Genomic DNA, 57,671 nt, shown 5'->3' with positions numbered 1-57,671 from the left:
TCTTTTCAGTAAATACGCGATCGGGCGGCCGGTCGGGAACCCTGTCCACCAACCCAGGGCCTCGATCTTGACGATCCCGGTTACTTACAGTTTTAAAGCCTCCGTGCTTTTCATTTTTGTGTGGCGCTGACTTAGCAACAATATTGCCACCACCAACACTTTGATAATGATTTTTTATCCTTACAATTTCATTATCCTCTAAGGTGCTCATGTGGGATTTTACTGTTATACCCATTTTATTAAGTTGGTTTAGCATATCCTTACTTTCTATATTAAGCTCCTTAGCAAGTTCATGAACACGTTTTTTTACCATACAATCACCTCCGAATGATTATAATGTACACAAGTCAATCTCTCCCCTTTCCATCGCTCCGGCGATACCCCGGGCAAGCTGTTCATCTATAATCGCCACCACTGTACGGGGCGCCTTTCCCAGCAAAAAACCCAGTTCATTTTTGGAAGAGTAACAAAAAGCTGGAACACTATTTTCTTTAGCTAACTGCATAAACTTCTCCTGACTGCGCTTCGATGCATCGCCAGCCAATATAAGCAATTTTATTTCATTTTTCATAAAAGCATTTTGTACTGCGGTTTCGCCGCTAATCACTTTACCCGCCCGCCTGCATAAACCAAGTAAATTAGCCACTGCATCGGTCATGGCTGTTCTACCCTTTCCAACAGGCTCTCTTTAATTTCCTGGTTAATAGCGTGTTTTAACGATTTTTCCAATCTTTTTCCCTTTAATGCTTTATCCAAACATTCTTTATTCGGGCAAATGTAAGCGCCTCGACCCGAGCGTTTGCCGGTGCGATCTATTTCTATGGTCCCCTCCGGCGTACGCACTACTCTAATTAATAACTTTTTGGGTTTCATTTCTTGACAGCCGACACACATTCTTTCCGGAATTTTTTTTACCTTAGGCAAGCCGAGACCCCCTATTCAATGAATTCCTCGGCAAATAAATCTTTGTAATCAGGATATAATTCAGCCATTTGACTTTCACTTTTGATGTCAATTTTCCAACCCGTAAGCTTAGCAGCCAGACGAGCGTTTTGCCCTTCCTTTCCTATAGCCAACGACAGCTGGTAATCAGGAACAATAACACGAGCCACCTTTTCATCTTCCCATATTTCCACGGCTACTACTTTTGCCGGACTGAGAGAACTGGCTACAAATTTTGATGGTTCAGAATCCCATTTGATTATATCCAGTTTTTCCCCGTGCAGTTCATTTACTATAGTCTGTACCCGCATCCCCTTTGGTCCTACACATGCCCCAACTGGATCTACGTTTTCATCCCGGGAAAAAACCGCAATTTTAGAACGATAACCGGCCTCTCGGGCTATAGATTTTAATTCTACCACACCATCCTGAAGTTCAGGAACTTCCAATTCAAGGAGCCTTTTTAAAAGCCCCGGGTGTGTTCGGGAAACAAAAATTTGCGGTCCCTTGGTGGTTTTTTTCACCTCCACTATATAAGCCTTCACTCGATCGCCCGGAGCATAAGTTTCGCCTGGGATTTGCTCCGCTGGTGTTAGAATAGCCTCTGTTTTACCTAATTCAATAAAGGCATTTTTTTGTTCAATACGCTGCACAACACCGCTAATTATATCCCCTTCGCGGTTGGCAAATTGCTCGTAAATTATATTCCGTTCGGCTTCGCGAATCCGTTGTACCACTACCTGCTTGGCCGTTTGGGCCGCGATCCGACCAAAATTGCGAGGTGTAACCTCTGTCTCTACCACATCATTCAAATTATAAAGAGGATCAATAGCTCTAGCTTCAGACAGCAAGATTTCTAGACGTGAGTCTTGAACATCTTCCACAACAATCCGCTGGGAATATACTTTACAATCGCCTGTTTCCCGATCTATAAGCACCTTGGCGTTTTGCAGCGAGCCAAAATTTCTTTTATACGCTGAGAGCAGTGCAGCCTCTATCGCCTCAAGTAAAACATTAGCGGAAATACCCTTTTCCCTTTCCAAGTCCTTCAGGGCTTCCAAGAATTCGGTGTTCATTTAACCGTGTCCCTCCACAACAACTATTCCCGTACATAATATTTTAGGCGTACCAATATTGAGCACAATTTTAAAACTCGGGTACCAGACGAGCTGAGGCAACCTGTTCCAACGGCAACACAATACTGGTGCCGTCTATATTAAGAGTTACCGAGTGCTCTTCGGCGGCGATGATTTGTCCTTTAAACTTACGCCTGCCTGCGAAAGGAGCAAAAGTAGTTATTTTTACACTCTCACCAGTGAATCTGGCAAAGTCAGCCGGTTTTTTTAACGGTCTATCCAAACCAGGTGATGAAACCTCCAAGGTGTACGCATGAGGTATGGGATCATATTCGTCTAATAGTGTGTCGATATTTTCGGATACCAACTGGCAATCCTCAAGACCTATTCCTTCGGGCTGATCAATAAAAATTCTTAAGAACCAGCGTCCTCCCTCCCTGGTATATTTTATATCCACAAGTTCAAAGCCCAGTTCAACCAGTTTGGGGTTTATGATTTTTGCTACTGTGCTTTCGGTATTACTCATTTCGATATCCCCCTAATGATAAACTACCGTTATCATTCCTTTAGTATAATACGAAAGAGTGGGCAATACCCACTCCTTCAATAACAAGGTCTGCATAAAGTCTTTAGCAGTCATCTCAAAACCGGTCATCATTACTGTTTCCCGGGGGCAGCCTATTTTTCGCCCTGTCTAGCAACATTAAACACTATGTAGAGCTACTACTTATTATGACCAAAAACCACCAAAAAACAAATAGGGCACAAAAACAAGTTAATATTATCATAAAAGAGCACGTTTGACAAGGTGAGCACTAAATTCATTATGACGCAACATGTATTAAACTTACACTAATTAATACACCCTTCGTCCATTTGCTTTAGCTTTGTCTTAACAGCACACACTACATTATTTAACGATACCAACTCCGTTTCACTATTCCGCCGCAGGTAAAGCTCCACCTGCCCATTTGCTAATCCCTTTGACCCCACCGTAACGCGCACAGGATAGCCCACCAGGTCCGCATCGTTAAATTTAACCCCTGCCCGCTCCGGTCGGTCATCAATAACAGTTTCAACACCTGCTGCATTAAGGTCATTATATATCGTTTCAGCTGCCTGCATGAGTTTCTGATCCTTATTGCTAACCGGCACCACTATCACATGATAAGGGGCAATTTGTACAGGCCAGATAATGCCACGCTCGTCATAGTTCTGCTCCACAGCAGCAGCCATCGTCCTAGTTACACCAATTCCATAACAGCCCATTACATATGGCATAGATTTGCCATTTTCATCCAAAAAGGTACCACCTAACGCTTTACTATATTTGGTGCCCAACTTGAAAACCTGGCCAACCTCTATCCCTCTGGCCTCTTGTAATTCAGAACCACAATGCGGGCACGGATCACCGGCTTTCACTAAACGCAGGTCAATAATTATATCCGGTTTAAAATCCCGCTTCGGGTTGACATTAACCAAGTGCTTGTCTTTTTCATTAGCCCCGCAGACAGCATTAACCATATTCATTATCTCGTGATCAGCCACCAGCCTGACCCCGCTCAGGCCAACTGGGCCAGCATAGCCCACCGGAGCACCAGTTACCGATTGTACCGTTTGTTCATCAGCTAAATCCAACCTGACACAATCTAGCGTATTATAAAGCTTAATCTCATTAATTTCCCGGTCACCTCTAACCATTGCGGCTACGTTTTCCTTATCAGTGGTATAGATTACGGTTTTAATTATTTTTTCCGGTGGTACGTTTAAAAACTCTGTTACTTCATTAACAGTACGGCATCCAGGTGTTCCTACTGTTTGCAGCTGCTCGAGCGCACTAGTAATTTGTCCAGATGCGGATACTGTCTCGGCTCGTTCCTGGTTGGCCGCATATCCGCATTTTTCATCGCCACAGTATAAAACAGTGGCTTCTCCTGATTCAGCCAACACCATAAACTCATGAGTGTCGCTGCCACCAATGGCTCCAGAGTCTGCCACTACTGGTCTGAACTGTAAACCGCAACGCCTAAAAACCCTAGTATATGCATCGTACATTTTATTATAACTAACATCCAGTCCAGCCTGATCACGATCAAATGAATACAAATCCTTCATGATAAATTCTCTGCCACGCATCAAACCGAACCTAGGCCGGCGCTCATCACGATATTTATTTTGGATTTGATACAGCAGTAGGGGCAACTGTTTATAAGAATTAACTTCACCCTTAACCAGCGAAGTAATTATTTCCTCATGGGTGGGGCCTAAGCAAAAATCGCGTCCATGCCTGTCCTTAAGTCTGAATAACTCGGGGCCGTATACATCCCAACGTCCTGATTCCTGCCATAACTCGGCAGGCTGAATAATAGGCATCATGATCTCCTGACCACCCTGCCTGTCCATTTCTTCTCTGATAATTTGCTCGATTTTACGGACTACACGCCAGGCCAGGGGCAGCAATGTATACACACCGGCCGCCGCCTTGCGCATAAAGCCCGCCCGCAACAGCAATTGATGGCTAATTACCTCAGCCTCAGCGGGTACCTCACGCAAAGTTGGCAACAATAAATTAGATACCCTCATCTCCGTTCCTCCCTTGGATAATATGATCAATTTCTTTCATCAGTTCTTCAACCAGTAAATTCTCCGGCACTTTTCTAATAATCTGTCCTTTGCGGAAAATAAGTCCCTCCCCATGACCGCCCGCAATACCTACATCGGCATGTTTGGCTTCCCCAGGGCCGTTCACAACACATCCCATTACCGCTACTTTTAAAGGCTGGTTTATCAAGGTTAAACGCTGTTCCACTTCACCGGCAATGCTAACCAGATCAATACGCGTTCGCCCACAGGTTGGACACGATATCAATTCTGCTCCTCGACTCCTTAGACCAAGGGCTTTTAATATTTCATAGGCCACCCGCACCTCCTGTACAGGGTCACCTGTCAAAGAGACACGTATGGTATCACCTAATCCTTCCGACAGCAGCGCCCCAATACCAACTGCCGACTTAATACTTCCCGCGAAAACTGTCCCTGCTTCAGTAACGCCGATGTGAAACGGGTAATCCACCTTTTCAGCCAGCATGCGATAAGCAGTAAGCATAAGGGGCACATCCGAAGCCTTTAAGGAAATCTTAACGTCGTAAAAGCCCAGTTCCTCCAGTATAGCAACATGTCGAAGAGCGCTTTGCACCAGCGCCTGTGGGTTTAATCCTTCCTGCAATAGATCTTTTTCCAAAGACCCGGCATTTACACCAATACGTATGGGTATATGCTTTTGTTGAGCTGCTTTGACTACCGCCACAACCTTATCCCGGCCACCGATGTTGCCCGGATTGATCCGCAATCCATCTACACCAGCCTCTATAGCTGCAAGAGCCAAATGATAATCAAAATGAATATCCGCAACTAAAGGGATGGTGAGACCCTGTTTAATAGCCGGCAATGCCTTGGCCGCCTTTTTATCAGGTACCGCCACCCTGACTATTTCACAGCCAGCCTCGATTAGCCGTCCAATTTGCGCCCTGGTGGCAGTTACATCAGATGTGTCGGTGTTGGTCATCGATTGTACTGAGATCGGAGCAGCGCCCCCCACAGTAACGTCACCCAGCTGCACAGGACGACTTTTTCTACGCTGCATATATTTAGCCCCCAACTCAAAGTCATTCATCCGGTACCATTCTGGTTCATTCTAACTTAAACAACATACATTATAACATTTTCCTGCAGGATTTTCCAAACATCCGACCCAAGTCCAAATTTTAACCCCGGCAACTGCATTTCTTGCCGGGGTTAATTACTTTCGTTAATATTACCTTTTTCACTAGGGAGAACCCTGGGGACCTTGGGTAAACAGCTGTAAGACATCGTTGTAGGTTACAAACACAACCAATAACAGCAACAACCCAAACCCCACCATATGAATAAAATTTTCTTTGGAGGGATCTACGGGACGTCCCCGTAGCCCTTCTAAGCCAAGAAACATGATCCGGCTACCATCTAAAGCTGGAATAGGAAATAAATTAAATAGCCCAAGATTAATGCTTAAAAATGCAGCCAACTGCAACAAATAGTAGAAACCTGTATCCACCGCCCGATCGATTTCCCAAACCATTCGCACAGGCCCGCCCAAATCTGCAGGTGCCTGACCGACAATCATCTGACCAACAAAACTCAAGATCAAAACTATTACCTGGGAAGTTAGTTTGACACCGTTAACCAGTGCAGCGAGGGGATTTAATTTCTGTACCCGGGTAATACCAATCATCGCCCGGCCTTCTTCGCCTTTGATAGGGGTTACAGTTAACTCTATCCTTTGCTCATCCCTGATGACCACAAAATCAGTAGGTTGACCGGGGCGACTGCTAATGGTTGAAATAATTTCTTCCCAGTCATCCATTTTTTCACCTGCAATGGAGTAAATCTGGTCACCAGCTCTGATGCCCGCTTGCTCAGCGGGTTGACCGGGTAAAACACCGGCAACCGTGGTGCCCTGCACAGGCATACCCTGCAGCATAAATATAATTGCCATTAACACCGCAGCTAATAAAAAGTTCATCAGCGGACCGGCAATGATCACTGCTACGCGCTGGAGTACCGTTTTATCATTAAAACCCTTACCTTCTTCCACTTCTTCTTCCTCGGGATCCATTCCGGCCATGCGCACATACCCACCCAACGGGATTAAGCGCACATTGTAATCAGTGTTTGCACGATTCTGGCCAAATAATTTAGGACCAAAACCAAGACTGAACTCATGCACTTTGATACCTACCGCTTTAGCCACGGCAAAATGCCCCAGTTCATGAAAAAATATTAAAATAGCAAAAACAAAAATAGATGCCCAAAAAGTAGCCATACAGACCATCCTTTTTGAAATTTTTTTCGTACTGCCATGCATTTAACCCTGGCATAGTATGCAGAATAGCTCTAATTTGTTATATATATATACAAAATTAAATATTGATCTGAGTTCAGTGGGCAAAACGATAGTGCTATATTATCCTATTATTTCTTCCACACGATGGCGTGCCCAGCTATCCATTTCCATTATATCCTCCAGGGAGTTATACTGTACTGGGCTGTGTTCTTCCATAACTTTAGCCACTAACTTAGGAATTGCCTTAAATTCAAGTCTACCAGCTAAGAAAGCGTGTACAGCCATCTCGTTAGCAGCATTCAACACTGCCGGCATGGTTTTACCCACCCGACCGGCCTGGAAAGCCAAGTTCAGGGATGGAAATCTTTCATAATCAGGCTCTGCAAAGGTTAGCTCACCGATTGGCCACTGTAGTCTAGGTGCCTTTCCAGCCAGACGCTGGGGATAAAAAAGAGCATACTGAATGGGTAATCGCATGTCAGGTACACCCATTTGAGCCAGCACCGAGCCATCATTAAATTCTACCATCGAATGAATTATACTCTGCGGGTGGATCACTACATTAATATTATCATAACTAATATCAAACAGCCATCTGGCCTCGATTACTTCCAAGCCTTTATTCATTAAAGTTGCTGAGTCAACGGTAATTTTAGCACCCATCTGCCAATTAGGGTGGTTGAGAGCCATCGCCGGGGTAATTGCTGCCATCTGTTCGCTCGACCAGCTGCGAAACGGCCCCCCCGAGGCAGTCAAAATAAGTCTAGCCACATCATGGCTATTTTCACCTTGCAAACACTGCCAGATAGCGGAATGTTCGCTATCCACAGGCATAATATGCACACCATATTCCCGCGCCAAAAGCATAATTAGTTCACCAGCAGCTACTAGTGTCTCTTTATTGGCCAGTGCGATGGTTTTACCGGCCTTAATGGCCGCCACCGTAGGCTGCAGACCTACCGCGCCAGATATAGCAGTTAAAACCGTATCAGCATCAGAAAAAGTTGCTACCGCCAGTAACCCCTCGCTACCATAGCAGATATCAATTTTTTGATGAAACCCGTCTAACTGCTGCTGCAGCCAGCGGGCATCTTCCTCATGTTGCATAGATATTAGCTGAGGTTTGTATTTTTTAACCTGTTCCAAAAATAATAGTTTATTGTTTCCGGCTGCCAGGGCTACCGGCTTTATCGTATTGGGTGTACTATCAATAACCTGCAGAGTCTGACGCCCAATAGACCCCGTACTTCCTAAAATAGCCAGTTGTTTCATAATACTCTCCAATTAAGCCTATTCACTTATTAACTGAACTTATTGAATTAACCGCGGCCAGTATGGCTATAACCAACACCGGTCCTACTATCAACCCAACAACCCCTATGGTTTTCAAACCCACAAACATAGCAACTAACACAGCCAAAGGATGCAAGCCTAAATTAGCCGCCACCACTTTGGCCTCTAGTAACGCTCTGATCACCATCACCAGCAGATAAAGCACAGTAATTTGCACACCCAGCAGTACCTGGCCGGTGATAAACGACCAAATTGCCCAGGGGATATAGATCGTGCCAGGTCCCAATATCGGTATCATATCCAAAAAACCAACCAGTAAACCAACGGTCAGGGCATATTTCGCACCGATCATATACAAGCCAATAATACTCAATAAAGTTGAAATAGAAACTAGGATCAGTTGTGCACGTACATATGATAAAAAGGCAGCAGCCACCTGATTGCTTACTTCCAGAATACGCATTCCCCAAGGTGGTGGAACTATCTTTAGCCAAAGTCGGGCTACCTTTTCTCTGTCTTTACTTAAAAAATAAGTAGCTACTAAGCTAACCAGGATGACCATAATAACACTGGGAACACCACTTAATATATTGAGCAGAATACTTAACAATTCCCCAGTCCAGTGTTGGATAATACCTGTAAGATTATTTAGAGATGACTGCAAATTATCAGTTACACTTTTAGGTAAAGTACCATAAAATAAAATGCCTTTTTTTACCCACAGGTCGATAAATTGCTGTGTTTCCGCTGCCCTTTGAGGCAGCGTCAAGTAAAGATCGCTTAATTCCTTAACTAGCCTTAAAACAACCAGAGTTAATATTGAAATGATACTGCCAAAGAACAACAACATTGTAATAGCTACGGCCATTGTTCTTGATACCCTGCCATAGCGACCAAAGAAAACTACCAGTGGTTCCATAAAAATACTGAAAATAACTGCCAACAAAAACGGGGACAAGATGGTCATCAAATATAATAGCCAGGTTAGCAACTCGGGCAGCACATATTTTACAGCCAAATAAAGAGCAAGTAATGTTACCGTACCCGCCAGAACATACAAAATATTTGTTACTGTCCGCGGCAACTGTTTCACCTCAGTTTATTAGCATCCTACCCACATAATAATACACCAGTGGGGCTGTGAACAGCATACTGTCAAAACGGTCCATTATTCCTCCATGACCTGGAATCAATCTGCCAGAGTCCTTAACTCCTGTCTGGCGTTTAATAGCTGATTCCACTAAATCACCGGCCTGGGCCGCCATTCCAATAATAAGCCCCAGTAGCAATAATGGCCCCAGTGGTAGCTGGGTATATAACAAAGCCACTAACCAGGCCGCGAGCAAACAAGCAAACAAACCACCTATTGCCCCTTCCAATGTTTTACCGGGACTAAGTTCAGGTGCCAGGCGCCGCCTACCCCAGAGGCGACCGACCAAATAAGCCCCTGTATCATTGGACCAGGTACAAAAAAGCATGATAATTAACCATATCCAACCGTTTGGCAGTGTACTGAGTAAATAAAGGAAAATAAGCAAGCCCACATATATCGTACTAAAATAGGACACTGCAACATCAAGGGGAGTTAACCTTGGGTAACCTACAAGCATAGCAACCAAGTAAAATATTAGAAGAAGAATCGAAGCTTCGGCTGGGTAACCCACCTTATATTGATATGCCGCAACAGCCAGAAAAAGACAACCCGGTAAAACCAAAATTAAGGGTACATGCAAATCTATTCGAAAAAACATCGAATTCATTTCCCGAATACCCAATAACATCAATGCTGCGGTTACGGCTAATAATACAACACCACCATACCAAACCGCAGCAATTAATATAGGAATTCCAATAAATGCACTTAATACCCTTAGCCAAAGCACCATATCACCAACCCGGGTTGTAAATATAAGTCTTATTTAATAAAACACTTTAAGAACACAATTAGTTATGTAATAAACCACCAAAACGTCTTTCCCTCAACTGAAAATCCAATAGCGCCTGTAAAAACTCCTTTCTGCCAAAATCAGGCCACATGGTATCAGTTAGCCAAAGTTCAGTATAAGCTAATTGCCACAGCAGAAAGTTACTAACTCGGCAATCGCCCGCCGGCCGAATCAACAAATCAGGATCCGGCTGTCCCACAGTATATAAATGAGCAGCTATTACTTGCTCATTTATATCTTCAACCTTTAGCGTACCATACATAATTTTTTGTCCAATTTCTTGTACAGCCCTAAGCAATTCTGCCCTACCGCCATAATTAATGGCCACATTAAAAAACAAGCCGGTATTGTTATTGCTGCGCCGAATGGCCATATCAGCTGCTTCACGAGCTTTTTCCGGTAGTTCCGATAATATCCCCATGGGATGTATACGTACGTTATTGGCACACAGTTCATCGATCTCTTTATTGAGGTACTCGACCAACAAACTCATCAATATGTTGACTTCCTCACGTGGCCTTTTCCAATTCTCAGTCGAAAATGCATATACTGTTAAATACTTTAACTTTAGCTCCACGCTTAGTTTGACAATCTCATGCAAAGCGTTAACGCCTGCCCTGTGTCCAAACGACCTGGGTGCACCGCGCCGGGTAGCCCACCGCCCGTTACCGTCCATGATGATCGCCACGTGCACGGGCAGTTTGCCCATGTCCAGCTGTTTCAATAATTCTTCTTCACTTAAGTTCTTCTTCTCGGAAACAGCATTTTTTGAACGGTCGCCCAACAGACGTTTAAACATTCCTGCTCCCCTTTCTTATAAAACAACCCCCTCCGGAAAATGAGGGGGTTGTTCCATTATTCTTCAATAATGGCTCCGGTGGGGCATTCATCAATACAGGTTCCACATTCTAAGCATTTCTCTTGATCAATCGTGTAAATATCGCCTTCTATGATCGCTTCATTGGGGCAGGATTCTTTACAAGTTCCACAGGCCAGACAATCATCGGTTATTTTATATGCCAATTTCTACACCTCCTTCCCTGAAACCTCTTTAGCCACCGTCAGTATAACATTTCCGACAGATAGCTCTCGGACACGAATTACCCTATACTGTCCTGTTAATTCTCCACGGGGAGGCAAGGTAACTTCTACCTTAACTTGCCAACCCGCCGAACGACATAATTCTATTGCAGCATCCAGTTCTAAAATCAATAAATCATCAATTTGTATATTGCTCACCACGATCGCTACTAAGATAGCTTAATATCTGTACTCATTGCCGTTCAAGAATAACTTAGATATTAATTGAAAGCTAACTATAGCCATCAATACTAATTAAATTGTCATGATTTCTTTTTCTTTAGCAACAAACAGAGCATCGATTTCCTTTATGTATTTATCTGTAAGCTTCTGTACTTCATCCTGCAAGCGCCGCAAATCGTCCTCAGAAATATCCCCATTCTTTTGCTGGTTCTTCAACCCATCATTAGCTTCCCTACGCAAATTGCGAATGGCTACTCGGCCTTCTTCAGCCTTCTTCTTAATTACTTTAACTAGCTCTGTTCTTCTTTCCTTGGTCAATTGCGGTACTGCCAATCTAATTACGTTACCATCACTGGCAGGAGTAATACCCAAATCGGATTTTAATATTGCTTTTTCTATATCAGGTAAAGTGTTTTTGTCCCAGGGCTGGATAACCAGCAATCGTGCCTCGGGAACGTTGATATTAGCCATCTGATTTATCGGTGTCGGAGCTCCGTAATACTGCACCATAATTTTATCTAGCAATGCAGGTGTAGCTCTTCCAGCTCGCAGTGAAGCAAACTCTTTATCTACTACTTCGACTGTTTTCTGCATACTTTTTTCGGCATCAGACAGAAGTGTCAATAAAATCACCTCCAACATACGTTCCAACATTTTCGCCTAAAACTACCTTTTTTATATTGCCTGGTACATTAATATCAAAAACAAACAAGGGAATACGGTTATCCATACAGAGAGAGGTAGCTGTTGAATCCATTACACCAAGCCCTTTATTTAACACATCAATGTAACTAAGCTGAGTAAATTTGATTGCATTTTTATTTTTATAAGGGTCAGAATCATAAACACCATCAACCCGCTTGGCCATTAAAATTACCTCAGCTTCTATTTCAGCAGCCCGCAAAGCAGCTGCAGTATCGGTAGAAAAGTACGGGTTACCGGTACCTGCGGCAAATATTACCACCCTACCTTTTTCTAGGTGTCTGATAGCCCGCAATCGAATATATGGCTCAGCCACATCCCGCATTTCTATTGCAGTTTGCACCCTGGTGACAATGTTATGTTGGACCAAAGCATCCTGTAGGGCAAGGGAGTTGATGACTGTGGCCAGCATACCCATATAATCGGCAGTAGCCCTATCCATTCCCTTAGTACTACCGGCTACACCACGCCATATATTGCCGCCACCAATAACCACCGCTACCTCAACACCTAACTGAACCACTTCTTTTATCTGTACAGCAATGGAAGATACAACCTCCGGATCTATGCCATAACCCATGGTTCCAGCTAAGGCCTCACCACTAAGCTTCAATATAACCCTCTTAAACTTGGGTGCATCCATTAGGGCTATCTAACCTCCCGTCAATTTATTTAATTTATTCTACAAGAAAATGAAAATCCCTTTTTGGGTCAATATTATTTTCTTGCTTGTGCCGCTACCTCCGCAGCAAAATCATCCTGCCTTTTTTCCAAACCTTCACCAAGCTCATAGCGCGCAAACCGGCGCACAGAAATATTTTCTCCTATTTTAGCAATTTTTTCAGTTACAAGCTGTCTTACAGTTTTATCTGTATCTTTAATAAATGGTTGCTCCAGTAGACATATTTCCTTATAAAACTTTTCAATCCGACCTTCCACCATTTTTTCGATAATCTTATCCGGTTTACCTTCATTAGCTGCCTGAGCAGATAAAATTTCCTTTTCTTTTGCCACTATACTCTCGGGCACTTCTTCTTTATCCACGTACTGCGGACGGGCGGCAGCAATCTGCATCGCAATGTCCTTAACTAACTCTTTGAACTCATCAGTTTTAGCAACGAAATCTGTTTCACAGTTTACTTCCACCAGCACGCCAATTCTGCCACCGGCATGAATATAGGACTCGATAAGACCTTCTGCTGTAATCCGGCCTGATTTTTTAGCAGCAGAGGCTAAACCTTTTTCACGTAAAAAATCTATAGACTTTTCCAGATCCCCTCCTGTAGCTACTAATGCCTTTTTACAATCCATCATTCCAGCACCGGATCTTTCACGCAATTCTTTTACCATTGCTGCAGTTATTTCAGCCATGTAGTATTACCCCCTATAGCATGTTTTTTCTCGTAATATATTATTATATCCAAAAGTTTAAGTAAATAGAAAAAAGCAGGGGTAACCTTCCCAGGTTAATCCCCCACCAACAAGTTATTCAGCAGTTTGTTCACCCTGGTTGCCTTCAATCACGGCATCAGCCATTTTTGCAGTTAAAAGCCTGACTGCCCTAATAGCATCATCATTACCGGGTATAATATAATCCACCTCGTCTGGATCACAATTGGTATCCACGATAGCTACAATGGGGATGCCCAATTTGCGCCCCTCGGCAACGGCAATTCGCTCTTTGCGCGGGTCAATAACAAACAAAGCCTGGGGCAAACGATGCATTTCTTTAATACCACCCAAAAATTTAGCCAATCTTTCTTTTTCATGCAGGAGTTCAGCAACTTCTTTTTTGGGCAGTTTATCCATCGTCCCATCTTGTTCCATTTTTTCTAAAACATGCAGTCTATCAATTCTCCGGCGAATAGTCTGGAAATTAGTTAACATACCACCAAGCCAACGCTGGTTGACATAATACATACCACAACGTTCAGCCTCTTCATGAACTGATTCCTGTGCCTGTTTTTTCGTACCAACAAATAATATGCTACCGCCGTCTTGTACGGTAGATTTTACAAAGTTATAGGCTTCCTCTACCTTTTTGACAGTCTTTTGTAAATCAATAATATAAATACCGTTGCGATCTGTAAAAATGTAGGGGGCCATCTTAGGATTCCATCTTCTGGTTTGGTGTCCAAAATGAACACCCGCCTCGAGCAGTTGTTTCATAGATATTACGGCCATTAGTGTAACACCTCCCCCCAGCCGGTTTTTTCCTCCGCTACCATCATCTTTTCCAGGGCCCCACAGGGAACCGCCTGCGCAAAATCCGGCAGCGTGTGTATTTAACACCAGGAAGTATTCTAACATAAAGTTTAACCAATGACAAGGCTACCCATTAATTAGAAGCAAAAAAAATCAGCCATTCTTAATGGCTGGCTTTTTATTTAAGTTAAATTTAACGTTCTTTTAACCGTTCCAGTTCTTCCAGCAAACGATCATTTAACACCTTAATAAAAGTACCCTTCATGCCCAGAGACTTAGATTCAATAACTCCCGCACTCTCAAACTTGCGCAAAGCGTTTACAATTACAGATCTAGTTATACCAACCCGATCCGCTATCTTACTGGCCACTAGCAGCCCCTCATCGCCGTCAAGCTGTTCAAATATATGATGTACAGCATCAAGCTCCGAATAGGACAATGTACCAATGGCTATTTGTACGGCAGCTCGTTTTCTAGCTTCCTCCTCCATGCGGTCTTGGCGTGCACGCAATATTTCCATCCCAATAACAGTAGCACCAAGTTCAGCTAAAATCAAATCTTCATCATCGAAGCTTCGTTCAAATCTAGCGAGCACAAGCGTACCTAACCTGTTACCTGTGCCCACTATGGGAACTATGGTAGTATTCATTTTTTTGTTAAATTGGCAGGTTAGTTCGTGATTTAAGTCACAGGTATCATAGGGATTACAATAATTGGCGTAGGTTTCATTGATATTCATTACCTTTTCATTATAATCGGGTGGAAAACCCGTCGCTGATTCCACAATGTTTCTCGTCACATCGCAATCAAAGCCCTTTAGGTAAGCAAAACCTAACACTTTGCCACGGCGGTCCAATATATATACACTACACTCTATTATTTCACTTAGTATTGCTGCAATCTCCTTGAAATCAACTGGGTGACCGGCAGATTTTTGCAGCACTCTGTTAATTGAGCGGGTCTTGGCTAGTAAATTAGACAAGCTAAATCGCCTCTTTCTTATCCTAATTCAATTATTATGCCTTATTATATAATTGCAAATTTCTTATTAACCAGTTGCAGTCAGTGCTGCAAATTGTATGACCAAAAGCGCATAGCTTTACCTTTAGTTAAATATAATACCTGAAATATTGATATAGATAAAATAATGCATATTTTCTGTAAATTATTACTAGTTAACACTATAAAATATACCTGCTCAAGTCTTGATCCTTGACTACCTCACCAAGCTTTTGGATGACATATAGTTCATCAATATTAAAGGAGCTATCTTCTAATTCAGTAGCATTGAAAGATACATCTTCCAATAATTTTTCCATAATGGTATGTAACCTTCTAGCCCCGATATTTTCAGTTTGCTCATTTACAGTATAAGCGATTTCTGCAATTTTCACAATAGAATTTGGTGAAAATATCACCTCTACACCTTCAGTGCGTAATAATTCGATGTACTGTCTGATTAAAGAATTTTTGGGTTCCACTAGAATATGCAAAAAATCATCCTTGGTTAAGCTGGTCAACTCAACTCTGATCGGAAAGCGACCCTGCAGTTCGGGAATCAAATCTGAAGGTTTAGAAGCATGAAATGCACCAGCCGCAATAAACAATATATGGTCTGTTTTAACCGGACCGTATTTAGTCATTACCGTAGAGCCCTCCACGATGGGCAGTATATCTCTTTGTACGCCACCGCGCGAAACATCAGGGCCGGTACCACCCTCGTGCATAGCAATTTTATCAATTTCGTCTAAAAATATAATCCCGTCATTTTCTGCCAACTTCACCGCAGATGAGGTCACCTCATCCATATCAATCAGCTTTTGGGCCTCCTGTTGAGTTAAAATTTTGCGTGCCTCAGCAACAGTTAACCGGCGCAGGCGTTTTTTCTTCGGGAATATGTTCCCAAGTATATCACTTATATTTACACCCATCTCTTCCACGCCTGACCCGGTAAATACTTCCATCATGGGTGGCCGACTGTCTTCCACCTCAATTTCCACATATTCTCTTTCCAGTTCACCTCTGGCTAACTTATCACGCAATGATTCTCTCTCAAACTTAACCCGGTTGGCCATTTGTTGATAATGGTTGCTTTCCATTTGATCCGGTTGACGTGTGGCCCCAAAGAGCATTTCCAAAGGATTACGCGCTTGTTTATCTTCTTTTGGCATGGGGGCTAGCAGTTCAATAATCCGTTCTTCAGCCATCATACTGGCCTTTTTCTCCACCATTACTATTCTTTCATTGCGCACCATGCGGATGGATGTTTCCACCAGGTCACGTATCATTGACTCTACATCACGACCCACGTAACCCACTTCGGTAAACTTTGTTGCTTCCACCTTAACCATGGGAGCCTTAACTAGTTTGGCCAAGCGACGAGCTATTTCGGTTTTACCGACACCTGTTGGCCCGATCATTAATATATTTTTTGGCATTACCTCATCGCGGAGATCCTCAGGTAGCCTACTCCTGCGGTACCTGTTGCGCAAGGCAATAGCTACTGCTTTTTTCGCCTGGTTCTGACCCACCACATATTTGTCAAGTTCCGCTACGATTTGCCTGGGCGTTAGCGAATTCATCTAAAAACCTCCGTTTTTTATAGTGTTTCAACAATGATCTGATGATTCGTGTAAATGCAGATATCTGCAGCTATAGACAGTGCTTCCCGGGCTATTACGGCTACATCTAATCCAGTATGTTTGACTAACGCCCGGGCTGCCGCAATAGCGTACGGACCACCGGAACCAATAGCAACGACTCCGTCATCAGGCTCAATAACTTCGCCATTCCCGCTGATTACCAGCATACAATCTTTATCCGCCACAATCAGCAAAGCCTCTAATTGCCGTAAATATTTATCAGTTCTCCATTCTTTTGCTAGCTCAACGGCCGCCCTTTTCATATTACCCTGGTAGGCCTCAAGTTTAGCCTCAAATTTTTCAAATAAAGTGATGGCGTCAGCCACAGAACCAGCGAACCCGGCCAATACAGACCCGCTATGCAAACGACGTAATTTGCGAGCATTATGCTTTAGTATTGTATTTTGGCCAAAAGTCACCTGACCATCACCGGCCATAGCTACATCATTGCCGATCTTAACGGCCACTATCGTGGTGGCATGAAACATATGGTTATTCTCCTTACAACATAATTTAGTTATGCTCTAGGGTGACATTGATCATAAATGCGCTTGATACGTTCCTTGCTCAGGTGGGTATATATCTGGGTAGTTGAAAGCCGCGCGTGGCCTAATAACTCCTGTACCGACCTCAAATCAGCACCATTATCTAGTAAGTGGGTAGCGTAGGAATGCCGAAATGTATGCGGACTAGCCTTTGTCTGCAGGTTTAGCTGTTGTACATATCGTTGAACCAACCAGCGTACACCCCGGTCGGTAAGCCGCCTGCCTTGGTTATTTAAAAAAAGTGCCGATTGGCGCCCCTTTTCCCCATCCATTAAAAGCGGGCGCACTCGTTGCATATAATTACGTATCACCTCCACGGCGTAGCTTCCCATTGGCACCAAACGCTCCCGGTTACCCTTTGCGATTATTTTGATACTTCCTCTGCTTAAGTCAATATCGTCAATATCAATACGCACCAGCTCACTTACTCGAATACCAGTACTATATAGCGTTTCCAGCACAGCCTGATCCCTTGCTCCCAATAGCTTTTGTCGTTCTGGACAGGCCAATAACCTACCCATTTCCGTTTGGTCTAGAAAGCTGGGCAATTTCCTGACCCGTTTGGGAATACTGATTCTAGCCAGGGGATTGTCCTCCAATACTCCTTCCCGGCACAGATACTTGAAAAAAGACCGCCAGCTCGACATACGCCTGGCAATGGTAGCACCTGATTTTTGCTGTGCATGCATATCCCCCAGGTAACTTCTAAAAATCTCTTTAGTAACCTGGGCGGGGTGAAGTCTATAGTCTTCTATCCCTATTATCCGGGTAAAAAAAGTCAGCCCGTTATATAAATCGTTCTCATAACCCTTTATTGTATGAGGGGAAGCGTTTTTTTCCGTCAGTAAATATACAAAAAAACCATCAATATAACTGTACATAGTAAAACCTCACCATAGCAATAGCAATGCATAATAATACCGTAATTAACACTAGTCTGCCATGTGTTCTAGTTGTGGTGGCCATATGCCGTACTACTTTTCTACTATTTCATCAATTCCTGGTATTGCTTTAATTTTTCCAGCGCCCGGTTAGCATACATAGCGTTGCGCTTTTTCTTATCCCGCACCCTTTCTTCCAGTGGTGGGATAAGACCGAAGGTTATATTCATGGGCTGAAAATGACGAGCATCAGTTGAGGTTATGTAACGGGCAAGGGCGCCGTGGGCTGTTTCAGATGGCCAGACCACCGGTTGACGTCCTTTTAACAACAAGGCAGCGTTTATACCTGCTACAAGTCCGGAGGCAGCTGATTCAACATAACCCTCTACCCCGGTCAGCTGCCCGGCAAAGAATAAATCCTCTTTCAATTTGCATTGAAAAGTTGGCTTCAATAATACAGGAGAGTTAATATATGTATTGCGGTGCATAACTCCGAAGCGCACAAATTCAGCCTGCTCCAAACCGGGTATCATGCTAAAAACACGCTTTTGCTCGCTCCATTTAAGATTGGTTTGAAAACCAACAATATTTAGCATCGTACCTGCTGCATTATCCCTGCGTAACTGGACTACAGCAAAGGGTCTCTTACCGGTATGCGGGTCAACCAGTCCAACAGGTTTAAGCGGTCCAAAACGCATGGTATCAGTGCCACGCTTAGCCAGCACTTCAATGGGCATACAGCCTTCAAAATTTATTTCCGGATCAAAATCTTTACGGGGCGCCCGCTCGGCGTTAGCTAAAGCCTGCTGGAAATCTGCATACTCGGACTCGTTCATTGGACAGTTTAGATAGTCATCCTCACCCTTGTCATAACGAGAGGACCAGAAAGTTTTAGCCAAATTGATAGATTCCAAGTTAACTATCGGAGCCACAGCATCGTAAAAATATAAATACTCTTGTCCGGTAAAGTTTCGAATTTTCTCGGCCAACCAGTCAGAAGTTAAAGGGCCAGAAGCGATCAACACCACACCGTTCATTATATCAGTATACTCTTCCCTGTACACTGTGATTAACGGATGCTCTTCCAGTTTACCGGTAACAGATCGGGCAAAACATTCACGGTCTACAGCCAGCGCACCCCCGGCAGGCACGCTGCAGTCGTCAGCGCACTGAATTATAATTGAATTTAACCTGCGCATTTCCTCTTTTAGCAAACCCACTGCGTTCTCCAGAGCTCTGGCTCCGAGAGAATTGCTGCAAACCAGCTCGGCAAAATACCCAGTTTTATGCGCCTGAGTATTCTTGACCGGCCGCATTTCATATAGCCGCACTGGTATACCCCTGCAGGCTGCCTGCCAGGCTGCTTCGGACCCGGCAAGACCTGCCCCAATAATGATTAACGGTTCTTGCACAATGCCACCTCTGCACTTCCAAAGCTAATTTACCGCGTTTTAATAAGTACTTACGGAATCATTTGGTTCATTTAAAGTGAGCTTATACTCCCTTTCAGCCTCTGCTGACGCGTCAATTTTACTTCCACACTCTTTGTTAATACATTGGTATAATTTTCCCTTTTTATTTTCCTTTAAAACCATCATGTTATTACATTGCGGGCATTTTTTATTAGTGGGCTGGTCCCAAACTACAAAATCACATTCCGGATAGTTGCTGCAGCCAAAAAATTTTCTTCCTTTTTTGCTGCGTCTCAGAACCAGTTCACCCTGGCAATTCGGACAAGCTACACCAGTAGGCTCTAGCAGTGGCTTGGCATTTCTGCACTCAGGAAATCCTGGACAGGCTAAGAACTTACCATACCTGCCCATTTTAACGACCATATTCCTTCCGCAAAGCTCACATATCTCATCAGTAACCTCATCCTCCACCTGTATCTGTTCAATTTCTTGTTCGGCAACCTCCAGAGATTCCTGAAATGGCAGATAAAAATCCTCCAAGATGTGAACCCAATCCACATCTCCTTCTTCAACATCGTCCAATTTTTGCTCCATTTCGGCGGTAAACTCAACGTCAATGATATTATAAAAATATTTTTTCAAAAGGTCCACAACCACCAAACCCAGCTCGGTGGGATAAAAAATTTTCTTCTCCCTGATTACATATCCTCTTTTTAAGATGGTATCCACGATTGGAGCGTAAGTACTGGGCCGGCCAATTCCCTTTTCCTCTAGAATCTTAATTAAAGTGGCATCGGTAAACCGGGGCGGCGGTTGGGTAAAATGCTGATTAGGCACGATCGTTAATAGTTTTAACTTATCGCCTTCCTTAAGTTCCGGTAAAGTCTTTTCTTCGTTCCTATCATCCTCATCGTCCCGCCCTTCAATATATACCTGCATGAAGCCAGGAAATTTAATGATGGAACCAGTAGCCCTGAATATATACCTGCCTGCTTCCACATCCACGCTGGTAGTATCTATAATCGCGGGACTCATCTGGCTGGCAATAAATCTTTCCCAAATCAACTTATACAGCTTGTATTGCTCACGGGTTAAAAATTGCTTGATACTATCGGGTTCCCGTTGCACAGAGGTAGGTCTAATGGCCTCATGAGCGTCCTGTGCCCGGCCCTTTGGCGCTAAGCGCCTCTTTTCAGAGGGCACATACTCGGTACCAAAGCTCGAAGCTATGAAAGAAGCTGCCTCTTGCTCAGCTATTTCAGAAACCCGGGTGGAATCGGTACGGATATATGTTACTAGTCCCACCGGGCCTTCCTTACCCAAATCCAATCCCTCATAGAGCTGCTGGGCTACCATCATAGTTTTCCTGGCCGTAAAATTTATTTTCCGGTAAGCCTCCTGCTGCATACTGCTGGTAGTAAACGGTGGCGCCGGTTGTCTCTTTTTTTCCCGTCTCGTAACCTTGGCTACCTTAAAGAATTCATTTTGTAAATGCTCTCTGATTTCATTAACCAATGTTTCATTAGGAAGGTGAGCTTTTTCACCGTCAATTTTATGTAATTTTGCTTCAAAACTGCCTGTTTTTCCCTTGACTAGCTTGGCAGTAAGAGACCAGTATTCTTCTGGTTCAAAAGCCCGGATCTCCTCCTCACGATCACAGATTAAACGCATGGCCACCGATTGTACCCGCCCGGCACTCAAGCCTTTTTTCACCTTGCGCCATAGCAGCGGGCTGAGATTATAACCCACCAATCTATCTAAAACGCGTCTTGCCTGCTGGGCATCCACCTTATGCCGGTCAACCGGGCGCGGATGCTTAACGGCTTGCTGAACAGCTTGTTTGGTGATCTCATTAAATGCAATCCGGCACGGATCCTGTTCATTGATATTCAAAACATTAGCCAAGTGCCAGGCAATGGCCTCCCCTTCCCGGTCAGGATCAGAGGCCAGCAACACTTTATCTGCCTTTTTAGTGGCCGCCTTTAGATCTTTAATGATATCCCCCTTGCCCCTTATAGTTATATACTTGGGTTTAAAACCTTCTTTTACATCAACCCCAAATTGACTCTTTGGCAGGTCTCGTACATGTCCCATGGATGCCTTTACGGTATATTTATTGCCAAGAAACTTACCCAAGCTTTTGGCCTTAGCTGGTGATTCCACAATTACTAAAGTTTTAGCCACACAGTTCACCTCAAGTTCTAGGTTTCAATAGCCGGTAACTTAACAAGCGCTGCAAACAAAATTTTTAACCGAATACCGCTTGTTAAATCTATCCTATACTACATCGCGGTCTTTTAGAACATTATTTACCGGATAGAGCATAAAGCCTACCGGGCATCTGCCTGATCAAACCTTTCAATTCCAGAAACATTAAAGCCGACATTACTTCTCCTGCCGTGAGGCCTGATTTTTGCACAATAATCTCCAAGGGAACGCTTTCAAAATTTAATAATTTAAGCAATAGTTTTTCATTATCATCTAATTTTAAACCCTCAGCTGATTTTCTGGGCTCCGGCTTAATTACGTCAAGGCCCAATTCCTCAATAATGTCCCCGGCACCAAGCACCGGTGCTGCTCCCTGTTTTATTAGCTCATTAGGACCGCGGCTCAACTTGGATGTAATATTCCCCGGCACTGCCATCACATCGCGTCCCTGCTCCAGCGCCAGATGAGCAGTGATTAAAGCACCACTTCGCTCAGCAGACTCGACAACCACGATTAACTTGCACAACCCGCTGATTATTCGGTTACGAACCGGAAAATGCCAGGCCTCCGGTCCAATGCCCGGTGGAAATTCACTGATTACCAGACCGTTTTGAACAATACTGTCCATGAGCCTGGCGTTTTCCTTAGGATAAGCCACATCTACTCCGCAGCCCAACACGGCAATAGTTCTACCACCAGCATCCAGTGTACCGCGATGGGCAGCGGCATCGATGCCCCTAGCCAGGCCACTTACCACAACCACACCGGCATCAGACAACTCCCGGGCCAGGTTTTCTGTCACGCTCAAGCCATAAGGAGTAGCCTTTCTAGACCCCACAAGGGCTACGGAAAGATCATTCAAGCAATCGACCCTACCGCGCCAAAACAATACCGGTGGTGGGTCATAGATATTTTTTAACTGCCCGGGATAAGCGACATCTGTATAAAAAAGCACCGAAGCTTCCTGCTTATCTAAATAACTAGCCACCTTGGACAAATCACTGTTTCTCCGACGCACCAGCATATTTACATGACTTGACGGACGTGAGCCAGCAAGACCAATAAACTCTTGGTCAGGTGCCCGCCAGGCATTTTCAGGTGTACCGAAATACTCCATAATTGTCCAAAACTTACGGGCTTGCCCGGCTAGTATTATATGCCAGGCAAGCCAGTAGATTTTATCATCCAATTTAAAATCACCACCTGGGGTCTTTTTGATACCAATACTGCAACATGTTCAAGATGCATACGATTTTTCCTGCTTGTGCCAGAAGAAGTTCTATTGTCCATTTTACTTTAATAATAACTTGAATGAACATTGCTAGCATTAATTACTATGGCTTATCTTTCTCAACAAGCAAATCAATATTACTTTGGGTAAGTAACAGACCCGCAAACAGATCACCACACTTGCTCACCCGGTCGAGTATGTTGACCAGATTAAATTGCTCTGGTTTAAGACACTTTGTTTCCAACTCCGCCCAGGTTAGAGGCGTAGATACGGGAGCACCGGGCAAAGGTCTTAGACTGTATATAAAGGCCATAGTTTTTCCCCGCCCGTTTTGCAGGTAATCTAAATAAACCTTGCCCCGGCGCTTAGGGATACTCCTTTCTAGACTCACTCCACCGGGGTACGCCCTGACTATAATTTCAGCAAGTTTTTTCATCGCTCCGGTTACTTCAACAAAGGTATATTGCCCATCCAAGGGGATAAAAATATGCAGGCCACGTGAGCCCGAGGTTTTTGGGAAACCAGTAAGACCAAATTGCTTTAGCAAATCTCTTACCAGCAAGGCTACCTGCAGAACCTCGCTAAAGTCAACCCCCTCGGCAGGGTCTAAATCAAATACCGCTAGATCCGGGTAGTCAATGTCATCGATCCGGCTTAGCCAACCATGAATTTCCACACAACCTTGGTTAGCTAACCAAACCAGAGTTGCCGTTTCGTTACAAACGATATAATTAATGGTTTTGCCGGTATGCAAAACCGGATAGGTTTTTACCCATTCCGGAGCATAGTCAGGGCATTCTTTTTGATAAAAATAATCACCGGTTATACCATCCGGATATCTTTTCATCACCAGCGGTCGGTTATGTATATAAGGTAAAATATAAGGTGCCATATCTAGATAGTATTTGATTAAATGGGCCTTGGTCAAGCCCAGATCTGGCCAAATAGGTTTATCCAGGTTAGTAATGGTTAATTCCCGACCCTGTATAGTCACCAATTCCCGTTTCGCCTCAGGCATAGTCATCACCTTTTTCAGTTCAATTCTGCTCTTCAACCCGACCGGATTCCTCAGGCAGCTTGTCGCCGCGCAAGCCTTTATACACCGGGTGTCGCAAAATACCCTGCCTGGTGAGGGTTAGGTATTCTACCCGGCAAACCAAGCGTGGCTTTACCCAATGCACATCGTGCATTCGCGACTGTTGATCAATGAATGGTGGGTTTGCTGTACCAAGACCCTCCAGCTGCTTAAGCAAGTAAAGTTCATCATCCCGACTCAGACCGCTGCCCACCATACCCTGATAAACAAAGCCTCTGCCGTTCCAGGCAGCCAGCACCAACGCTCCCAGCAATCGGCTTCCTCGCCCTTCGCGGTAGCCACAAATGACTAGGTCGGCCTCCCGTGTATGACGCAACTTTTTCCAATATGACGAGCGGGTACCGGGTAAATACTTACTGTCCATCCTTTTAGCTACTACCCCTTCAAGACCTTTATTCACACAGGCCCGGTAATAGGCAACACCTTCCCCCTGCACCGGCTCGGAGACGATCAAATTATCCCCTGTAAGGGCAGCAGCACGCAGATATTTCCGGCGTTCATACAAAGCCAACTGCATCAAGGATTTGCCACGAAGATATAAAATATCAAATGCTACATAAATTGCCGGCAGCGCCTGCGCCGCCCGTCTAACCCGGTTACCTTCTACAAGCTTGTCCCGTGACTGCAAAGCATCAAAAGAAGGTTTACCGTCCTGCAAGACAATAATTTCTCCATCAAGGAGTAGAGGTTGCTCACTGACCCGCAGATGCATACCACCCAGATCGGGAAAGGCAGCGGTAATATTTTTTAAGTTTCTGGAAACCAGACTGGTTTGGCCATCAAGATAGGCCAGGCATCGGTACCCATCCCATTTGATCTCAAAAAAGTAATCGGGATGATCAAAAGGTTGTGCCGGTACAGCCAGCATAGGTTTCACCAGCGGCAGGGTGCCTGTAGTATCTACCAAATTCAAGAGCCTTTACCCGCTATCTGGCGATTTTTTCGATTACCTCGTTCTTCTTTAGCTATTTCAATACTGGCCTGCAGTGCCGCCATCAGGTCAACTACATTTTCAGCTACGGGGGCAGCGGGTTTCTCCACTACCGCATCACCTGCAATTTTAGCCTGGAGCATGGCATGCAACTTTTCTCGATAAGTACTGGTGTATTTACTAGGTTCAAAATCTGTGGAAAGATTGTCAATTAAGTTTACCGCCATCTTTATTTCGTTTTCATGCAGGTTAGCATGACCGCCAATTTCATCAACTTGTTCAACCGCACGCACTTCATCAGCATAAAACATAGTTTCCATAATTAACGCCCGATCGGTGGGCCTGATTACAGCCAAAGACTCTCGATTCCTGATTGTGATGAGGGCCACGGCAGCCCGAGAAGTCTCCAGCATAGCTTGTCTCAAAAGCTCGTAAACCTTTTTACCGCCCTCTCCCGGGCCTAGATAATAGGATCGGTCGTAATAAACGGGATCTATTTTTTGTAGCTCCACAAAATCCATAATAGCTACACTACGATTCTTTTCCCCGGACAATCCGGCTAATTCGTCGTCTGTTACGGTTATATAATGACCCTTTTCATACTCATAGCCCCGTACAATATCTTCGGCTTTTACTTCTCCAGCACATTTAGGGCAGTAGCGCACATAACGCAGTGGTGTATGACATCGTGCATGCAGGAAATTAAACTTCACATCTTTCTTTTCAGTGGCTGCATACATTTTCACCGGCACATAAATTAACCCAAAGGTAATCGCACCTTTCCAGAGAGCCCGCATAAATTCACCATCCTTAATATAAACTGGCATGTACACAGCAAACATCAATTTTATTATTCTTAGACTGCAAAAAAATAACCCCGTCCATGCAGGGTAAATTGTTCCTGTGTATAGTTATTGATTATATCATTGAGTTACATCATTAAGTCTATAATATTTTACTTAAAAACTCCTTGGTGCGGGGATGTGCCGGGTTAGTGAAAATTTCTTGCGGTCTGGCCTCTTCCAAAATACACCCGTCATTCATAAAAATTACCCGGTCGGCTACTTCACGGGCAAAACCCATTTCGTGGGTGACCACAACCATAGTCATCCCTTCTCGGGCTAAATCCTTAATTACTTCCAACACTTCACCCACCAGTTCGGGGTCAAGAGCACTAGTAGGTTCATCAAACAGCATGACCTGGGGCTGCATAGCTAAAGCCCGGGCAATGGCCACTCGCTGCTGCTGACCACCGGATAGCTGCACTGGGTAAGCATCGGCCTTATCGGCCAACCCCACCTTGGCCAGCAAAGCCAGGGACCGGGCTTTTGCCTCGGCCACCGGAATTTTAGTTACGGTGAGCGGTCCTTCCATTACATTTTGCAGCGCTGTTTGGTGGGGAAACAAATTAAACCGCTGAAAAACCATCCCTATGCGGCTGCGTAAACGGTAGATGTTCTTTCTGCTGTCGTCCACAAGCCGACCATCGGACAGCTTTTTTTTACCAATAGGCTGGCCCTCCATAGTAATATACCCGTCGTCAATTGTTTCCAGGTAATTTAGACAGCGTAAAAAGGTACTTTTACCGGACCCGCTGGGTCCAATAATAACCACCACTTCCCCCCTGGCCACAGTAAGGCTGACATCCTTTAACACGTGCAGTTTGCCATAATATTTATTAATATGTTCCGCTACAATCAAGAATTTCACCTTCCGTTAACTAGCGTCGGATATGGAGAGACGTTTTTCTATAAGATTGATTATGTAGATAAAAAATGTAGTCATTATTAAATAAATAATACCTACAGTTAAATATATTTCCATTGAACGAATGTAGGTAGAATTGAGCAGTATACCACTACGCATCAGTTCCACCATGGTGATTACCGAAACCAGCGATGTATCCTTCATTAAAGCGATAAACTCGTTGCCCATAGGCGGCAGCAAACGCCGGTAGGCCTGGGGCAAAATTACCCGCCGCATAGCCTGGGTATAGGACATACCAAGTGACAGAGCTGCTTCCATCTGCCCTTTATCTATGGATTGAATACCTGCCCTGAAAATTTCCGCTATGTAAGCTCCTCCACAAATACTCAAGCCGAGCACCGCCGCAGCCTTTGGGCTTAGTTGAATATCAAAGTATTGTGCCAAACCATAGTAAAGAATGAACAACTGTACCAATAGCGGTATACCACGGATAACCCAAGTGTAAATACCGCCGAAAACTGTTAGTAATTTAAAACGAGAAATTTTCATTAAGGCAACAAATAATCCAATGATGGTACCGAAAAATATAGCAAGCACTGTTAATTCAATCGTCATTAATGCGCCTTTAAGTAAAATAGGCATTATGGCCAGTAAAAATTCTACATCGATTGGGCCAATCCGCAATATTATACACCCCGTTAATCATCTTAAAGCTTGATAGGGCGCGAAAAAATCGCGCCCTGTTATTTTTATTCCGGTATAGCAATCATATCTTTGCCATCAAACCATTTTTTCGAAATTTCGCTTAGAGTACCATCTTCCATCATTTCTATTAAAGTCTGATCCAGTACTTCCTTCAGGTCCTTATCAGCTTTCCGCAGACCAATAGCATACATATCTTCCACAAGAGGCTCCTCGACGATTTTATAAGTATCCGGCTTTTTGCTTAGATAATCTTCGGCTGTGGTCACGTCAACTACAATCACATCAATCCTTCCTATGACAAGGTCCTGAAATGCTTCAGGGTACTGGTTGTACTGCTTGAGACTGTCCTCCTCAATGATACCTTCTTCTACCAAATCTTTACAGGCTTCATATCCAGAACTGCCGGCCTGCGTACCCACTGTTTTACCTTTTAAATCCTCCTTGGTATTAATATCAGTATTGTCCCTAAGCACCGCCATGCCAATGCTAGCGTTAACATAAGGCACGGAGAAATCGATAACCGCTTTACGCTCATCGGTAATGCTCATCCGTTGATTACAACATCAAATTTTTTTGCATTTAAAGCGCCAGTGACACCGCTCCAGTCGGTTGGAATCCACTCTAAAGTGATGCCCAGCCTTTTTCCCAATTCTTTACCCATATCAATATCAAAGCCTACCAGTTCTCCCTGCTCATCCCGGAAGCCCATAGGACGGAAGGTATCATCCAAACCGACTGTCATAACGCCCTTTTCCTGAATAAGTTCCCAACTTGTCTTCTCAATATCCTCACCTACAGCTTGACCGTCGGGCTTGTCCGCCGACTGACCGCCGCAACCAACCAGCATTAGTGCCAATCCCAATAATAACACCAACACATATAGTTAGTTTGTTCTCCGCAATTCTCGTCATCTCCTTCGACAAAAAAATAATTATTTTTGCTAATAGTTTAACCAACTAAAGAATTAAAGTCAATACACTGACACGGCGATAAATAATTAAACACCTTTGTTAACCAAAAAATATACCCCATTTAAGGGGTATATTAACACCAAGCTTAGATTGTTTTCTTATATACTTTATCCCCATTATAAGTAAACAAGATTTTCTTACCATCCACAACTGTTTCCAGATGAACCTTTCGCCCCCAAATTTTATGGACATGGGGCAGCGTTCTCTCCAAATAATAAATGTCCAGGTCCTCTCCCTCATGTACGTGCCTCAAGTACAACTCTCCCTGCTTTACAAAATCGCCGTCCTCAACCACGATGTACGGCAGCCCGCAATTATATAAGTTTGCCACCAATCCGTCGCGTACTTTTTCCCAATCCTTATCGGTAACTTTCCAATCATAACCTATTTTTTTAAAAAGATATAGATCATTTTCTTCAATCAGTTCCCTGGTTAAGTAGTTACGAATAAAAGACACGTCATTTTCGGTTTCACGCACTTCAAAAATTTTCTGTTTACCCTGACCCCCTGGACGTTCATATATTTTTCTTTCCTCAGTTGTGGGATGATCCCACCTTTTTTCAATATTTTCAAATATCTTCAGTCCCAAATAATATGGGTTGAGCTGATACTTAGAGGTCTGAACAACCCCGGCATGAGTTTTAGCAAACTCCAACGCTTCATCCTCGGTTAAATCCATTTCCCGCATAATGCGCATGTGCCAGTAAGTAGCCCATCCCTCGTTCATAATTTTTGTCTGCATCTGGGGCCAAAAATATAACATTTCCTCCCTAAGAATGGATAGTATATCCCTTTGCCAGTCATCCAAATCCCGCGCGTAATTCATCATAAATAGCAGCAGGTCCTTCTCCGGCTGCCCGGGAATTTTCTTCCCCTCGTCTTCTGCTTCCGCACATGTACTATCACATTCAGACCGCTCTAAATCCCAAAGATCATCATAGGGAGTTTCTTCCTTACCTTGGCGACATTTACCTCCGGAACAGTTTCGCCCCAAATGTGTCTGTTCCTTGGTTCTATCTTTTTTATCCTGCACCCCACCTGGATTGATGTGTCTTTCAGGGTCAATATTTTCCTGTAAAGCAATTACCGCATCTAAAAAGCTTTCCACCTTATCTCGCCCGTATTTAAATTCGTATCCCCTAATGCGGTCTGCCGCCAGCGACATGCTCTCTACCATTTTCCTGGAAGTTCGGCTAAAGTAGTAATTGTTCTTAAAAAAGTCACTGTGCGCCAACACGTGGGCAATGACCATTTTATTTTGCACCAGCGAATTACCTTCCAGTAAAAAGGCGTAGCAAGGATCTGTATTAATGACCATTTCATAGATACGGCTGAGATTATAGTCATACTGCGTTTTCATCTTGTGGTAAGCCTTACCAAAGGTCCAATGCGAAAAACGGGTAGGCATACCATACGAACCAAAGGAATAAATTATTTCCGCCGGACAAATTTCAAAATACATGTTATAAAAATCCAGATTAAACTTTTTGGCTACTGCAGTAATATCCTCAATAGATTTTTCCAGTATCTTCATTTCTTCCTGCGGATGCATAGTCTTACCTCCACTTACTTTGCTGCGTTTTCCGGATGAGGATTAAAAAACGTCTTCAGGGCGGGATATACATCGCTTTTACTTTTTATACCCACGCTAGTAAACTTGGGATTAACTATTTTTCTATAGACTACCCGTAAGGTACTGGTAAAGTAGTAGGGTCCTTCAATTTCTCCATAACCAACCAAATTACATACTTGCAAAAGTTCATTTATTAACTTCAAGCATTTTTCATTATCTGAGGTTAAGTTATCTCCATCGGAAAAGTGAAAAGCATAAATATTATAATCCTCCGGGTTATACCGTTTTGCAATTGTCTCCAAAGCTAATTGGTATACAGATGAACAGCGTGTACCCCCGCTAGCCCCCTTGGTGAAAAATTCCTCCTCAGTAGTTTCCTTAGCCTCTACATGGTGGGCTAAAAAAACAATCTGCACATTTTGATATTTAGTACGCAAAAACCGGGTCATCCAAAAGAAAAAACTGCGCGCAATGTACTTTTCATAGGGTCCCATCGACCCAGACGTGTCCATCATGGCCAATATTACGGCATTGCTTTCGTATTTATAGGTAATGTCCCAGGTTTTGTAGCGCAAATCCTCCCTGGTAATTTTGCCGAAGCGGGGCTGCCCCTGTCTAGCATTGCGCTTTATCGCCTCTAAAATAGTCCTTTTACGGTCTATATTGGTGGAAATACCTTTTTTCCTAATATCCTTGAATTCAAAGGCCTCTGATGCCAACTCAGGTTTTTTCTTAGGTTGCAAATTAGGTAAACCCAGGTCCTCAAAAATTAACTGGGCTAATTCATCAATGGTAATCTCAGCTTCGTAGTAATCCATCCCCGGTTCTTCTCCAGCACCCTTGCCAGGTGCGGTAGACTTCTTCTGCTCTCTCCCCAGCACATCCCCTTCTTTTGTATCGCCCTGACCCTGACCAATATGTTTGCGTTTACCGGTATCAAAGCGAAAGTGATATTCCTCCAGGGAACGTATTGGAACTTTTACTATCTTCCGGCCATCAGATAAGATAATGCTTTCCTCACTGACTACATCCGCCAGATTTTTCTTTATCGCTTCTCTTACTTTTTCCCGGTGGCGCTCCCGGTCAATTTCACCTTTTCGGTGCAGTGACCAATCTTCCCGGGATACCGTATATTCGCCGGACATTAGCAACACCTACCTGTTCAACAAACTGCCGACATATTTCAGTAATTCATTGGCACATATACTACAGTACCCGTATTCATCGATTAATTTAGCACTAACTTCATTCATCCGCTTAAGTTGCTCCGCATCAGGTGTTTTAGTGGATGTGGTAATTTTTACTACATCCTTTAAATCAGCAAACAGTTTTTTCTCTACCGCTTCCCGTAATCTTTCATGGGATTTATAATCAAAGCGTTTTTCCTTCCGGGCATAACTAGATAGCCGGATCAGTATCTCTTCACGGAAGCTCTTTTTCGCACTTTCCGATACACCAACCTGTTCTTCAATAGAGCGCATCAATTTCTCGTCAGGATCAATTTCCTCGTCTGTAATCGGATCCTTTAATTTGATACCATTACAGTATGCCTCAACGTTATCCAAGTAATTATCAAACAGTACCCGTGCTGATTCTTCATAGGAGTACACAAAAGCTTTCTGTACCTCTTTTTTAGCCAGCTCATCATATTCCTTACGAGCCACCGAGATAAAGTTTAATAACCGTTCCTTTTCTTCTTTAGAAATGGAAGGATGCTGGTCCAGCCCATCCTTTAAGGCCCGCAGTACATCCAACGGGTTGATACAGCGGGTGGAAGTGCGGATCAGCGCCGAGCTAAGGCGGTTGATTACATAACGCGGGTCTACCCCACTCATGCCTTCATCAGCGTGTTCATTCTGCAATTCAGTTAAATCCTTTTGTTTAAAGCCTTCAACATCATCTCCATCATAAAGCTTCATTTTTTTGACCAGATCCATACCCTGTTTCTTACTTTCTTTTAGTCTGCTGAGCACGGTGAAAATGCTAGCTACCTTTAAAGCATGGGGTGCTATGTGGATATCTTTAAGGTCACTTTGCTTAATTAACTTATCATATATCTTGACCTCTTCACTTACTTTTAGATTATATGGGATTTTCATGACAATAATCCGGGACTGCAGTGCCTCGTTTTTTTTGTTGCTGATGAAGGCCTTATACTCATTTTCGTTTGTATGGGCAATGATCATCTCATCAGCATAGATCAGAGCAAAACGAGCCGCTTTAAAATTCCCCTCCTGTGACAGGCTAAGTAAATTCCAGAGGAATTTTTCGTCACATTTGAGCATTTCCTGAAATTCCATAATGCCCCGGTTAGCGATGTTCAACTCACCATCAAACCGGTAAGCTCTGGGGTCCGATTCAGAGCCGTATTCACCAATGGTACTAAAATCAATACTACCCGTTAGGTCTGCAATATCCTGAGATTTTGGATCGGAAGGAGCAAATGTTCCTATACCCACCCGGTTGTCTTCAGAAAAAATTATTCTCTCCACCAGCACATCTTCAATATTGCCGTTGTATTCCGTTTCCAACATCATTCGGCAGGAGGGACATAACTCCCCTTCAATGTATATACCAAACTCTTTTTCAAAATCAGCACGCAGCTCTTTAGGGATCAGGTGCAGCGGTTCTTCGTGCATCGGACAGTTTTTAATTGCGTAAACCGCACCACGTTCTTGCTTACTGTACTGCTCCAATCCCCTTTTCAACATGGATACCAGAGTGGACTTACCACCGCTCACAGGACCCATGAGTAGTAAAATACGCTTGCGCACATCCAAACGACGGGCGGCAGGATGAAAATACTCTTCTACTAGTTTTTCCAGCGTTTTATCCAGCCCGAAGATTTCTTGATTGAAAAACTTATAAACTTTGCCGCCATATCCCAGATCTTCAACCCCTGCATCATAGAGCATGTTGTAAATCCTGGCGTGAGCCAATTGTGCGACTATGGGTTTTTCCTTGACAATATCTAGATAATCGCAAAATGTACCTTCCCATCTATGTCGTTTACCCAGAGAGCGGAATTCATCCAATCTCTTAAAAAAATCCACTATTTCACACTCCCCCATCTGTGTTATTTTCCTATCATATGGTTATGCACCCAACATCTCCACACGAACAAGTACTATATTTATATGCAGAAGTGTCTAAATGAGTATCCTTCTAAAATGTAGTATTAGACAATTATTGACTGAAATTGAATGATAACTCTTATTTTTACTGTTTTTCGGAGTAAAAAACTTTTCAACTGCCTAAAAAAATAACAGGGACAGGCGATTCTCACAAAAACAAGAACTACCTGTCCCCAAGAATATCTAAATTATTATTTTTTGTTCGACAATCGCTCAACCATCGCCTGATTAGCTATTGTTTCTATTTCGTCATCCAGTGCAACCAGCTGTGCCGCATAACCTTTCCTGGCCAAAGCTAATGTAATTAAATAGTCGGTCAAGACAGGGTTTTTTGGTAAAAGAGGGCCGTGCAAATAGGAACAAAAAACATTTTTATAGCGTGCTCCTTCCCAGCCATCCTGACCGTTATTGCCATGTCCAGATAAAACACAACCCAGCGGCTTAAGGCCATTCAAAAAAGTTTTACCCCCATGATTTTCAAAACCAACTATTTTAGTTTTTTTACCTGCTAGTTCCGCTTCTATAACCACGTTACCGATTAACCGTTGTTCCCCGGCCTCGGTATAAAAGTCAAGCAGACTTAGTCCGGGAATTCTTTTACCCTGGGGAGTTCGATAGTAGCGTCCCAGCAACTGGTAGCCACCACAAATGGCCAATACCACCAGACCTTTATCCACTGCCATGCGTAAAGCATCAACCCGGTTTTTTAAATCCGTGACCAACAGTGCTTGTTCTCGGTCCGAGCCGCCGCCTATAAACAAAAAGTCATAATCAGCAAACTCTACCGGTTGCCCCAGGTTGACCTCCTTAACTTGTACAGGTAACCCCCGCCACCTGCAACGCTGCGTAAAGGCCTGCACATTGCCACGGTCACCGTACAAGTTCAATAAATCAGGATACAGATGGCACACGGTTAGCACCAATACTCACCCTCTCAGCCCTTTGCCTTAAGATTTTTTCCACTGGCCATAACGCTGTATAAGTAGCCAGTATATTAGCGACCGCACCTTCACCTTGCAGAGCAGCTTCTACAGCCCGTTGATATTCTCTTTCCATGGTCAGCCGCTCAATGGGCACGCCGGCATACTTCAAGCGCAAAGCCATATCCTCAGCCCGCTGGCCGGAGCAAATAAACCGGTTAAATTGCTCCAGGTACTGTGTCAGCACTTCAAAATCCACATCCCAAAGCCAGGAAATATCACGACCATCCGCATCGTTGTCGTTAATGGCGATTAAAATATCCTGGCGTTCCCTTTGCGCTAACAATGCTGTCAGAGCCTGGTTAAAGCCCGTAGGATTCTTGACCAGTGTCAGGGTAACTTGTTTATTACCATAACGAAATGCTTCCATGCGGCCAGTAGCAGGTGTAAAGGTAGATAAGCTTAATGCCGCTTTTTCAGGGATCACACCCAGTGATAAGGCTGCAGCAAAAGCAGCCAGCCCGTTGTAAATATTGTAGATACCCTGTACCGGTATATACATCGGCCAAATGCCCTTAGCTAAGCCTTTAGCACATATAGTTGCCTGCGTGCCAGACCCACCACTGGTGACTCCTACCGCTTCAATATCAGGCTGCGACCTGGCGAATCCACACTGCGGACATCTAAAATCGCCCAGTTGGCTATATATATATATATTATAAACCAGCATACCACCGCAAAAAGGGCAAACTTTAGCTTCCCGGCTGTATGCTGCAGCACTGGACAAAGCCTCATCCGGGCGCACCCCATAGAATATGGCAGCCTGTCCAGTCTCCCTGGTTAGGCGAGCTACCAGCGGATCATCCGCATTCAGGATCAATTTAACATCCTCAGGTAACTGTTTTAGAGCATCCAGCACCTTACTTATAGTAATGTCCAATTCCCCATACCGGTCCAGCTGATCCCTAAAAAAATTAGTTACCATTACTTGATTAGGCTTGATCCACCGTGTCACCCCTGGAAAGGCGGCCTCATCCACTTCCAGAACAGCATAATCACAATTTAATCGGGCTGTAAAGGTACTGGCTTTAATAAAGGCTGTAGCCACTCCCGTAATTAGATTAGCCCCTTCCCGGTTGGTCACCACCCGGTGGCCAGCGTATACCAGAATGTCGGACAGCATATTACTAGTGGTGGTTTTTCCGTTAGTGCCCGTAATCATTATTACACCCTTACGTGGCTGGCCTTGGTACTGCTTCAGCAAATCCGGGTAAATACGCAGCGCCAGCATACCAGGAAGGGACGAACCACGCCCCTGCCCGGAAAGTTTACTTAAGTACATGGCGATTTTAGCCACTAATAGAGCCATTATTAATTGCAGCTTCATACTTCTACCTCATGTTAGTAATTTGTTTACAGGCAATAATAGTTTATGCCTTGCTGTTTGGAACAGTTAATATTGCCATTTTCTACCAAATAATCAAGATGAGCCACAATTTCCGAAAGTCCCAGAGAAATTCCGAACTTCTGCAAGCCGGGATAAATAGCCATGCACAATTGATAGGCATTGCGTTCCCCGCCCTGTAAATTTGCTATAATACGTGTAAACTGCTCCTGATGATGCTGTCGTGCAACGTTTATCGCGCTACCGCAATCATTGAAGGCGCCTCCGTGGCCTGGAAAAACCAGGTTTACCTCCAGCTTCTCCAGTACCTCCAACCCAGACAGGTATTGTTTTAGTGAGGGCAAACGCAAGCCGGGTTTTTCATGGTCTGGCTCCATTAATGGATTAGGTGTTATATGGGGCAGCAGAAAGTCACCAGAGAAAAATAATTTTTGCTCGGGCTCGTAAGCACACAGATGCCCGGGACTATGCCCGGGTAAATGCAAAATGCGCAATTCTCCTCCGTCAAAGGAGATGCGCTCGCCCCCGCTCAATAATTTAATACTTATGTCTTCTAAAGATGGCTCAGGCAGTTGATCCTTCTCACCAATTACTTCCTTCAACACCTCTTCCGGAATTCCTGTTTCTAGGATAAAGGGCATCCGCTCCTTATAAAAATCTTCTTTACCCTTAATTTTGCTTTCCTCAAGCGGATGTATATGCACCACTGCGCCAGACGCACGCGCAACTTGCTCTGCCATACCACAATGATCGGGATGGGAGTGGGTAACAACTATCCTTTTAATATCCTCAACCCGGCAACCCAGCAACTCCAGCATATGCTCCAAAGCCTTACTAGCCTGCGGCGTATCGGGACCAACTTCAATTAGTGTAATCGGATCATTTTTTATTAAATATACATTTACCGGCCCAACTGGATAAGGAGTTGGAATGATCATTTGATATACCGCAAGCAAGATTATCGCCCCCATTTAAAAAGTATATCATCCTACTCAAAGCGTAACAATAAATCACGCCCCTCGGCATGGCTTTAAGGCCGGCTAATCCGGTTCAGTTAGGATCACTTAACCCACTGTTATACGGTAAATCTATTAACTATCATACTCAGTCAAGTCAACATTTAGGCACTAATTTTTTTAATTAATTATTTGCTGTCGATTATCGATAGTGTTGACCACCTGAAACAACCAGTGTCCCAAGGATTCATAAGTAAAATGCGCCCGGCCTTGCCTCATAAAATATTTAACATCAATGTTATTGGACAATCATTGTAAAAAAACCATGAACACCTGTCTTTTCAAAGACCGAGTAACTTCATGGCTAACCTTTAGATATTTAAGGTATATGTACAAGACAACGTTACCGTAACTAAACCGCAATTGTTTCCATCTTTATGCATCTTGAGAAATTATACTGAATAATTTTATAAAAATCAACAACATCAACACAGCACACTATTGGGCTAAAAGAAAAAATCCCCCTTTTTACGGGGAATTATAAAACTTCAGTTTTTTTCAGAATTCCTAGCTTTATCTTCTTGAGGATTGTCATCGTACTTTATTGTTTGCTCCTTTGCAGTAAATAATCGTGATATCGTATAGCAGACTGTTCAGAGCTGGTATTGGTTTGACGATTAGTTTTCGTTGAATTAATTTTTCCGCTATTATGATTTGGTACTTGTAAATTTGGTTGATTAACCTTCGTTCTTTCCATCACTGAACCGTTAACACCAACGCTGGACTGTTGCTCAATTGTTCTTGTCAGGTTATTTCTGTTGGCGCTTTGGTCTGCGCCGCCCGTGTTATGCAACTGCTTGAAACCTTGATTAACTCTTGTTTTCTCCGCCACTGAGCCGTTAACACCAACGCCGGACTGTTGCTCAATTGTTCTTGTCAGGTTATTTCTGTTGGCGCTTTTGTTTGCGCTGCCCGTGTTTTGCAACTGCTTGAAACCTTGATTAACTCTTGTTTTCTCCGCCACTGAGCCGTTAACGCCAACGCCGGACTGTTGCTCAATTGTTCTTGTCAGGTTATTTCTGTTGGCGCTTTTGTTTGCGCTGCCCGTGTTTTGCAACTGCTTGAAACCTTGATTAACTCTTGTTTTCTCCGCCACTGAGTCATTAACACCAACGCCGGACTGTTGGTCGATAGAACTTGTAAAATTATTTTTATTGGCGCTTTGGTTAGCGCTGTCCGCATTCTGTAACCGCTTGTTCTGTTGGTTATGTGTAATTTTTTCCACTACAGGGCCTTTGACCTTGGTGCTAGATTGTTTCCCTAAATTATTTGTCAAGCTATTTTTATTGACGCTTTGGTTAGCACTGTCCGTATTTTGTAACTGCTTATTCTGTTGTTCCCCTGTTATTCTCTGGCTATAGTTACTGGACCGCGAAACTACCTGTTTATCCTGGAAATAGCTCTGATTATAATAATTTAAATTGTTCCCGGCACCATTATTACTGTTAGTTAAATGCTTAAGCTGACTATATACTGTTATTCCTGTTAAATATCCATTATCCCGCGGAATATACAAATTTCCCCGGGCATAAAACACACTATTATTTTTTGGCTCTGATTCTCGTTGATATTTATTTACATTAACTGCACCTCGAGATAATGCTAACGACCAGTTAGGCTTGTCTAGATGATTTTGATGCTCAGTTTGTTTAATATTAACGTATAATTCAGATTTATTTGTCTTAACCGATCCTCTGTTTTTATTGGAATTATTTGTATAAACCTGTTTGTCAGATAAATCAGTTTGCATTCGTTGTTGTATTAATTCCCCTGCCCGGAAGTTTTTCTTTTTTTCCAGTTCACGAATACGTTCTTCCCTTAGTTCTTGATCAGTTATTTCTACCCCGTTTTTCTGTGCTTCCTTCTGCAATATATAGCGACCTGGAGTAACTCCGGTATCATGTGCTTTTTCCAAAGTAACTAAGTCAGTATCAGCGATAATTAATTCCGCACCTACCCCGGATTCATTAATGGTGTTATTTATCGATGTATATACGTAGTTATACACCTGTTTAATTTCTTGGTTTTCCTGCTTATCCGTATTCGATTTTCTTCTCTTGGCATCAGTGACCGTAGCAAGAATAAGATTATCTTTATCCTGCTTTATATAATGATATTCAATACACCCGGTAATAATTTTCTGTACACCTTTAGCCAGCGGCTCATGCAGCACATCTACCTGCTGTAACAGCTTCCGGCCATCTTTGTTAACACCTCTGGCTAAAATAATCTCACTGTTATCGTTAATGGCCAGCTCAAGACTAGGATTAATATCTAGAGAGACATACGCCATCGCCCGCGGAAACATAGCATAAAAAGCCCACCAGGCTAGAACAGCGACCAATAGCGATGCTACTGCCATATATGGCCATTTAAAACGAAGTGAGAACGTCCGGCTAAGGGTTATTTCCTTCCCCACCTCAGCGCCGCCACGAGGCTTAGGAACTTCTAGGAACTGGCCATCGCCGGTTATAATTATACAGCTTCGTTTATTTACTTCCAAAACCAAACCCCGGCCCGGTTCCATTTATTCAACACTCCCCTGCGGTAACCTGACATATGAATTTAAGTAAAGATACTCCTCACGATTATATAATAATATGGCGATACCGATTATGTATTTACGCCCACGTTCCAGCACTTTACGACTAATTCCTGTACCCATTTCAACTTCCCGAATGGGAAGCCTTTTACTGGCCTGCAAAGCGTCATATAATGTTTGGTGTTCAACGATATACCAAGCTGCCCGGATCAGTGTTTCCCGGGTGTCCCTATGTTTAGGTGACGATCGTACAAGATCCTGGAATGTAATACCCAGCTTGTTAATTTTCAAATTATAATCTTGAATTTCCTCTATTCTTTCGCGATTAGCGGTTTCTTTGATGTATTTAGCCCAGGATGCATTGTTTTCCGCCTGACTAACCGTACTCTCCTGCGGAACTTCTGACATATGAAGATCAACCCGGTCCCATCTCGATTCTTTGCGCAAGTAGTCGGTCACCCGGCTCCTGATCACCATCCGGGCAAAAGCAGTAAAGGGAACGCCCATTTGATCTTTAAACCGGTCAATAGCCTCATTAAAAGCGATCAGGCCAATACTAAGTTCATCATCCCGATCCCAGCTCAAACTGCGACCGCAAAGCCGACCTACTACTCCGGCAATAAAGGGTTTGGCATCCGCAATTAACCTCTCCCTGGACGATTCGTCACCTTCTCTAATTCTTTGCAGATAAACATCCACTTTATCCCCAAATAGCACACTGCCACACTCCCCCTGGTGCTACTCCATCGCTCCCTCCCGAAGTAAATCATTTGACTTACTATACGGGATTAGTTAGACTTTTAAGGGGTATCCTAATCCTAGCTACATTTTACAGTCTAACTCTTCAAGTAACCGTACAAGTATACCAATTGTCTTTCCACGCTAATTAATGACTCTCTTGCTATATAACTATCTACCGCATCGGGCAGGCAGGGAGCCCATGCATGGCTCATACCACGCCAACATAGCGTAAATCTAATTCAAGTTGTCACTCCGCTGAAGTAGTACCTGGCATTGGTAATGTTGGACAGATACACCACTTTACTCTTATCTTCGACATACATGCTCACCTTCCTCCTGTATCTTGCCAATATATAACCAGACATTCACTTCAAAAATTAAACCCGGGAGCCCTCATCTTCAACTCTTAGATAAAGTCCCACGGGTCAATACGCTTTAATAATTCTCTAATTGAAAGTCGCATATTTCTAGATCTTATTTACCATTGTTAAGAGAAAAATCTTACTCATCGATGTGTATTGGAGAGTCAATTACACCGTCTATATCTCTAGTACTTTCATAGAAGTTGCCTTCGCTATCCACCTCATAGGGAATGTGGTCAATTAAGTCTGTATCGCTTACACCATCGTTCCCTGATTCACCGCTGCCATAATAAGCTCCCGCCCCGGAGAGTGGCGAGTGTTCCTGCCACCTGGCTACATCCTGCCAGGCATCTTCACCGTCATACCCATTAACATCTGCGTCATCATTAAAAGTACGTGCAAAGGGCGGCTCCAGAACGTCCTCTTCCACTGGTCGAACATTCTTTCTATAGCCAGGTTCTTCAACCCGGGCTCGGCATTGGACGCACTGGGTAGTATAAGGAACCGCCTGCAAGCGCTCAAAAGGTATTTCTTCACCGCATACTTCACAGATCCCGTAAGTACCTTTGACCATCCTTTGCCGGGCATGCTCAATGGCCTGCACTTTAAGCATGGCATCCTCACGCAAAGCAAAATCCTTACTGCGTTCAAACACTCCGGTACCCACATCCGCCGGGTGCTGATCATAGGTTGATAACTCCTCCATAGATTCCGACAGAGAAACACCCAACCCTCCATCATCAATATGGTTTATTGTTTGCATTAAATTGAATTTTTCCTGTTCCAATTGTTTTTTTAAATCCTTCAGTAATCCTTGTTCCATCTGTGCTACCCCCCTGTTTATTGTTTACCCAGTTGTAATTGCACTATTTTAACCAGATCAGCAATGAAATCACCAATAAGAGGCAAGTTTAAGGACACCAGTCTTTGCAATATTAAAACAAGGATGGCTCCCAAAATAGCAAAGCCGATGGCAATGCCAAAACCCCTGGCAATACCGCTAATTAAATTAATGTACATTAGCTTATATGGCTTATCCAATAAATCGACATATTCAGCCAGCTTCATCTTCTCCGTATTAATCGCTAGTTCCCTGACTTTGTCCTCCAGCGATTGCAAAACTTTATTTTGCTTAGTAGCCATCCAAGAATCGTTCTCCCCAGGGGCTAAAAAGTATTTGCGCGGTTTTAGCTTATTACTCATTGCTTAACCTCCAAACTTTGTTTTAATTTGCCCTGGTTCATACAAAAATATGGCACCGGCAAAACTGACGTGCCATTTTTCCACTTGGCTTTCATTTAATTTTATTGTAGTCAACAAAATAAAAAAAGCGTCTTGGCCATTTTTTAGTACGATCCAAGACGCTTTATGCACATGTAGAAGATTGGCTATTATTTAGCTGCTGCCTTTTTTTCCCTAAGCTTTAAATCAACCCATAACGGGCTAGCGTTAAGCATGGATGAATAAGCACCAATCACCACCCCTATTAATAAAGCCAAAATAAAGGTCTTTAAAGTGGTGCCACCAAAGAAATACAGGGTTAATAAAACAAATAGTACCGACATACCGGTATTTAGTGACCGCACTAGGGTCTGCCATAAACTGATGTTGACCAAATCTTCCACGGATTCTCCCTTTTTACGCATCCTTGAATTTTCCCTGACCCGGTCAAAAATAACGATTTTGTCGTTAATAGAATAACCGATAATTGTTAATATGGCTGCTACAAAGGCGCTATCAACCTCAATCTGAAATATGGAGAATACACCCAGCACCACCAGCAAGTCGTGCAGCAGCGCAACAATTGTTACCACGCCTTGTTTAAATTCAAAGCGGAAGGTTATATACACCAGCATCAGTACCGCTGCAATCAGCAAAGATAAAATGGCATTCACGGTCAATTCCCTACCGATTACCGGGCCCACCCGGTCATTGCGCAGCAGGTTGACCTCACCCACCTTTCGCTCCAGGGTGGAAATCAGGGTAGCACTTTCATCCTCGGTAAGCTCCCGAGTTCTAATGATATAATCGGTGGTGCCACTTTTCTGAATGTTGTTGGAGGCTGCAAAACCCAAGCCTTCCACCACATCACGCACCTGTTCAATCTTCACGCCCTGCTCCACCCGAACTTCCACAAGATTACCGCCGGTAAAATCAATGCCCAAGTTAAAACCCCGGGTCACCATGGAGAACAGGCCCGGTAATATAAGTAACAGCGAAATAATATACCAAATCTTTCTGTGTTCTATAAAATTAAACATTTGTCCCGCCCCCCTTAAGCGCCATAATAGCGAGGATCTTTAACTACATTGGTAGCAGCGGTCAGATGCAGTAACCACCTGGTTAAAGTGATGGCTGTGAACAAACTGACTAATATACCAATGCTAAGCGTCACCGCAAATCCGCGGATCATACTGGCTCCGAAATAATACAACACAATGGCAGCAATCAGCGTAGTGGCATTAGAATCGAAAACGGCTACAAAGCCCCGGCGAAAACCGGCGTCTATGGCGGAACGAATACTTTTACCGGTACGCAGCTCTTCCTTGATCCGCTCGAAAATTACCACGTTGGAATCCACAGCCATACCCAGTGACAACAGGAAACCTGCTATGCCGGGCAGTGTCATGGTAGCATGTATGCCGATAAATATAGCCAGCACCAGCAGTGCGTAAAAAATTAATGCCAAATCAGCAATTAGTCCGGGAATACGGTAATAAACAATCATAAAAACTAAAATAGCTACCAGACCGACAATACCGGCATTAATGGACCTATCCAGGGAATCCTGGCCCAACTGCGGGCCTACGGTCCGTTTCTCCATTACATTAAGCTGCACAGGCAGAGCACCGGAGCGCAGCAGAATAGCAATAGTGTGTGCCTCTTCCAGGCTTTCATAACCAGTGATTCTAGCCTGGCCATGGGTGATGGGTTCCTCAACCACCGGATTCTGTAACAACTTATTGTCAAGATAAATACCAATGGGTTTGCCCACATTAGCCGTGGTTGCCTGGGCAAATTTACCGGTGCCCTCTTTGGTAAAAGTAAGATCCACTTCAACCTGACCAGAGTTGGGGTCCCTAGCCTCCAAAGCATCCTTCAAATCAGCACCCGTTATTATCGTTTGGCCCAACTCATTTTTAAATTCCAGGTAAGCCGGCTGAATTAAATCTATGACTGCTTTTTCAGGGTCCTTGATCCCCGCCAGTTCAACAATTATTCTCCGCTCGCCCTGCCGCTGAATAACGGGCTCTGCCACACCAGTCTCATTAATTCTTCTTTCTAACACAGCCTGAGCTCTTTTCATAGTTTCATCATTAACTTTGGCAGAAGGCGTATCCTTGGCCTCCAACACCACGTGCACACCGCCCTGCAAGTCCAGGCCTAAAATAGTTTGATTGGCCCAGGGCAGCCATGCAACATCCTTGAAAATCGGCAGCGGCACTGCCGCTGTTATGCCCAAAGCGGCAATGGCCAGGATGATGGCGGCCATGGCCAATATCTTACTCCATCTCATTTTGTTTCTCCCCCTTAGCTTAATTACAATAGCTTGGCTCCGTTGACCACCAGCTCAAATACACAATCTAAAAACACCGCCGCCCTTCTGCATAATAGCATTCTAGATAGAAATATTTCGAAATACTCCATTACAGGTGTTATCTTTATATTAATTGTCAACTCCATGGTAATAGTCCGCTTTTTATCATCCACCCACACAAGGGAATTTTCCACAGCGTAATTAACCCGGTCGTGAATATCAAAGGTTGCAAATTCTCGGTTGCGTACCCGGGACCGGTGCACATCAGACTTGTCCGCAAGTATCAGAGCCGCCGCCACCGGGCTGACGGGCTGTCCGTATTGCTCCTCATGATTGGCAATAGCTGAGATGACGGTGGCTACTTCGTCGGGCTCCATACCCATTTGCAGCAGTATGGGACCGCAAATGGTGGCACCTGAGATGCCGTGATCGTTCCTGCTCACTACATTACCCAGATCATGCAGATAGCCAGCAATAGCCGCCAGTTCAGCCTCTCGTTTACTATAACCAAGCTTGTCAAGTATATTTTTGGCAATGCCGGACACCAGATTGACATGCCGATAGCTATGTTCTGTATAACCCATTGCCCCCAGGTATTCATTACCCTTGCGGATAAAACTATCTAATACAGGATCACTTTTGACATCATCAAGGGTTACCAAACACCAATGCCTCCCCAACTGCAAGGTCGCTCAACAAAAAGAGTAGACCGGGTCTACTCCGAAGAATCAATCCTTGTCATTATCATCGTCGTCACTGCTAGTTATGAGCTGTGACACTGCATTTCTCATTAATTCGATGCGCACATTTTCAGCTATTCTCACTATAATACTGTCTTCTTTAATCTTTAGTATCGTGCCATAAATGCCACCAGCTGTAACAATACGGTCATTTACCTTAAGACTGGCCACCATTTGCGCATGTTTTTTCTGGCGCTGCTGATGGGGTCTAATCAGTATAAACCAGAGTAACGCAAATAAACCGACCATATATAAAATGCTGATAGTAGTTTCATTCACTTTGTTTCCGCCCCCCTTTCACATGTTATTAATCAAAACATAATACTAATTCTTGATTATGATGCAATTCCCTTTTATTTCGGCACGGCAAATCAATGTAGAATGATATAATTAATCTAACTTGAACCGACGTAAAAATTCATCTTTATATTCTACAAAATAATCACCGACAATAGCAGCTCGGATATTTTGCATCAACTTCAGCACGAAACGCAAATTATGCAGTGTGGTAAGCCTAATTCCTAAAACCTCGTTGGCCTTAATTAAATGCCTAATATACGCCCGGGAAAAATTGCGACAGGTATAACAGTCACATTCAGGGTCCAGCGGCCGAAAATCCCGGGCATACTCAGCGTTGCGCACCACAAGTTTGCCCTCTTTGGTAAAAACCGTGCCGTTGCGAGCAATCCGGGTGGGCAGCACACAATCAAACATATCTACCCCTCGGTAAACTCCCTCCAATAAACAGTCCGGTGAGCCTACACCCATTAAATAGCGAGGCTTTTCCTTAGGCATAGCCGGTACCAGGTAATCAAGCACTTCGTACATCATTGGTTTCGGTTCTCCCACGCTTAGCCCACCAATACCGTAACCGGAAAAATCCAGGGTTGTCAACTCCGCAACGCTCTGCAGGCGCAAATCGCGGAACATGCCTCCTTGAATAATGCCAAACAGCGCCTGGTCCTCCCGGTTATGACGCGTGCGGCAGCGCACAGCCCAGCTAGTGGTGCGTTTCATGGCGTCTTTTGTCTGTTCATAACTGCAGGGGTAGGGTATACACTCGTCAAAGGCCATAACAATATCGGCCCCCAAAGCCATCTGTATTTCCATGGACTTTTCCGGGCTGAAGAAATGCTCCGAGCCGTCGATATGACTACGAAAGGTAACTCCCTGATCAGTTATCTTACGCAGAGGACCCAGGCTAAAAACTTGAAAACCGCCGCTGTCGGTTAAAATGGGCGCGTCCCAGCGCATAAAATTATGTAAGCCACCAGCCTCTGCCACCAACTCGTGGCCAGGCCGCAGATAGAGGTGATAGGTATTACTTAGTATCAGCTCCCCACCACAGCTGCACACCTCGTCAGGGGTCATGGTTTTCACAGTGGCCTGAGTCCCCACCGGCATAAAAATAGGCGTCTGCACCGTGCCGTGGGAAGTATGCAGCAAACCTAACCTTGCCCTGCTTTGACCATCTTCTTTGGTAATCTTAAAACCGATAGCCATATCATGCTCCTTAGCAAATCATAATATCAACATGGCATCACCAAAACTAAAAAACCGGTAGCGCAGTTGAACGGCAAGATTGTAAGCAGACAGCAACCGCTCCCGGCCAACCAGCGCACTCACCATCATGAGCAGGGTGCTGCGGGGTAAATGAAAATTGGTTACCAGAGCATCCACTGCCTGAAAGCGATAGCCAGGATAGATAAAAATTTCAGTCCAACCTGAGCCAGCCTGCACAATACCGTTTTCCCCGGCTGCTGTTTCCAGACACCGAGTTGTAGTAGTACCCACTGCAATCACCCGACCACCCCGTAATTTGGTTTCATTAATCACTCGGGCTGTTTCCTTCGGAATTTCATAATATTCAGCATGCATCCGGTGATTGGTTACCTCGTCCACTTTCACTGGTCTAAAGGTGCCCAGCCCGACATGCAACAGCACGGGAACAATGGGTATACCCCGGTCCTTGATTTTTTGCAGCAGCTCAGGTGTAAAATGAAGACCGGCAGTGGGGGCTGCAACTGAACCGGGCTCCCTGGCATATATAGTTTGATAACGGCCGGGATCATCAGGTTGTTTTTTAATATATGGCGGCAAGGGCATAACTCCCAGCCTATCTAAAACCTGTTCAAACATACCCTGGTAATGAAATTTAATCAGGCGACAGCCATCGTCTACCACAGCCTCAACGGAGCCGGTTAAATCATCACCGAATCTAATAGTGGTACCGACAGGTACACGCCGCCCCGGACGCACCAGTGTTTCCCAGGTTTGCTCAGATCGACGGGTTAATAACAACACTTCAATAACCGTGCCCGTGTCCTCTTTTTTACCCCACAGCCGTGCCGGAATTACCTTTGTATCATTGATCACCAGCACATCCTGCGGTGTAATGTATTCCGTAATATCTTTAAACAACCTGTGTTCAAGCCCATCACCATCTTTATATAGTACCATCAGCCTGGATTCATCTCGCACCGGTGCAGGCTCCTGGGCAATCAAATCCTCGGGCAAATAATACTCAAATTCCGCTACCCTCATGCAGTACCCCTTAATATTTAATTAGCTCAACATCTGTATAATAGTATTTCAATATATCCTGGAAACTATAACCCTGGCTCGCCATCCCGGCCGCGCCATATTGTGACATACCCAGACCATGCCCCCAACCGCTGCCGTAAAAAGTAATACTGCTGAGCCCTTGTTTCACAATATTTGTTGGTTCTAAAATATCCTCCAGGTCTACGGGGTTATCCTGCTCTTCGGAGTAATATTGCTTTTTCATGGTAAATAAAGAGCTCTTCAGTCCGAGGACGGTGCGCACCCGGTCAGCATTGGCCACAGTATACGATTGCAGGTTGCCTTGGTGATCAAGGACTTCAATTAATAGTTTTTTTACTCTATGACCGGAAGCAGTCCACTCCAAGGCATTTATATCTGTAATCACGGCTAATTCAGTAAACTCACTGCTTTTAATATACCTTCTTAATTGCTGGTTAAGCAATGTAACCAGTTCGCTGGCCGAATACGTTACCGACCAGTTATAATGTTGGCTGTTGCCATCATAAGGGTCTTCCTTGGCGCGAATAAAACCCAGTTTATCATACCAGACATCTTCGCTGTTTTCAGTATATCCCCCACTGCAAGCATGAAAATAAGCCGCAATAGGCTGGCCATCTTTGACCAGTACCAGACCATTGGTGTCATCTACAGCCATACTGGATGCCGGTTTTTCTCCATCATACCCCTGATACATCTGGTTAGACTGGTTGTATAGCACATCAAAGCCGAAATTTGCGTAACTGCCCAACTGAGCAATTAAATAGCTGCGTGCCGCTACTGCCTGGGCTTTGAGCGCTTCCGAGGAAAATGAAGCAGGCATCTCTGCTGGCACTACACCATATAAATATTGCTCAATTGGCAATTCGTTGATTACGGTCAGACCTTTTTCATTGGACCTGATCTCTAAATTCCCCCGGTAATGTTTTACCTGGCCGCTCTTTTCCAGACCGACTAGATTTAACCCATCCCGTGTCATCTGCTTGATCTGGCCGTTTACGTCAACCACATAACAGCCCGCCTGCTCATGTTCCAGGTAATTAATAGCATCACCGGCACCCTGTACCGCCAGACCATCCACGGAGTCCTTTTGCAGCAGTGCACCGCTGGATAATATCGCTTTTACTCCACCGCTACTTAGGCCTTCAACTTTAATAGGTCCGTTGTATAACCCTACATATTCACCGTCTTTTGATACCTGGCACAGACCACCGGCATATTCCACTACCCAGCGACCTTCTCCCACCCCAGTAATCACTTGCTTCGTATAATCATTGACTAACTGATAATTACCTTGTACGACAAAAGCAACTTGAGGAGCGTCCTGCATTAGGCCTACTCGCACAGACTGGGGTACTACCTGTACAGAACACCAGGCCCTACCTCCCGGCAATAATACCGCCAGTAAAAATACCACAATAATCCATACATTTGAATAACCTTGTTTATTGCCGATGCACTCAACCATAAAAAAAGAACCTCCCCCGCCTAACCATATCGTGGAAAGTTCGACACAAATAAATTATTTCCTTCTATTTGCGAGTAATGTTCCGCAATAATATAAAAATAGCTTCACTTTCTGAAAAGCAAGTTGAGCAGCAGAGTTAGTACAACGCTGACAATGATCATGGTAATCACCGGGAAATAAAAAGTAAAATTGCCTCTCTGCACAAATATATCACCCGGCAGTCTGCCCAGTCCGGGAATTTTGCCCGCCAGCATCAAAAGACCTCCGGTAACTACCATAAAAAAACCTAGTATTAAAATAACTTTTCCCAAATCTGCCAAGGAATTCATACTGGTTCCCCTCCAGTTTTGGTTTTACTTTTATATTCCTTGTCATAACGGTCTCTTTCGCTGTATATACAGCCACAATACTGCTGCCTGTACATGCTGAGGGACCGGGATATTTCCGTAGCCTTCCGATAACCGGGCCTGAAATCCTCGTAATAAAAGGGAACACCCGCTTCTTTACCCATCGCTTCGCCAATTTCAGCAATTAAGTCATGTTTTTGGAAGGGGCTGACCAGCAAAGTAGTGCTAAAAGCATCAAACTTACCCCGTCGCGCTATCTTGGCCGCTTGTCGCAGGCGCATGGTATAGCAATACCGGCAGCGCACGCTCTCCCGATGTACCACTTCCCGCAGATAACTCTCCAAATCATAGGCCTCATGCACAATGATTTTGAAATCATTGTCCCGGGCATAATTCAGCAGAGTGTCTTTTCTTTTTAGCCATTCAGTATAAGGATGGATATTAGGATTATTGAAATAGCCACATACCTCATGGTTACCGTCCCTTAACTTTTGCAGTGGATAAATAGTACATGGGCCGCAACAGGTATGCAAAAGAATTTTCATGCCATTTTCTCCTTTATTACCACAACGTAGGCTGTTTAGGCACAGGCATGGTTACCCCCAAGTGCCGGTAAGCCGCAGGTGTAGCCACACGACCGCGCGGGGTGCGGGCCAGCAGACCCAACTGCAGCAAATAGGGTTCATAAACGTCCTCCACCGTGCCCGCCTCCTCACCGGTAGCGGCAGCAATGGTCTCCACTCCAACAGGACCACCGGCAAACTTGGTAATCACAGCCAATAACACTCTACGGTCAGCTTGATCCAGTCCTAGTGGATCTACTTCAAAAAACTCCAGTGCCTCGGTGGCCACAGACAGGGTAATTATTCCGTCAGCTTTGACCTGGGCATAATCTCGCACCCGTTTCAGCAAGCGATTGGCAATGCGTGGAGTGCCCCGGGACCGGCGAGCGATTTCCTCCGCCCCGCCGTTATCAATCACCACGCCCATAATTTTGGCGGCCCTGGTAATAATTGTTACCAAGTCAGCAGTTTGATAATAGTCCAGCCTGCTTATCACGCCAAACCGGTCTCTTAAGGGGGAGGTCATTAAACCTGCCCTGGTAGTAGCACCGATCAAGGTAAAGCGAGGCAATTCAATTCTTATGGAACGCGCCCCGGGTCCCTTGCCAATGATAATATCCAGGGCAAAGTCCTCCATCGCCGGGTAAAGTATTTCTTCCACCGTACGGCTGAGCCGGTGTATCTCATCAATAAATAACACATCGCCCTGCTGCAAATTGGTTAAAATAGCCGCTAAATCTCCAGGTCTTTCAATAGCCGGACCGGAAGTGGTGCGCAGGTTTACCCCCAGCTCATTGGAAATAATATTAGCCAGCGTTGTTTTACCCAAACCGGGTGGCCCAAATAATAGTACATGGTCCAAAGTTTCACCGCGCTGCAGAGCGGCTTGAATAAATATCCCAATATTCTCTTTAACCCTATTTTGACCTATATATTCACTAAGCTTACGTGGCCGTAAATTGACCTCGTTATCCGCATCCTCTTCCCTGATGGCCGCTGTTATTATTCTGTCTTGATTTAAATCCCCCATACTATATCCCGGACACGCAAAGCCCGTTCCTCCCTTAAGCTTACTAAACCTTAGGCAATGTTTAACAAATATGTATAACTACTTGGCTTTATCCAATAAACGCAGGGCATGTTTGATTAATTGAGCGACACCGGCCTGTTGGCCCAACGTTGACTCCATCGCGCGCTGCACAGCATCCCGGGCTTCACCGGCACCATAGCCCAGTGCTAAAAGGCCGGCAAGGGCGTCATCTATAACATCTGCTGCTTTAACCGGTATAGCAGGCATTTCAGCCGATTGTATAGTTAACTTTTCAAATTTATCCTTTAATTCGAGAACAATGCGCTGAGCAATCTTTTTACCCACACCCGGCACTTTGGTCAGTACCGATAGATCCTCCAGGGTTACAGCCCGTACCAGCCCATGAGGCGTTAAATGAGATAAAACAGCTAAAGCGGCCCGCGGTCCCACCCCGTTAACGCCAAGCAAGAGCAGAAAAACATTGATCTCATCGGTACTAAAGAATCCATATAACTGCAAGTCATCTTCCCGGACGATCAAATGCGTATGTAAAGCAACCTCCTGATTAACCTGGCCGGACAATTTAGCGGCACAAGCAGCTGTTACGTTAACTCTATAGCCCACACCGTGCACATCAAGCACAACTGCCTCAGCTTCCACGCTTGCCAAAGCACCCCTTAAAAACGCGATCATTACAATGTCGCCACCTATCATACTGCTGAACATTAAATCATCATAGATTTATTTTATAACTATATTACTGTAGTTATTGATATGACAAACCGCCACAGCCAGCGCATCTGCTACATCATCAGGCTTAGGAATAGCCGGTAAATTGAGTATAATCCTAATCATATACTGCACCTGTTGTTTATCTGCTCGTCCACGACCAACTACAGCCTGTTTCACCTGTAAAGGGGTGTATTCATATACTGCTAAATCCTCCAAAGCGGCTGCAAGTAAAATTACACCCCTTGCCTGGCTTACCGACATGGCCGTACGCACGTTACGGTTAAAAAACAACTCCTCTACAGCCAAACACTGGGGACGATATTTAACTATCAAATTAGTTAGTTCGCTAAATAATTTACTAAGCCTAAGGTGCGGTAGCATACCCGCCCCGCTCCTTATGCAACCATAGTCCACCGGGCTAAAACTATTTCCGGCATAGTCAACAATACCGTAACCGGCAATGGCGATTCCGGGGTCTACCCCCAAAACACGCATTAAATCACTCCGCATCTGAAGTTTAGTAAATATTAACACACTGCTAGGTTTATCACAACGACCGTTCTACTTAAGAATCGCTATATTCATCAAAATTTTCCAGCAAGGCGTTGAGTGCTTGCTCATCTGTAAACTCAATAGCGTTACGAAGCTCAAGCTGCTCATCAGCATTTAAATTTGCATAAGTATCGCTCTTGTTCAGCTTATCTAAAAACGATTCCGGCAAACAGTTAATATTAATGCCTGTCTCTATTCGCAATAATACTTCATCATGACCCAGCGGTCCCTGGTAAACTGCCAGCTGCCCTTCATGAATGCCTAAATGTCTATATTCTCTGTGCATACCACACAGGCCGTCGATCTGTCGAGTAATCACCACCTCGTCACCTTCTACAGCAACAGCCCAACCCTCCTGCTGAGGGTACTTTAGACGCAACCGGTTTTCATCCAGACCGACTAAATCACGCTTGGCCGGACCCCGGTAATACACCTCTACATCACCACAAGCGGTGTATTTATTCTCCTGGCGTATGGTGGTGGTAGACTGGATTAATGGCTCTACCCTTTCTCCGGTGAGTACTGGCTTCATGGCCGGGTTACTCACTGAAGTTAATGTAACATATACTGTTGTGGCAATTAAAAATACTGCTAGAGCGGCTGCTAGCATAGTATATATTTTCTTAAACATGGTAATACTCCTTCATTTGTTTATAGCCTCTTTATCTTTCAGCCAGAAAGACTTAAATATTTTTCTGGCTATTAGCATGCTAAAAGGATTATTGCCATATTCATGTAAAAAAATAACATAGGTTGCTATAACATAGCAACCTATTCCTCATCTACTATATCAAAATTAGCAAAAACCTCCTGCACATCGTCATGATCCTCTAGTATGTCCATGAGCTTGAGCATTTGCTCTTGTTGGCTGCCGGTTATCATCACCGTAGTTTGGGGGATTTTAGTTACCTCAGAATCACTGACTTTTATACCTTCCACCGCCAGTGTTTCCATCACCTGTTCTATAGCATCCGGCTCAGTGATAATTTCAAAGGTGTCGTCCTCCTCCTTGACATCTAACGCCCCGGCGTCAAGGGCAGTGAGTAAAAGCTCATCACTATCAACTTGCAAATCGCCCTTATCGACAACTAGTACCCCACGGGCATCAAACATCCAGGAAACACAGCCGGTTTCACCAAGGTTACCGCCGTATTTGGAGAACAAATGCCTTAATTCACCGGCGGTGCGGTTACGGTTATCAGTCATAATGTCCACCATCACAGCCACACCACCAGGGCCGTAACCCTCATAAGTTAATTCTTCAAAGTTGGCACCGCCCAGTTCACCGGTGCCCCGTTTTATCGCCCGCTGAATGTTATCGTTAGGTATGTTAACCTCTTTGGCTTTGGCAATAGCGTTTTTTAAGCGCAAATTAGCTTCCGGGTCACCGCCGCCCTGCCTGGCAGCGGCAATTATTTCTTTTGCTAATCTGGTAAAAACCTTTCCCCGCGCAGAATCAACTTTGGCTTTCTTTCTTTTTATAGTTGACCATTTAGAATGCCCTGACATCTAATTCATCTCCTTTAAATCATGTTCGGAAAATGTTTTATAGTGGAGGTATAGCCGGCAGCTGCTTTTTATGCAGATTCTTCATAGCCAGGTCATCAACAATTTTTCTCACCCGATCGTCAGCCTGTCCTGTCAAAATATATTTATCTAATTCCTCATAGGAAATACCCATTTCATTTTCATCAGTCTGCCCCTCCCATAAACCGGCAGAAGGCGGCTTATCAATAATCGCAGCCGGAATATCGAGAAGCCTGGCCATTTCCACCACCTGTTTTTTTACCAAATTAGCCAGTGGCAGTAAATCTACCCCGCCATCTCCGTGTTTGGTGAAGTAGCCCACGGTGCGTTCACTGCGATTCCCGGTGCCCACCACCAAGCTATGTCTCTGGGCGGCAAAATAATAAAGAGTGGCCATGCGTAGCCGGGGCTTAAGATTAGCAATGGCCATATCCTTTTTCCCCGGGTCATAGGCTGCACCGGTCAGCAATTGCACCATTTCATCGAAGGGTTTCTCCAGCCGCACCGTTGTATACTCAATGTCTATAGCTTTAGCCAGCAGCTCGGCATGCTCCTCATCCTCGGAATGACTATAACAGGGCATAATGATACCCAGGGTGGTCTTGGGGCAAACATTGCGGCACAGCGCCGCGGCCACCGCAGAATCAATACCACCGCTCAGCCCGAGCACAAAGCCCTTAACAGCAGTATCTTTAACTAATTTATGCAGCCAATCCTCGATTTGTTTAACCAGATCGCTAATCAGCATAATTTTACCCTCCATCGAAGTCTATACACATGCACGTGTTATTTTAGCACATTTATTTTAGATTAGGCAAACTGGTAAGACCATTGATGAAAAGCTCCAAAAAATGCCCCCGTTAAAGGAGCATTTTATAGGTACAGCCTAAATTACTTTTGCGTTCCCAACCCCGGTTATTCAGCCATACACTCCTCCAGAGTCACCTGGATCATACCCTGGTGGCAGCGGGGTGGCAGAGCCTGGTAATAGGCAGTAGCGCCATCCAAAGCTTTGCGCTTGGCCTCATTAATATCTGCCACAACTTTCGCGGGCGCCCCTACGACCAGCTTAAATGGCGGAATAATCATTTTTTCCAGTATCAATGCCCCGGCACCAATGCAGCATCCCTCACCAATTTCCGCGTAATCCATAATAATGGTCCCCATGCCCACATAAACATGTTCCCCCAGCGTGGGTGTGTGCAGAATGGAACCATGCCCGATATGGCTCCGCTGCCCCAGAGTAGCCTTCTTCTCAGGAAAGACGTGAACAACCGCGTTTTCTTGAATATTCGAGCCGGCCCCGACTTCAATAGCGCCCCAGTCACCCCGGAGACATGCCCCTGCAGCAATATAACAGCCCTCTCCAATGGTCACGTCGCCGATAATGGTAGCATCGGGATGTACATATGTACCTTTACCGATGGTCGGTTTTTTACCTTCAAATTGGTATATGCCCATTTGATTCACTCCCCCAAACAAAACATTTAATAGCCGTAACTGCTACTATTTTATTTTAACACGATTGTCTGCTTACTTACCTTTAAAAATTGGCTTGCGTTTTTCAATAAAAGCGGTCGTACCTTCATAACGATCCTCGGTGGAAAAAGCAATTGTTGAAGCGAATTTTTCAATTAATAGACCCGAGTTAAGATCCGTATTGGCACCCATATTAATAGCCGCTTTTGCCAAACTGACCGCCATCGGGCCTTTAGCTATGATCTTTTCGGCCATTGCTTTGGCAGCCGGCAATAAGTCTTCAGTTTTTTCCACAACTTTATTCAACATGCCGAGTTCTTTAGCTTCCTGGGCACTGATGACATCACTGGTAAAAATCAATTCCTTGGCCTTACCAATCCCTACAAGCCTTTGCAATCTCTGGGTACCACCGGCCCCGGGTATCAAGCCAAGGTTTACTTCCGGGAAACCCAGCTTGGAACGGTTGGTGGCAATTCTGATATCACATGCCAGAGCTAATTCACAGCCGCCGCCCAAAGCAAAACCGTCAATGGCGGCAATAACAGGCTTATCGAGGTTCTCCACCTCATTTAGCGAACCCTGGATAAGAACCTCAAATTCTAATACTTCCCGGGTATCGAAATCCTTTAAAATACGGATATCAGCACCAGAGGCGAAGGCGATACCACCTGCTCCCGTTATGATAACCACCCGCACATCCTTATCAAGGTCGCAATCCCGAATGGCATAATGTATCTCCTCCCACATAGGGGGATTCAGGGCATTGCGCACTTCCGGACGGTTTAATGTAATTACGGCAATATTACCGTCTTTTTCGAGCCTTAAATTTTTATATTCCAAACTGCTCCCTTCCTTCTAATTAATTTAAGACAAAATGACTTATGATATTACCTGCCAAACCTCGATATGATTTATGACGTACATACCTTTTAAATTTTCTATTATACTTTTTCAATTAAACGCTATCGCTTTCCTGCCTACAGCACGTCTTAATTTAATGCATATAACACTAACTTTTATCATTAACCAGTCAGGACTACAAGTGAGACCATTGATAAAAATATGCCGAGCATCTGGTAAGATAACTTTAGCTTCCATATAGATAAGCCCATTAAAAAACCATCCAAAGGAATGGAAGCATTGTGAACGGCATAAGGTGATAGGCTTTGGTAAAATCCAGCAGTCAGATTAAATAAGTCATAGACATCATTAGGGGGAATATAAAACCCTCCGGCAAAAAACCAGAGGGTTGTTGTTTACATTAATCCTATTTTATTCTATTGTATTCCCCGGCAATTGATATACTGGCGCAAAAGCATATTAGCTCTGATGATATGAAAAATAATTCCGGCAACTACCTACTCTCCTACCCCTACGGGGCACACAGCAAGGACAAGCCCAATTACCATCGGCCTACCCTATCGGGCACAAGTCGAAGAGCCTAATTTCCGTGTTCGAGTGCCTATGCCCCGAAGGGGTATGCCCTGGAGGGGTAGGATGGGAACGGGTGTATCCTCTCCAGTATGGTCACCGGAAAACTATATATACTATTGTATAAGGTAAATAAGTTAATTTAACGGTGCCAGGCACCTTGTGTCAACTTATTGTTCCCTCAAAACTGTACAGCCAAGCAAGTTTTAGTTTAGCTAAGGTAACTCTATCACCGACTACCGAATAATCAGGTCAAGTCCTCGACCTATTAGTACCGGTCCGCTGCACACATCGCTGTGCTTGCACGCCCGGCCTATCTACCTGGTAGTCTACCAGGGGTCTTACCCCAGCACTCAACCCGACATTTACAATATACTCTTTCCAAGCATACTCTCATACGAAGCATGGACTTGCAACTAAGCATAATGTAAACATTGGGTTGAGTGCTGGGTGGGAAACCTTATCTAGAGGGGGGCTTCGCGCTTAGATGCCTTCAGCGCTTATCCCGACCGGATATGGGTACCCAGCGCTACCGCTGGCGCGATAACTGGTACGCCAGTGATCCGTCCATCCCGGTCCTCTCGTACTAGGGACAGCTCCTCGCAAGTCTCCTGCGCCTGCGACGGATAGGGACCGAACTGTCTCACGACGTTCTGAACCCAGCTCACGTACCGCTTTAATGGGCGAACAGCCCAACCCTTGGGACGTACTTCCGCCCCAGGATGCGATGAGCCGACATCGAGGTGCCAAACCTCCCCGTCGATGTGGACTCTTGGGGGAGATAAGCCTGTTATCCCCGGGGTAGCTTTTATCCGTTGAGCGACGGCTCTTCCACTCGATTGCCGCCGGATCACTAAGCCCGACTTTCGTCCCAGCTCGACCTGTGTGTCTCGCTGTCAAGCTCCCTTCTGCCTTTACACTCTGTGCGCGCGATTTCCAACCGCGCTGAGGAAACCTTTGGGCGCCTCCGTTACTCTTTGGGAGGCGACCGCCCCAGTCAAACTGCCCACCTGACACTGTCCATAGTCTCGATTCAAAGACTGGTGTTAGAGTTTCAATATCACAAGGGTGGTATCCCAACGATGGCTCTGTCAATGCTGGCGCACTGGCTTCCTAGCCTCCCACCTATCCTGTACATGCAATACCAAAATCCAATGTCAAGCTGCAGTAAAGCTCCACGGGGTCTTTCTGTCCTGTCGCAGGTAGCCGGCATCTTTACCGGCATTACAAGTTCGCCGAGTCCCTCGTTGAGACAGCGCCCAAATCGTTACGCCTTTCGTGCGGGTCGGAACTTACCCGACAAGGAATTTCGCTACCTTAGGACCGTTATAGTTACGGCCGCCGTTTACTGGGGCTTCGGTTTAAAGCTTC

The 57,671-nt window shown here is 44.5% G+C and carries 57 protein-coding genes, 1 rRNA gene, 1 pseudogene and 2 other annotated features (1 of these 61 running past the window's edge); all 59 genes and pseudogenes read right to left on the bottom strand.

What is annotated here, in order from left to right:
- On the bottom strand, positions 1–313 hold the 5' portion of the coding sequence (infB, locus tag SPSYN_RS11550) for a translation initiation factor IF-2 (RefSeq protein WP_161822639.1). It extends 2,396 nt beyond the left edge of the window; 313 of the gene's 2,709 nt are visible here — the first part of the coding sequence; its start codon is at positions 311–313; its stop codon lies off the left edge, out of view.
- An 18-nt stretch (positions 314–331) separates the two neighbouring features.
- The gene (locus SPSYN_RS11545) at positions 332–658 is read right to left on the bottom strand and encodes a L7Ae/L30e/S12e/Gadd45 family ribosomal protein (protein WP_161822638.1); all 327 of its coding nucleotides are present in this window, start codon (positions 656–658) and stop codon (positions 332–334) included.
- A complete protein-coding gene (gene rnpM / locus SPSYN_RS11540; protein WP_161822637.1) occupies positions 655–924 on the bottom strand; it encodes an RNase P modulator RnpM in 270 nt (89 codons plus the stop codon). The genes SPSYN_RS11545 and rnpM overlap by 4 nt, the downstream gene beginning before the upstream one ends.
- An 11-nt stretch (positions 925–935) precedes the next feature.
- Complete coding sequence (nusA, locus tag SPSYN_RS11535) at positions 936–2,018, bottom strand: transcription termination factor NusA (protein WP_161822636.1); 1,083 nt, start codon at positions 2,016–2,018, stop codon at positions 936–938.
- A 70-nt stretch (positions 2,019–2,088) separates the two neighbouring features.
- Positions 2,089–2,544, bottom strand: a complete 456-nt coding sequence (locus tag SPSYN_RS11530) for a ribosome maturation factor RimP (RefSeq protein WP_161822635.1) — start codon at positions 2,542–2,544, stop codon at positions 2,089–2,091.
- A gap of 326 nt (positions 2,545–2,870) precedes the next feature.
- Positions 2,871–4,601 (bottom strand): proline--tRNA ligase, encoded by a 1,731-nt coding sequence (locus tag SPSYN_RS11525; protein ID WP_161822634.1) that lies wholly within the window; start codon positions 4,599–4,601, stop codon positions 2,871–2,873.
- A complete protein-coding gene (gene ispG, locus SPSYN_RS11520) occupies positions 4,588–5,661 on the bottom strand; it encodes a flavodoxin-dependent (E)-4-hydroxy-3-methylbut-2-enyl-diphosphate synthase (RefSeq protein ID WP_161822633.1) in 1,074 nt (357 codons plus the stop codon). Before ispG ends, SPSYN_RS11525 begins: the two co-directional genes overlap by 14 nt.
- A gap of 183 nt (positions 5,662–5,844) precedes the next feature.
- Positions 5,845–6,879: an RIP metalloprotease RseP gene (rseP, locus tag SPSYN_RS11515; protein ID WP_161822632.1), complete on the bottom strand. Its 1,035-nt coding sequence runs from the start codon at positions 6,877–6,879 to the stop codon at positions 5,845–5,847.
- A gap of 141 nt (positions 6,880–7,020) precedes the next feature.
- A complete protein-coding gene (locus tag SPSYN_RS11510; protein WP_161822631.1) occupies positions 7,021–8,172 on the bottom strand; it encodes a 1-deoxy-D-xylulose-5-phosphate reductoisomerase in 1,152 nt (383 codons plus the stop codon).
- 22 nt (positions 8,173–8,194) lie between these two features.
- On the bottom strand, positions 8,195–9,277 hold the full coding sequence (gene ytvI / locus SPSYN_RS11505; RefSeq protein ID WP_161822630.1) for a sporulation integral membrane protein YtvI: 1,083 nt from the start codon (positions 9,275–9,277) through the stop codon (positions 8,195–8,197).
- Positions 9,278–9,287: 10 nt separating this feature from the next.
- Positions 9,288–10,079, bottom strand: a complete 792-nt coding sequence (locus SPSYN_RS11500; RefSeq protein WP_161822629.1) for a phosphatidate cytidylyltransferase — start codon at positions 10,077–10,079, stop codon at positions 9,288–9,290.
- A 58-nt stretch (positions 10,080–10,137) separates the two neighbouring features.
- Entirely contained in the window at positions 10,138–10,938 is an 801-nt protein-coding gene (locus SPSYN_RS11495) for an isoprenyl transferase (RefSeq protein WP_161822628.1), read from the bottom strand.
- 56 nt (positions 10,939–10,994) lie between these two features.
- Positions 10,995–11,162, bottom strand: coding sequence for a DUF362 domain-containing protein (locus SPSYN_RS11490; protein WP_161822627.1), 168 nt, complete (start codon positions 11,160–11,162; stop codon positions 10,995–10,997).
- 3 nt (positions 11,163–11,165) lie between these two features.
- The gene (locus tag SPSYN_RS11485; protein WP_161822626.1) at positions 11,166–11,378 is read right to left on the bottom strand and encodes a hypothetical protein; all 213 of its coding nucleotides are present in this window, start codon (positions 11,376–11,378) and stop codon (positions 11,166–11,168) included.
- 96 nt (positions 11,379–11,474) lie between these two features.
- Positions 11,475–12,044, bottom strand: a complete 570-nt coding sequence (gene frr / locus SPSYN_RS11480) for a ribosome recycling factor (RefSeq protein WP_423828293.1) — start codon at positions 12,042–12,044, stop codon at positions 11,475–11,477.
- Positions 12,010–12,747: a UMP kinase gene (gene pyrH, locus SPSYN_RS11475; protein ID WP_161822625.1), complete on the bottom strand. Its 738-nt coding sequence runs from the start codon at positions 12,745–12,747 to the stop codon at positions 12,010–12,012. Before pyrH ends, frr begins: the two co-directional genes overlap by 35 nt.
- A gap of 74 nt (positions 12,748–12,821) precedes the next feature.
- Positions 12,822–13,475: a translation elongation factor Ts gene (gene tsf, locus SPSYN_RS11470; protein ID WP_161822624.1), complete on the bottom strand. Its 654-nt coding sequence runs from the start codon at positions 13,473–13,475 to the stop codon at positions 12,822–12,824.
- 114 nt (positions 13,476–13,589) lie between these two features.
- The gene (rpsB, locus tag SPSYN_RS11465) at positions 13,590–14,288 is read right to left on the bottom strand and encodes a 30S ribosomal protein S2 (RefSeq protein WP_161822623.1); all 699 of its coding nucleotides are present in this window, start codon (positions 14,286–14,288) and stop codon (positions 13,590–13,592) included.
- A gap of 214 nt (positions 14,289–14,502) precedes the next feature.
- Positions 14,503–15,291 (bottom strand): GTP-sensing pleiotropic transcriptional regulator CodY, encoded by a 789-nt coding sequence (gene codY / locus SPSYN_RS11460; RefSeq protein WP_161822622.1) that lies wholly within the window; start codon positions 15,289–15,291, stop codon positions 14,503–14,505.
- A 199-nt stretch (positions 15,292–15,490) separates the two neighbouring features.
- Positions 15,491–16,891 (bottom strand): ATP-dependent protease ATPase subunit HslU, encoded by a 1,401-nt coding sequence (gene hslU, locus SPSYN_RS11455; protein WP_161822621.1) that lies wholly within the window; start codon positions 16,889–16,891, stop codon positions 15,491–15,493.
- 17 nt (positions 16,892–16,908) lie between these two features.
- On the bottom strand, positions 16,909–17,439 hold the full coding sequence (gene hslV, locus SPSYN_RS11450; RefSeq protein ID WP_161822620.1) for an ATP-dependent protease subunit HslV: 531 nt from the start codon (positions 17,437–17,439) through the stop codon (positions 16,909–16,911).
- A 29-nt stretch (positions 17,440–17,468) separates the two neighbouring features.
- Positions 17,469–18,377 carry a tyrosine recombinase XerC gene (xerC, locus tag SPSYN_RS11445; protein ID WP_161822619.1) on the bottom strand — a complete coding sequence of 303 codons (909 nt, stop codon included), beginning with the start codon at positions 18,375–18,377 and terminating at the stop codon, positions 17,469–17,471.
- Between the two features lie 104 nt (positions 18,378–18,481).
- The gene (trmFO, locus tag SPSYN_RS11440; RefSeq protein ID WP_161822618.1) at positions 18,482–19,789 is read right to left on the bottom strand and encodes an FADH(2)-oxidizing methylenetetrahydrofolate--tRNA-(uracil(54)-C(5))-methyltransferase TrmFO; all 1,308 of its coding nucleotides are present in this window, start codon (positions 19,787–19,789) and stop codon (positions 18,482–18,484) included.
- A gap of 39 nt (positions 19,790–19,828) precedes the next feature.
- The gene (gene topA / locus SPSYN_RS11435) at positions 19,829–21,973 is read right to left on the bottom strand and encodes a type I DNA topoisomerase (RefSeq protein ID WP_161822617.1); all 2,145 of its coding nucleotides are present in this window, start codon (positions 21,971–21,973) and stop codon (positions 19,829–19,831) included.
- Between the two features lie 121 nt (positions 21,974–22,094).
- Positions 22,095–23,186, bottom strand: a complete 1,092-nt coding sequence (gene dprA / locus SPSYN_RS11430; protein ID WP_161822616.1) for a DNA-processing protein DprA — start codon at positions 23,184–23,186, stop codon at positions 22,095–22,097.
- 145 nt (positions 23,187–23,331) lie between these two features.
- Positions 23,332–24,282, bottom strand: coding sequence for a non-homologous end-joining DNA ligase (ligD, locus tag SPSYN_RS11425; RefSeq protein WP_341478877.1), 951 nt, complete (start codon positions 24,280–24,282; stop codon positions 23,332–23,334).
- The gene (gene ligD / locus SPSYN_RS11420; protein WP_243153029.1) at positions 24,266–25,237 is read right to left on the bottom strand and encodes a non-homologous end-joining DNA ligase; all 972 of its coding nucleotides are present in this window, start codon (positions 25,235–25,237) and stop codon (positions 24,266–24,268) included. The genes ligD (SPSYN_RS11425) and ligD (SPSYN_RS11420) overlap by 17 nt, the downstream gene beginning before the upstream one ends.
- The gene (gene ku, locus SPSYN_RS11415) at positions 25,234–26,052 is read right to left on the bottom strand and encodes a non-homologous end joining protein Ku (RefSeq protein WP_161822615.1); all 819 of its coding nucleotides are present in this window, start codon (positions 26,050–26,052) and stop codon (positions 25,234–25,236) included. Before ku ends, ligD (SPSYN_RS11420) begins: the two co-directional genes overlap by 4 nt.
- A gap of 148 nt (positions 26,053–26,200) precedes the next feature.
- Complete coding sequence (gene ehuA, locus SPSYN_RS11410) at positions 26,201–26,956, bottom strand: ectoine/hydroxyectoine ABC transporter ATP-binding protein EhuA (protein ID WP_161822614.1); 756 nt, start codon at positions 26,954–26,956, stop codon at positions 26,201–26,203.
- A 15-nt stretch (positions 26,957–26,971) separates the two neighbouring features.
- Positions 26,972–27,646: an amino acid ABC transporter permease gene (locus tag SPSYN_RS11405; protein WP_161822613.1), complete on the bottom strand. Its 675-nt coding sequence runs from the start codon at positions 27,644–27,646 to the stop codon at positions 26,972–26,974.
- 65 nt (positions 27,647–27,711) lie between these two features.
- Positions 27,712–28,376 (bottom strand): annotated as a pseudogene (locus SPSYN_RS11400) (transporter substrate-binding domain-containing protein).
- A gap of 347 nt (positions 28,377–28,723) precedes the next feature.
- The gene (locus tag SPSYN_RS11395; RefSeq protein ID WP_161822612.1) at positions 28,724–30,190 is read right to left on the bottom strand and encodes a SpoVR family protein; all 1,467 of its coding nucleotides are present in this window, start codon (positions 30,188–30,190) and stop codon (positions 28,724–28,726) included.
- A gap of 14 nt (positions 30,191–30,204) precedes the next feature.
- A complete protein-coding gene (gene yhbH, locus SPSYN_RS11390) occupies positions 30,205–31,356 on the bottom strand; it encodes a sporulation protein YhbH (protein ID WP_161822611.1) in 1,152 nt (383 codons plus the stop codon).
- A gap of 9 nt (positions 31,357–31,365) precedes the next feature.
- Complete coding sequence (locus tag SPSYN_RS11385) at positions 31,366–33,264, bottom strand: PrkA family serine protein kinase (protein ID WP_161822610.1); 1,899 nt, start codon at positions 33,262–33,264, stop codon at positions 31,366–31,368.
- Between the two features lie 272 nt (positions 33,265–33,536).
- Positions 33,537–34,265, bottom strand: coding sequence for a type 1 glutamine amidotransferase (locus SPSYN_RS11380; RefSeq protein ID WP_161822812.1), 729 nt, complete (start codon positions 34,263–34,265; stop codon positions 33,537–33,539).
- Entirely contained in the window at positions 34,237–35,652 is a 1,416-nt protein-coding gene (locus SPSYN_RS11375) for a Mur ligase family protein (protein ID WP_161822609.1), read from the bottom strand. Before SPSYN_RS11375 ends, SPSYN_RS11380 begins: the two co-directional genes overlap by 29 nt.
- Positions 35,653–35,678: 26 nt before the next feature.
- On the bottom strand, positions 35,679–36,626 hold the full coding sequence (locus SPSYN_RS11370; RefSeq protein ID WP_161822608.1) for an MBL fold metallo-hydrolase: 948 nt from the start codon (positions 36,624–36,626) through the stop codon (positions 35,679–35,681).
- Between the two features lie 601 nt (positions 36,627–37,227).
- Positions 37,228–39,213, bottom strand: coding sequence for an anti-sigma factor domain-containing protein (locus tag SPSYN_RS11365; protein WP_161822607.1), 1,986 nt, complete (start codon positions 39,211–39,213; stop codon positions 37,228–37,230).
- The gene (gene sigI / locus SPSYN_RS11360) at positions 39,214–39,945 is read right to left on the bottom strand and encodes an RNA polymerase sigma-I factor (protein WP_161822606.1); all 732 of its coding nucleotides are present in this window, start codon (positions 39,943–39,945) and stop codon (positions 39,214–39,216) included.
- 525 nt (positions 39,946–40,470) lie between these two features.
- Positions 40,471–41,154 (bottom strand): TraR/DksA C4-type zinc finger protein, encoded by a 684-nt coding sequence (locus SPSYN_RS11355; protein ID WP_161822605.1) that lies wholly within the window; start codon positions 41,152–41,154, stop codon positions 40,471–40,473.
- Between the two features lie 17 nt (positions 41,155–41,171).
- A complete protein-coding gene (locus SPSYN_RS11350; protein WP_202623825.1) occupies positions 41,172–41,474 on the bottom strand; it encodes a DUF5665 domain-containing protein in 303 nt (100 codons plus the stop codon).
- A gap of 248 nt (positions 41,475–41,722) precedes the next feature.
- Positions 41,723–42,592, bottom strand: coding sequence for a protein translocase subunit SecF (secF, locus tag SPSYN_RS11345; protein WP_161822603.1), 870 nt, complete (start codon positions 42,590–42,592; stop codon positions 41,723–41,725).
- Between the two features lie 14 nt (positions 42,593–42,606).
- The gene (gene secD, locus SPSYN_RS11340) at positions 42,607–43,848 is read right to left on the bottom strand and encodes a protein translocase subunit SecD (RefSeq protein WP_161822602.1); all 1,242 of its coding nucleotides are present in this window, start codon (positions 43,846–43,848) and stop codon (positions 42,607–42,609) included.
- A gap of 23 nt (positions 43,849–43,871) precedes the next feature.
- Complete coding sequence (locus SPSYN_RS11335) at positions 43,872–44,531, bottom strand: HD domain-containing protein (RefSeq protein WP_161822601.1); 660 nt, start codon at positions 44,529–44,531, stop codon at positions 43,872–43,874.
- Between the two features lie 66 nt (positions 44,532–44,597).
- The gene (gene yajC / locus SPSYN_RS11330; RefSeq protein WP_243153028.1) at positions 44,598–44,888 is read right to left on the bottom strand and encodes a preprotein translocase subunit YajC; all 291 of its coding nucleotides are present in this window, start codon (positions 44,886–44,888) and stop codon (positions 44,598–44,600) included.
- 111 nt (positions 44,889–44,999) lie between these two features.
- The gene (gene tgt / locus SPSYN_RS11325) at positions 45,000–46,112 is read right to left on the bottom strand and encodes a tRNA guanosine(34) transglycosylase Tgt (protein ID WP_161822600.1); all 1,113 of its coding nucleotides are present in this window, start codon (positions 46,110–46,112) and stop codon (positions 45,000–45,002) included.
- An 18-nt stretch (positions 46,113–46,130) separates the two neighbouring features.
- Complete coding sequence (queA, locus tag SPSYN_RS11320; RefSeq protein WP_161822599.1) at positions 46,131–47,153, bottom strand: tRNA preQ1(34) S-adenosylmethionine ribosyltransferase-isomerase QueA; 1,023 nt, start codon at positions 47,151–47,153, stop codon at positions 46,131–46,133.
- 10 nt (positions 47,154–47,163) lie between these two features.
- Positions 47,164–48,639, bottom strand: a complete 1,476-nt coding sequence (locus tag SPSYN_RS11315) for a SpoIID/LytB domain-containing protein (protein WP_161822598.1) — start codon at positions 48,637–48,639, stop codon at positions 47,164–47,166.
- A 104-nt stretch (positions 48,640–48,743) separates the two neighbouring features.
- Positions 48,744–48,968, bottom strand: a complete 225-nt coding sequence (locus SPSYN_RS11310) for a DUF2905 domain-containing protein (RefSeq protein WP_161822597.1) — start codon at positions 48,966–48,968, stop codon at positions 48,744–48,746.
- Complete coding sequence (locus SPSYN_RS11305; protein ID WP_161822596.1) at positions 48,965–49,531, bottom strand: epoxyqueuosine reductase QueH; 567 nt, start codon at positions 49,529–49,531, stop codon at positions 48,965–48,967. Before SPSYN_RS11305 ends, SPSYN_RS11310 begins: the two co-directional genes overlap by 4 nt.
- 16 nt (positions 49,532–49,547) lie before the next feature.
- On the bottom strand, positions 49,548–50,579 hold the full coding sequence (ruvB, locus tag SPSYN_RS11300; protein ID WP_161822595.1) for a Holliday junction branch migration DNA helicase RuvB: 1,032 nt from the start codon (positions 50,577–50,579) through the stop codon (positions 49,548–49,550).
- 78 nt (positions 50,580–50,657) lie between these two features.
- Positions 50,658–51,272: a Holliday junction branch migration protein RuvA gene (gene ruvA, locus SPSYN_RS11295; protein ID WP_161822594.1), complete on the bottom strand. Its 615-nt coding sequence runs from the start codon at positions 51,270–51,272 to the stop codon at positions 50,658–50,660.
- A gap of 48 nt (positions 51,273–51,320) precedes the next feature.
- Positions 51,321–51,806: a crossover junction endodeoxyribonuclease RuvC gene (ruvC, locus tag SPSYN_RS11290; protein ID WP_161822593.1), complete on the bottom strand. Its 486-nt coding sequence runs from the start codon at positions 51,804–51,806 to the stop codon at positions 51,321–51,323.
- Positions 51,807–51,876: 70 nt separating this feature from the next.
- Entirely contained in the window at positions 51,877–52,494 is a 618-nt protein-coding gene (locus tag SPSYN_RS11285; RefSeq protein WP_161822592.1) for a hypothetical protein, read from the bottom strand.
- A gap of 140 nt (positions 52,495–52,634) precedes the next feature.
- Complete coding sequence (locus SPSYN_RS11280; protein WP_161822591.1) at positions 52,635–53,372, bottom strand: YebC/PmpR family DNA-binding transcriptional regulator; 738 nt, start codon at positions 53,370–53,372, stop codon at positions 52,635–52,637.
- 37 nt (positions 53,373–53,409) lie between these two features.
- Complete coding sequence (nadE, locus tag SPSYN_RS11275; protein WP_161822590.1) at positions 53,410–54,138, bottom strand: NAD(+) synthase; 729 nt, start codon at positions 54,136–54,138, stop codon at positions 53,410–53,412.
- A gap of 167 nt (positions 54,139–54,305) precedes the next feature.
- Entirely contained in the window at positions 54,306–54,851 is a 546-nt protein-coding gene (locus SPSYN_RS11270) for a gamma carbonic anhydrase family protein (protein ID WP_161822589.1), read from the bottom strand.
- 72 nt (positions 54,852–54,923) lie between these two features.
- The gene (locus tag SPSYN_RS11265) at positions 54,924–55,709 is read right to left on the bottom strand and encodes an enoyl-CoA hydratase/isomerase family protein (RefSeq protein WP_161822588.1); all 786 of its coding nucleotides are present in this window, start codon (positions 55,707–55,709) and stop codon (positions 54,924–54,926) included.
- 505 nt (positions 55,710–56,214) lie between these two features.
- Positions 56,215–56,404: ribosomal RNA gene (gene rrf / locus SPSYN_RS16500) — 5S ribosomal RNA — on the bottom strand.
- A 156-nt stretch (positions 56,405–56,560) separates the two neighbouring features.
- Positions 56,561–57,527, bottom strand: a sequence feature (23S ribosomal RNA rRNA prediction is too short).
- Positions 57,528–57,583: 56 nt separating this feature from the next.
- Positions 57,584–57,640, bottom strand: a sequence feature (23S ribosomal RNA rRNA prediction is too short).
- Positions 57,641–57,671 lie beyond the last annotated feature (31 nt).

Source organism: Sporotomaculum syntrophicum, assembly GCF_009932395.1.
GTDB classification, from domain to species: Bacteria; Bacillota; Desulfotomaculia; order Desulfotomaculales; family Desulfallaceae; genus Sporotomaculum; species Sporotomaculum syntrophicum.
The sequence above is the reverse complement of the archived record's forward strand: the minus strand, read 5'-3'. Positions and strand labels throughout refer to the sequence as shown.

Coding starts and splice junctions, on each gene's coding strand:
- SPSYN_RS11530 (WP_161822635.1), bottom strand. CDS start 2,544: ATGAGTAATACCGAAAGCACAGTAGCAAAAATCATAAACCCCAAACTG.
- SPSYN_RS11280 (WP_161822591.1), bottom strand. CDS start 53,372: ATGTCAGGGCATTCTAAATGGTCAACTATAAAAAGAAAGAAAGCCAAA.
- SPSYN_RS11545 (WP_161822638.1), bottom strand. CDS start 658: ATGACCGATGCAGTGGCTAATTTACTTGGTTTATGCAGGCGGGCGGGT.
- ruvA (WP_161822594.1), bottom strand. CDS start 51,272: ATGATCGCGTTTTTAAGGGGTGCTTTGGCAAGCGTGGAAGCTGAGGCA.
- yhbH (WP_161822611.1), bottom strand. CDS start 31,356: ATGTCCGGCGAATATACGGTATCCCGGGAAGATTGGTCACTGCACCGA.
- SPSYN_RS11500 (WP_161822629.1), bottom strand. CDS start 10,079: ATGGTGCTTTGGCTAAGGGTATTAAGTGCATTTATTGGAATTCCTATA.
- ruvB (WP_161822595.1), bottom strand. CDS start 50,579: ATGGGGGATTTAAATCAAGACAGAATAATAACAGCGGCCATCAGGGAA.
- queA (WP_161822599.1), bottom strand. CDS start 47,153: ATGAGGGTAGCGGAATTTGAGTATTATTTGCCCGAGGATTTGATTGCC.
- SPSYN_RS11270 (WP_161822589.1), bottom strand. CDS start 54,851: ATGGGCATATACCAATTTGAAGGTAAAAAACCGACCATCGGTAAAGGT.
- ruvC (WP_161822593.1), bottom strand. CDS start 51,806: ATGCGTGTTTTGGGGGTAGACCCCGGAATCGCCATTGCCGGTTACGGT.
- nadE (WP_161822590.1), bottom strand. CDS start 54,138: ATGCTGATTAGCGATCTGGTTAAACAAATCGAGGATTGGCTGCATAAA.
- secF (WP_161822603.1), bottom strand. CDS start 42,592: ATGTTTAATTTTATAGAACACAGAAAGATTTGGTATATTATTTCGCTG.
- nusA (WP_161822636.1), bottom strand. CDS start 2,018: ATGAACACCGAATTCTTGGAAGCCCTGAAGGACTTGGAAAGGGAAAAG.
- ku (WP_161822615.1), bottom strand. CDS start 26,052: ATGCGGGCTCTCTGGAAAGGTGCGATTACCTTTGGGTTAATTTATGTG.
- xerC (WP_161822619.1), bottom strand. CDS start 18,377: ATGTACAGTTATATTGATGGTTTTTTTGTATATTTACTGACGGAAAAA.
- tsf (WP_161822624.1), bottom strand. CDS start 13,475: ATGGCTGAAATAACTGCAGCAATGGTAAAAGAATTGCGTGAAAGATCC.
- tgt (WP_161822600.1), bottom strand. CDS start 46,112: ATGGCTATCGGTTTTAAGATTACCAAAGAAGATGGTCAAAGCAGGGCA.
- SPSYN_RS11350 (WP_202623825.1), bottom strand. CDS start 41,474: ATGGCTACTAAGCAAAATAAAGTTTTGCAATCGCTGGAGGACAAAGTC.
- hslU (WP_161822621.1), bottom strand. CDS start 16,891: ATGAATTCGCTAACGCCCAGGCAAATCGTAGCGGAACTTGACAAATAT.
- SPSYN_RS11285 (WP_161822592.1), bottom strand. CDS start 52,494: ATGTTTAAGAAAATATATACTATGCTAGCAGCCGCTCTAGCAGTATTT.
- SPSYN_RS11365 (WP_161822607.1), bottom strand. CDS start 39,213: ATGGAACCGGGCCGGGGTTTGGTTTTGGAAGTAAATAAACGAAGCTGT.
- SPSYN_RS11495 (WP_161822628.1), bottom strand. CDS start 10,938: ATGTTTAAACGTCTGTTGGGCGACCGTTCAAAAAATGCTGTTTCCGAG.
- SPSYN_RS11395 (WP_161822612.1), bottom strand. CDS start 30,190: ATGCATCCGCAGGAAGAAATGAAGATACTGGAAAAATCTATTGAGGAT.
- secD (WP_161822602.1), bottom strand. CDS start 43,848: ATGAGATGGAGTAAGATATTGGCCATGGCCGCCATCATCCTGGCCATT.
- SPSYN_RS11375 (WP_161822609.1), bottom strand. CDS start 35,652: ATGAAGCTGCAATTAATAATGGCTCTATTAGTGGCTAAAATCGCCATG.
- SPSYN_RS11510 (WP_161822631.1), bottom strand. CDS start 8,172: ATGAAACAACTGGCTATTTTAGGAAGTACGGGGTCTATTGGGCGTCAG.
- SPSYN_RS11355 (WP_161822605.1), bottom strand. CDS start 41,154: ATGGAACAAGGATTACTGAAGGATTTAAAAAAACAATTGGAACAGGAA.
- SPSYN_RS11310 (WP_161822597.1), bottom strand. CDS start 48,968: ATGAATTCCTTGGCAGATTTGGGAAAAGTTATTTTAATACTAGGTTTT.
- rseP (WP_161822632.1), bottom strand. CDS start 6,879: ATGGCTACTTTTTGGGCATCTATTTTTGTTTTTGCTATTTTAATATTT.
- SPSYN_RS11315 (WP_161822598.1), bottom strand. CDS start 48,639: ATGGTTGAGTGCATCGGCAATAAACAAGGTTATTCAAATGTATGGATT.
- hslV (WP_161822620.1), bottom strand. CDS start 17,439: ATGTTTCATGCCACCACGATAGTGGCCGTTAAGATCGGCAATGATGTA.
- pyrH (WP_161822625.1), bottom strand. CDS start 12,747: ATGGATGCACCCAAGTTTAAGAGGGTTATATTGAAGCTTAGTGGTGAG.
- rpsB (WP_161822623.1), bottom strand. CDS start 14,288: ATGGCCGTAATATCTATGAAACAACTGCTCGAGGCGGGTGTTCATTTT.
- SPSYN_RS11525 (WP_161822634.1), bottom strand. CDS start 4,601: ATGAGGGTATCTAATTTATTGTTGCCAACTTTGCGTGAGGTACCCGCT.
- ispG (WP_161822633.1), bottom strand. CDS start 5,661: ATGCAGCGTAGAAAAAGTCGTCCTGTGCAGCTGGGTGACGTTACTGTG.
- frr (WP_423828293.1), bottom strand. CDS start 12,044: ATGTTGGAGGTGATTTTATTGACACTTCTGTCTGATGCCGAAAAAAGT.
- SPSYN_RS11305 (WP_161822596.1), bottom strand. CDS start 49,531: ATGAAAATTCTTTTGCATACCTGTTGCGGCCCATGTACTATTTATCCA.